Origin of the sequence: Halobacteriovorax vibrionivorans (assembly GCF_003346865.1) — a bacterium.
Lineage (GTDB): Bacteria > Bdellovibrionota > Bacteriovoracia > Bacteriovoracales > Bacteriovoracaceae > Halobacteriovorax_A > Halobacteriovorax_A vibrionivorans.
Window position 1 is genome coordinate 57,672 of sequence record NZ_QDKL01000001.1, and the last position, 57,671, is coordinate 115,342.

Genomic DNA, 57,671 nt, shown 5'->3' on the forward strand with positions numbered 1-57,671 from the left:
CAAATACAATTAGTGGAACCCTTACTTTTTATTCATCAGATCTATCCTACACCCTATATGGGGCCCTCAACACACTAGACGTGGCAGCGGTGACTTCTTTTGATAATATTGATGCAAGTTTAAATACCTACTCTATTGGTGCAGGCTTAAGCCGTCGATCAATTCTTATAAATGACTTCATCAATATTAACTCTATTTACGATGAGATTCAGACTAATATCACTTATAATTTAGCTGATAGTGAAGCGTTTGGTGTTGATCTAGCAGGGCTTGGTTTTAACGCAGGATATGGATTAATCTGGCGAGCATCTGGAGGAGTCCACTTCTCTCTTCGCTTCATTTATAACTTAATGGCACTTAAGAGTTCAGATGACACAACACCAGTTGAAACAACTGCAAGCTGGGTTAGCGCACAAGCAGGACTTGGTTTTATATTTTAGGGAATAAATATGATTGAAAGATATAACAAAGCAGAAATTAGTGAAATTTGGACAGACCAATTTAAATTTGAGAAATTCCTCGAAGTTGAAAAGGCCCTTGTCGTCGCACTTGAAGAAGCAGGACTAATTGAAAATAAGTTCTCCAATAAACTCAATACTGTTTCTGTCAGTCCAGAGAGAATCAAAGAAATAGAAAAAGAAACACGCCATGACGTTATTGCTTTTTGTACTTCAATCACAGAACAACTAGAAACCAATGAAGGAAAGTTTTTTCACTACGGTGTGACTTCTTCAGACGTAATCGATACAGCACTAACTCTTCAAATAAAAGAAACTCTAGAACGTACTTTCCCTATTTTCGAAAAGCTTCTTAAGTCCCTTGAAGACAAGTCCCTAGAGTATCAAGACACAATATGCATTGGCCGCTCACATGGGATTTTTGCTGAGCCAATGAGCTTTGGGCAAAAATTAAGAGGTCACTATTGTGAATTTAAGAGAAGATTCAATGACCTCAAAGACTTCTACAATAATGAACTTACTGGTCAAATTTCAGGAGCAGTTGGAAATTACACGATCATTACTCCTGAAATTGAAAAGCGTGTTCTATCACAACTTGATCTTCAAGTAGAATCTGTATCAACACAGGTTATCCCAAGGGATCGACATGCAAAATTGACATCTATTATCTCACTATTTGGTTGCGCTCTAGAAAGACTTTGTATTGAAATTCGCCATCTTCAACACTCTGATGTTGCCGAAGTTTTTGAAGGCTTTAAAAAAGGACAAAAAGGTTCTTCTACAATGCCACACAAAAAGAACCCAATCTCTAGCGAAAACCTAACAGGAATGGCCAGAATGCTTCGCTCTTATCAGCAAATTGCCATGGATAACACTCTCCTATGGCACGAAAGAGATATTAGCCACTCAAGCTCAGAAAGATTTTATTTACCAGATATGTTTGGAATACTCTTCTACTCTATAGAGAGAATGACTAGTACAATTGAAGATCTTGTTGTGGATAAAGAGGCCATGCTTTCAAAAGTAACTGCAAACTTCAAACACCTATCAAGCTTTGTGCTTCACAAGTTAATTGAGGTCTCAAATAATACTCGTGAGGATCTTTATCGCGTAGTTCAGAGTGCTTCGTTTGAAAGCAAAGACCGAAATGGTTTCTTTGAGTACCTAGAAAAGAACTTAGATGATAAGTCAGACAAAGAGCTTATTAAAAGTCTAGCTGGACTAAATGATCTAGAAATCTATGGTGCTCACACGAAAGAAGTTTTCCAACGCTGTTAAACTGTAAACTCAGTAAACGGATGTGGTAGCAGTTCTTTAAAAAGAACTTCTTTAGTGATGCCTTTTAGGTTTCCAAGATAAATTGGAAAGTCAGGGCCAACAAACTCAGACAATACCTGAAGACAAAAAGCACATGGAACTGCAGGCTCTTCTTGGTCGGTTACAACGACAATATATTCGAATTTTTTCTTGCCGTGATTGGCAACACTTGAAAGGATGCTTCCTCTTTCAGCACAAATTGTTCCACCATAACTTGCATTCTCAACATTACAGCCAGGTATACATTGATCAACGCCTTCAATTTTTAAGGCCGAGCCAACTTGAAATTTTGAATATGGAGCATGAGCTTGACTTCTTGCCTTTAGGGCAACATCGTAAGCTTCTTTAAATTTTTCTGTAAGTTCTTCATTAATTTTCATAGTTTCATTATAAACGAAAAAGGAAAGAGCACAATATTTGTGCTCTTTTTATTCAATTTATGGGTTATTCACTGTAATTTAAGACAACTTTACCTAGTAATTGGTCATTTTCCACCATTCGATGGGCATATGCTAACGACTCTTCATCAATGATGCCAAGATTAGCTGTTAAGAGAGACTCAAATGCACCAGCATCGATAAGCTCAGCTATCTCCTTTAACCTCTCCCCTTGATTTTCAAGAGAAGAACACTGACTCTCACCACAAAAAATAAAGTCCTGCTCAAAGCTTAAACGAGAATCAAAATACTTCATTACTTCATTCACATGCTGTGAAGAGATATCCCTATTTGGTCAATAAATTGTTAAGAATTGCCAATTATTAAATAATATTTGTGATGCTTTGAACGAGATCAAAAACTACTGATAAGTAATTAAAGTTTAACGACTTCTTAAAGGATAATGACTTTAAATAATGCATCAAGTAATATATGATTTAGCCTTATATCATTTAAAACAGGAAGAGAGATGTCAGCTGATAAAATCAAGCATAGTGAAGATGTAAGTGCTTCACTGAAGAACAAATTTGTTCAATTAATTGTAAAGAAACCAGAAAACCTCAAAAACGACTTCCTTTCAGGATTAACTGTTGCCTTAGCACTAGTTCCTGAAGCGATTGCCTTTGCCTTTGTTGCAGGAGTGCATCCGAAAGTAGGTCTTTACGCAGCTTTCATGATGGGATTACTCGCTTCGATTTTTGGTGGTAGACCAGGAATGATCACAGGTGCAACAGGAGCAGTTGCTGTTATCTTTGCACCACTCGTATATAAAGTAATGGAAATGAGTAAGTCACAAGGTATGACGTTTGATGCGGCCATGGATAATGCGCTAAACTACCTTTTTGCTGCCGTTATTTTAATGGGAATGATTCAAATCATTTGTGGGATATTAAAACTTGGTAAGTTCATTCGCCTTGTACCACATCCTGTTATGCTGGGTTTTGTAAATGGTCTAGCGATTATTATCTTTAAGGCGCAATTTAGTCAGTTTACGATGGGAGGAGAACTTCTACCATCACCTCAACTAATGACAATGTGTGGCCTAATAGCTCTTACAATGGGAGTAAGCGTATTCTTACCAAAATTAACAAAGGCCATTCCTGCCACATTAGCAGGTATCGTTCTCTCAACAGTCATTGGCTACTTTCTAAATGAAGCAAATCCAGGACTAGTAAGAACAGTTCTCGACTTTGTTCAAGATCAAGATAAATCAATCACAACGATTGCAGCAGGTCTTCCATCTTTTAGAATTCCATATGTACCATTCACAATGGATGCTTTTACTTTCATTCTTCCATATGCTGTTCTTGCGGCCGCAGTTGGTTTAATTGAGTCCCTTATGACTCTTCAACTTGTTGATGAACTAACTGATACTCGAGGAAAAGGAAATCGTGAATGTATTGGTCAAGGAATTGGAAACTTCGTTAATGGATTCTTTGGCGGAATGGGTGGTTGTGCCATGATTGGGCAATCAATGATTAATATTCGCGGTGGTGGACGAGGTCGTTTCTCAGGAATTACAGCAGCTATTCTTCTCCTACTATTTGTACTCTTTGGTGCCCCTCTAATTGAGATGATTCCACTTGGTGCACTTGTTGGTGTTATGTTTATGGTTGTTATTGGAACATTTGAGTGGTCAAGCTTAAGACTCTTTAAAAAGATTCCGATGTCTGATCTATTTGTTATTATCCTCGTTTCAGTTGTAACGATTCTAACTGACTTAGCAGTGGCGGTTGCTGTTGGTATTATTGTTTCAGCTTTAGTTTTTGCATGGGAACACGGAAAAACAATGCATGCAAAAAGAGAAGATAAAAAAGAAGGAACATTCTATGAATTAGAAGGCCCATTATTCTTCGGTTCAGTAACTTCTTTTAAAGACCTTTTTGAATTTAAAGAAGATAAAGAACACGTCTATATCGATTTTGATAACTCAAAAGTTTGGGATCATTCAGGAATTGAGGCCCTGCAAAATATCACTGAGCGTTATGAGCAAGTTGGAAAAAAACTTCATTTACTTAACTTAAGTAAAGACTGCCAATTGCTATTAGACAAAGCATCAAATATCGTGGAATTATCAGTAATTGATGATTTATCGACACATATTGCTGATGATCGACTAGATGACTAAGAATTTACTGTACAAAGACTTGATTTTACTAAACAATATTTCAATAGCTATTTAAAAAGGATTTAAATATGAGTGAAGCAAAAGGATTAAAGAAGCCAGTTAAGTTAAAAACAGAACTAGCATCAATGCTAGGAGAAACTGAACTTCCACGCACAGAGATTACAAAAAGACTTTGGGACTATATCAAGGAAAAAGGTCTTCAAACAAAAACTGAAAATGGAAAGCCTGAAAATGCAGGTAAGTTTATTGTAGCTGACGCTACTCTACTTCCAATTTTTAGAAATACAAACTCAACTTCTAAGTCTGGAAAAGTAACAGATCTTCGTAATATGAATGAAGGTGAGACAATCAACATGATGCAAATGGCTGCGATTGTTGGTGCAAATATCGAAAAGTAATTTTCAAAAGATATTCAAAAAAATATGAGAGGCCTACTTTGTAGGCCTTTTTATATGGATATCAAGACCAAGTTCTTTTTGGATTCTATTAAAATAGCCTTCTTCTTGCGGTGAGATATAAGAGATCGCAATACCTCTTCTCCCCCCACGGCCAGTTCTTCCGATTCTGTGTGTGTAATTTTCGATTTGTTGAGGTAGGTTGAAGTTTAAGACATACCCTACACCATCAATATCAAGACCTCTTGCTGCAATATCAGTTGCCACAAGAACGTGCATGGCACCCTTTTGAAACTCTTTTAAATTATAAACTCTTTGGCGTTGATCGCGATCAGAATGAATTGCACAGGCCTTAATATGATTCTCTTTAAGATACCTTTCTAATTTATTTGCCTGAGACTTTGTTTTGACAAAGACAATTATACTTTTAATATGGCGGTCTTTAAGAAACTTTAAAAGAAAGTCGGCCTTCATTTCTTCTTCAACAAGATAGGCCATCTGACGAATCCCTTCATGTCTTGCGTGCACTGGTGCAATCTCAATACGATGAGGGTTAACTAGAGTTCTTCGAGCTATTTCTTCAACAGGCTTTGGCATCGTTGCAGAAAATAAAAGCGATTGTCTTTCACTAGGAAGTTTGTCCATCACCTTATCAAGATCATTTTTAAAGCCCATATCAAGCATGCGATCTGCTTCATCAAGGACAAAGTATTTTAAATCATCAAGAATAACATAATCATCTTCTAATAGATCCACTAGACGGCCAGGTGTTGCAACCAGAATCTGAATTCCTTTAGCAAGCTTTTGAACTTGTTGCTTACGACTGTGTCCGCCGTATATGGCCATTGTCGATAAGGCAAGTCCCTTACCATATTGCTTAAAGCTTTCTTCTACCTGCATAGCAAGTTCACGTGTTGGCACAATAATAAGGGCCCTTACATGAAATGGATTAAGCTTTCTCTTACTTTCTTTGATTAAATGAAGTAGCGGAACACTAAAAGCAGCAGTTTTCCCACTCCCAGTCTGTGAGATTGCAATAAGATCACGCCCTTGTAAAACTGGTGTAATCGCTTGTTCTTGAATTTCAGTTGGTTGTGTATAACCTTTCTTTTCAAGAGCTGATAAAATATGTGGGGATAACCCTAAGTCTTTAAATTCTGCCATATGTCATATTTAGCAAAGTATTTAGGGGCCAGTCAACGAGTATTAATTTATAATGTCTTTATGGATATTGAATTTAATAAGCAACATCTATTAAAATTTGTCCAAATTCGTATGCCCTTTGGAAAGTATCAAGGTCGCCTTCTTATAGACCTACCTGATGAGTATCTTGTGTGGTTTTCGAATAAAGGCTTTCCACAAGGAGAGCTCGGCAAGCTCTTGGAAGAGCTGGCCGAGATCAAACTTAATGGATTGGAATTTTTATTTAAAGACCTTCGCTAGAAGCAATCATCAATATGTCTTTCTGGCATTGTGTGTCTAAGAGTGTGCTGAAATTCAAAACCACGAATATTTGCTCTTACATCCTCTATTAGAACAACCCCACACTTTTGTTCGTCAAGCTTGATTGTTTGCTTTGATAGCTTAATCTTAAAATCAACATCTTCAATTGAAGGATTGTCTCCGACGACGTCCTCTACGTTTCTCGTATCATGAGTAAATAAACAAGGTCCGTCCTCACCAACATTTCGATGATTTAGGAATGTTTCTCCAGCTAATTGCGGAACAATGACTTTTACAAAGTAAATGCTGCCATAACCTAGGTTCGTCCATTTTAATTTAGCGCTACTAATATCAACAGGTAGTTGAACCGTACGCTCTGAAATAACTGTCGTTTGTGCAAAGCACGTCAACGAAAATAATACAACTAATAATGCTTTCATAAATTCTCCCTACTCTTTTTCTTTATTGAAAAAGTTTGTTAAAGAGAAATTATCGAATTAAGCATCATAAATATAATGATTATAAATTATCATTGTGATTCAATATATTTATTATAGAGAAAAATGCTCCAAAAGCTGATTCCAACGATGTTAAAGAATAGGATTTGTAGAACTGAGAAGAACTTAAGTTTTTGTCCCTTATTAATGGCCATATAAAGTTTAAATAGGGATAGAATATTTAAAATGAGCGGAACAAATAGCATTCCAAAGATCGCCAAACGTAGAGAATCGTGAAGATAATCGATATCAAGCTTCTTTTTACCATCAGAAAGAGGTATCTCTTTTACTTCAACACCTTCTTTTTCTAGTAGGGACTTCGCTTGATAATAGTCCAATTCATTAATGGATATAGAATATTCTTTTGTGGCAGCACTATTGAGATAGATATGATCATTTAAGAGCGAGTTTGATGACTCGCTCTTAATTCCATGACTCTCCAAAAGATCCACAATATGTTTTGCATCCTCATGGATAAGCGTTGAATAGATCTCTCGTTTAACCACTGTTATTGACCAATGAGATCTCTAATTGCTGTTACACAATTGGTCTTCTTTTTCAGCTGAGGAAGGCCAGAAAGATTTGTGGCCGCATTGGCGCGATTGTATGCGCTATCTTCTGCGGATTGAATCCTTAATCGTTGAAACTCTCGGGCCTCGGGTGAAATTTCTCCAGTATAAGCTCTTCCTTCAGAAGAAATCGCAGAACGAGCTCCCCTTGGTCTTACTGCCCTTTCCCAATTAGTAAACTTTGGATTATTTGTTAATTGATCAGCTAATGGTTTATAAAATTTCATTTGCGTATAATGTTCAACATTAGATAATGCTTCACCAGCAAGTGGTCTAAATTCACGCATCTCTAGACCTAGATCATCAGTCATCTTCTTTAAGTCATCCATTAAACGATCTGGCCTTTCCAGATACTCTTCATGAGAAATACTTTGCATCTCACCAGAGATCTCATCATTTTTATTTAATGCTTTATTTAAAATTGCACGAAATAGCTTCATTTGAAGAGCACTCTCATATGCATCTCTTGGAGCATTAAACATTCTCACTTCGGCCTTGCGAATTTTTGGATTAACTCTAAAGGCAGGTCTCCACGGAACTTTTGGGTTAGAGATATCAAAGTCATCACTAATAAACTTAGGAGGAATCACATCCTGAAAATAGGCCGAAACATCTAAGTGCGTATAACGAGTCTTTCTTCCTACTCGCTTGTTAAAATATCCTTCATTATAAAGGGCCTTTTTTAGGTCTGCTTCAGAGCCATTCCAATTAGCAAGCTTTTGAGCAAACTCTTCACTAATATCGACAGGCTCTGCACTTTTAATACGATTGAGATCCTGAAATAAGAAAGCAATGACTGACCTGTATTCATGGAAAGTCGCTAGAAAACGAGCAAACTCTTTCGGCTTTCCTTCAAATGCTGTTAGATCAATATTTAAGTGCCCACCACCTGCTTTAATATATGGAAGGGCATTATTCTTTTCAAAAGTATCATATACTGCTTGGACTTCATCCATATTTGGTTCAAATTTTGGAGTAACAACTTCAATTGATCCAGCTCTAACAGACTCAACTAAGACTTCACCACTTGGGGTATAATTACGCCCAATACCATCCCACTCAATTCGCCATGAACGATCTTTTGAGTCTTTAATTTTATATGCGATATCTAAACCGTGACCGTGACCATCCTCAAAAAGTCTTTCAGGCTCACCTTCTCCACCTAGACGATCTCTTAGATCAACGGCCATCTTCTTTAGGTATTCTTCTTTTTCTTCTGGCGACATATCAACACGTGTTTGAAGCCAAGACATTTTTCCATCCATTAGCCTTTGGCGATTATAGCCTCCACTACCATCTTCAATCATGGCATAGTCACCTTCAAACTTTAAAGGGAATTTAGCTGAGTACTCAACTCCAAGATCGATTTTATTAACATCGACATTCATTCTTGTACCTGGTTTAAACTTATGAAAATTTTCTTTATCCGAAAACTTTCGAGCAGGCATCATATACTTCTTAACATCTTCAGCAATATTTGAAGATTTAACCCATTCTCTTTGTAAAGAGATTACGGCCTTCTTTAAATTCTCATAATTAGTATGGCGTAAACTTGCGACATCAATTAAATAGTCTCGTGTTAAATTCTTTAAAATAGCTTTCTTAGTATCCCCTAACATTGGGTTATCATCATACCAATTCCATAGAGCAATATTGTAACCACTTAATCCAGCTCTTCTTAGTTTTTGAGCGGCCCTCTGGGCCTGACTACGAGTTAGTCCAAAACGCTCAACCAGATCATCTTCATCAGGGTATGTTGAGTATTCTCCAATGATATTCCAAGAATCAGCTTTAGAGATCCCTGTAAAGTCACCGCGAGAAAAGCGAGATGCCATTGAAGCTTGAATAAAGCGAGCGACACGAGAGTTCTTTGTCCCCGATCTAAACTCAATTGATATTGAGTTATTAATAAAACGATCTTCATCATCGACACGAAGAGGGCCACGATTTGTTTCATAACCGTCTTCCAATGCTTCGATAATTTCATAATCATCAATAATGCTTTTATAATCAGCAGTTTCAATACCAGATCGTCCAGCTATTCCCTCCAAGACAATAAGGGCCTGAGCTGCTTTTGTTAACTCAGCTGCTTTTGAACGATTAAAGTTTCCACCAATAGGAACAACCATACGCTGGTGACCTGGAGCCTGAAATAACTCACCTCCGCGTCCCATCGTTTTCTTAAACCATGCGATCATTTCTTGAAATTCACCATAAGACTTCTGTGGTGCAAATTTAACTTCCCATCCAACAGAAGTGTCTTCAATTTCAGACATATACTTTTCAGGTGCTCCAAGATTGGGAACCATGTCATAGTAATCGTCAATTGGATCTACTAATGATGAGAACTCTCCTTTAAAGAACTTACGTCTAGTTCCAGGAGTTAAATAACTATATGGACTATTATTGGTCTTACTAATAAATTCTGACCATTTATTCATTAACTGTTCATGTGATGCTGTTTGCGGGTCAAAGTTATTTAAGAAGGACATATTAATGGCCTTATTTCGCCCCTTAGCATCTAATAACTCTTGTGCAGGATCATGGCGAACACCATCTTCATCAATCCATACACGTATCGATTCACCAGCTCGATTATTCATCCAACGACTAAAGAAGTCCCTAAGAAATGTAACTTGCTCTTCTTCATCCATCGAATAACCTTCGACAATAGCTTCAAACGTATGTGCACTTGGCCCAAAGATTCTTGTGACATATGAAGATGAACCCTCTTTTTCACCTCCCCAAGAAATGGCGCGACGGCCAGAGCCTAGGACTTGGGTTGCTTTAGCATTAAAGGCCACAGATGACTCCATCATCTCACCCCATACTTCATAGGCCGTTTTCTGACCGGAAGAAGCCGGCAGGCGACTTAAGAAATCTGGATAATCGTACTTTGCGACATAGACCTGTGGAAATACCCCGGCCAAGAGAGAAAAGATTAGAATTAGTGACGGATTCTTAAGAAGTTTAAGCATTGTTTCCCCTAATAATAAAAATACTTAAGACTTTATCGGAAACTAAGTTAATTAACTTGACGTAAAAGCTATACTACTCAATATATTCAACTACTTAGTAATATTGAACTTTTGATAAGTCCCACCTATAATGCGCCAATGAAGCCACGCAAGCCAAATTATATCCGTATTGTACTTAAGGTAATCCTCCTTATTTTATCTATTTATATCTGGTTCGTTATTTATAACGGTATGACAACTCAAGGATAGAACGTGATTTTAAAGTTACTTATTTCATTAATTCTTTTCTCATTTAATTCATATGCACTAGAGGCCGGCCACTGTATTAGTGACTACTCAACTAAGCGCTATATTCAAAATGATTTTTCAGCACCATATCCAAAAGAAGTCATCTTCACATGTCGATATCGTTGCCTTGATTTAGAAGGCTATGAGAGTGAGGAGATTTTAGGAACATCAACGATCACTGTTAATAGTTTAAGTGATGATGCCTTAAAAGTCGTTTGCCAAGGTGTGATCGTAAAGAAATCAAAATGGGGATACGAGTATAGCCGAACTGATTCATTCTACGCTCATTTTACTGAGATAAGCGAAATTAAGGATTGGGCAAATAAGAATATTCCTCTTGATAATTCAATTAGTAAGAAGCTCTTACGAGATTTTAAAAAGACGATTACTTCTGTTTATCAAAGTTATGAAATAGCGGGACGCTCTAATACTCCCGTTGCAAAAGAGTTCTCAAAAGCAGCACAAGTTTTAAAAGAAATGGCCAATCAACTGCCAGAAGATCAGAGTCTATTTAATTTATATCGTAAAAAGATTGAAGATTTAGATGGGAAAACTGGAAAAGATTTTAATTCAGAAAAGCTAATAATGGACCAGATACTCTTTGGAGCACGCTGGTCCATAAATATTTAAATTAGTCGCGACTATTTAACTTTGATAGTAATCTTAAAACTTCCATATAAAGCCAAATTAAAGTAACCATAAGAGAAAAGCTTGCATACCACTCTAAGTACTTAGGAGCACCTTGATTAACACTTTTTTCAATGAAGTCAAAATCAAGAATTAAACTAAAAGCTGCAATACAAACAACCACAAGACTAAAGCCAATACCGACTGGACCATTTCCATGAATTAATGGAATTGATGCTCCAAAGAAGCTCATTACAAATCCAACCATATACACTAAGAAAATGGCCCCCATTGCTGTCATTATAATCTTCTTAAAAGTACCAGTTGCTCTAACTAGGCCCCAACGATAAAGAAAGAAAAGTGTGATAAAAGCCCCAAATGTAATCGTTACGGCATTAAAGACTAATCCCTGGAATTGAAATTCATACATTGCTGAAACAGAGCCAAGTAATAGGCCCTCAAAGAGTGCATAGATTGGAGCTGTGAACATGGCCCAAGTTGGTTTAAAAATTGTAACCATTGCTGCAATAAGTCCACCAATAAGACCTATCATGACAAATGGTGAAAGTTGGCCACCCATACCATTTTCAAGAGCACCAAGTGTCTGATTCCAAGTATAAATAAAAGTCATCATCATAAGAGCAAAGAGAATCATCCCCTTATTGAAAACACCAGAAAAACTCATTGTTTCACCTGTTGTTGCTCTTGTATTAAAAACATCATTTGATAGTGTCGGATTTGTCGACCTCATCATTCTCATAGATTCCTCTTTTGTTATAAATTTAATACATTATAACAAATCCCAGCAGAAAAAGAAAAATTAAGAGAATAAGGCCTTTTTAAAGCTTAATTGAAAATGTGTTCCATGATTATCCGGTGAGTCATTCTTAGTTCGGGACTTCACAGCAATAGTTCCATGACTGAGTTCAACAAATGTCTTCACAATGGACATCCCAAAACCTGTTCCTTTTTCTCCACCAGTTCCCTGTCTTGATGTGATGGCATTACTTTCAAAAAGAATATCTAAGAGTGTTTCATCAATTCCAACACCTTCATCCACCAAATGAATATGAACACCATCAATTGTTTCTTCTAAGGTTATTTTTATCTCCTTACCTCTTTCCGAAAACTTGATTGCATTAGAGAGGAGATTACCTAAAATTTGATATTTTAATGCTGTAGCATTTCCCATGACATAGACATTTTGATACTTCTTAAAGTCATAATTTAGTATAATCTCCTTTTCTTGAAGCTTAGATTCAAATACTTTTGAAAGATAGTCCACAACATCATTAATGTAGACCTTTTCAAATTTTAACTCGACTTTACCTTGTTTGATCGATTGTAGATCCCGTATTTGAGCGAGTATATTTCCAATCCCAGTCGTGCAAGAATTAATACGGGCCAAGCACTTCTCAATCTCTTCATCAGAATTATCTTCTAATAATTTGAATAACTTCTTCTGTGATAAATTAATAACAGTTAAAGGGTTACTTATGTCGTGTCCAACGAGTGTTAATAGTGTATTAATCTGTTCACTCTTCTCAAAAATGGCCTTATTAAAGCGATCCCTTTCAGTTAAGAAAACAAACATATAAACAGTATTTAAAAAGATAAGTCCCATCATTATAAAAACACGGGCAGCAATATCACCAGTTTGAGATAAGTGATTTGTAAATACAAAACCATTTAAGTTAAGTACGAAATAATATAAAGTCGCTACGACAGGAATCACACACCAGACGATAAAGTCTCTACGTGTTCCTACAACTCCAGCGATAAGAGGAAGAACGGTAAACCAAATAGGCTGAACACTGTAAATTCCACCGGTATAATGTGTCCAAAGAACAATATGAGAGAATCCTGCAAACATGATTGCGTGAAAGATTAATGAAAAAGAGCGGAATACTTTATACAGAAGTGGACTCAATAGATGAATCGTTGCACAGACAATTCCCAGTTGATAGAAGGCAGGAATATCTGTAAATACATATGCGGCCAGTACGTGAGTCCACAATAGAGGTGCTGTAAGAAGTACCGTCAATAGATAGAGACGAAAATGTGAAACTTCTTGATCTGAAAAGTTTTTCAAGTCCCCAAATAGAAGCGCAATTAATTTATCACGTAACATCATAATGGCCAATTATCCCATAATATTTATTGCCACTTTCATCATGAGGTGAAATTAGCGATGTAACTATACGAAATAAAAGAGCTTTTTCTCAAAACATAAAAATACAATTATGATTTACGTCATGTGAACAAGCTCCAATTACTGCCAATAATTTAAGCCTTTAGAACTGAATACTTGCCGAAATTTTATTAAGTGGCATATATTCTATCCCCTCTTTTTTTAACTTTCTATCAAGGTCGATAAGATCTTTTTTAAAGGTTATAACTGCCTTTCTTCGTCGAGGACATTTGAACTTATAATTAGCATCAATGAGTTTTGTCACCGTAGTTGGTGAAAAGAAGAGATTATCGGCCATAGAGTATTTCATTTGATCCCAGGCCTTAACAAGCTTTGATCTTTTCATCATCTTATCTCCCTTTTTAGGAGGCGCTTGTCTAAGTCGTAATGGAACCTGTCTCTTATCTAAGATTCCATAATTGTAATGATCAGTAGCGTGAGCAACAGTTACTGTAAAAAGATAGGTCGTCACTGCTTTCACTAATGTATCACCTTTGAAAATATCATTACCTTTTGGAAAATCGTTAACGTGTTGATGACAATAATCAGACCATTTAGTAATCCAAAAATCACCATCTTCTACATCTGATAAAATTTCTGATACAAATTTATAGAAAACTTCATAGTAGCTTTTTAAATAGATGCCGTACTTTCCTTCAACACTTGGAGAATTAAGAGAGTATGAAAATGGAGGATATGATAAATTTCCTTTAATTCCCTTATATCCTTCCACTAGTAAATCTCTTAAACCAGCTGGCCCTCCAGGGTAAGGCGCATACACCATCCACCACTTCTCTTGAAGAAGAGAGCTCTTATAATTTAATACTGCATTCTCTAGAGGCAGAGTAAAACGAAAATGTGGAGATAGTAATTTAAATAAAACATGCTCTTTAGGTAATGATGTCTTAGAGATGGCATTTATAGAGTCGAATGGAAAGTGCAATAAAGGATGAACAACTAAAGTTGCACATAGAGCTCCTCCTTGAAGGACGAAGTACTTTGCTAGCTCCCATGCATCAGAATCCTCACTTATATCAAATACAGTCTCAGTGTCTTTGATGTAGATCGCCTGAACGATGAAGCGCTCTCCTTCTTTATATAGGAGTGTTTTAGAAGCGCTGGCATAAATACCAGGAAAAGTTTTTACAACTCTTACAGCATCGAGATCGACAATAAACCATTCTCTCTCGTCTTTATTATAATCACTAAATACTCTCCAATCTTCCTCATCTAATTGATCACTTAAAAATTTACTCATCATCGAATAATTTAATAAGTCCTCAAATTCCTTATTCGTGACTTCTTTTAGTCCAGGAATGATCTTGGCCTTAAGATAATAAAAAGGAGCAAGAGGTAAAGTCGCCATATAACGAAGGCCAATCCAAAGCCACCAGTCAGCGACTTCTCTAAATGGAACATGAATAACAGCAGGAGATTCTCCCCAAGGATGAACAGGAGAAGGCTGTGGCCAAGGCCCCTTTCTTTCGTAGAGGAAATCTTTTTGTGAATATAGATGTTTGTTTGAAGTGGCACTATTAATTTGTGCACGGATTTTGTCTTTAACCTTTAAAGCAAATTTCTCTGGTGTTTTCATTGGCGCCTTCCTAGCTTAGTTTTGATTATTCGATTTCTATCCCAAAAGGTCCCAATAAGTTTAGGGCCTCAGGCATAGTGAATTTACATTTTTTTAAATTTGTATTTGTAATATCAATGTAGAAATTAATTGCATGGCTAAAATTAGAGCCTTTCATATTGGCCATTGAAAAATTCGCACCTAAGAGATTGCTATTTGTAAAGTCACAATTTTCAAAAGTTCCCTGAGAAAAGTCCGCCTCTTTAAAAGAGCTTTCAATAAAGCTTGAACTATTTAACGAGCAGTCCACAAAGCTTGTATAATCAAGAGAAGCTCTCTTAAACCTTAAATCAAATAAATTATTGCACTCAGAAAAATTAATACCGACACACTTACAATCACGAAATGAAACATCTCGTAGTGTAGCACCTAATAGATTTAAATTACTCAAATTTGAGTTATTAAACTTACATTCAATAAACTTTGCACCAGATGCATCTAGTCCACTTAAGTCTAAATCATTAAACTCACAACAAATGAACTCGCCCCCTTTTAGAGAGCTGAGTTCACTAATATTTTCGCTATTAAATACTTCTTCTTCAAAATATGACATAGTCATATTTTAAATTAAAAAAGTTTATCCATCCATCTCTATTTTTATGAGAAAATAGGTACAGCCTTTCGTTCATCATTGATTGCAACTAGAGTGAAACTCCCCTTTACTGCTTCAACCTGTCCTTCTTCATACATTGCCTCAAGCATTAAAGTAACATCCACAATTAGACTACTTTTTCCAACTTTAACAACTTCTCCAATAAGTTCAGCAAAGTGGCCTCCTGGGATCGGCATATTGAAGTCCACACGATCACTTGAAACAGTGACAAATTTCTTTCTCCCAAACCTTGTTGCGGTAATGAAGGCAACTTCATCCATCCACTTCAACGTGATACCACCAAATAATGTGTCATAATGATTTGTACTATTTGGGAAAACGGCCCTAACAATACGTGTTTTTGAGCGCGCGATTGCGTCTTTTAACTGATCTTCAGTCATAATTCCTCCTCGGGATAAATGTTATTTGCTAATTAGGATCGGACTATAACCGTTGCGGGACAGTAATGGATTTTCACCATATTCACTAATTAACTATTGGATATTAGATAGAAACGAGCATCAAGGCAATGAATAAAATACATTTTAACTGGCATAAATGAACAAAAGTGATATTTCATTTAAAACTTAAATAAAAACCGCATATAAAGGAATAAATAATGAAATACTTAATTCCCCTAAGTACTCTTTTTATAGGTCTAAGCGCTCAAGCAGTTCAAACAACAGCAAGACCTTTTAGCTTTGAATTTTATGCTCCAACAAATGAGCTCAATTTTGATGTAACTTTAGAGCAATGGTGTCGTTATGAGATCCCAGTGTGGTCTGACTCTGCTGAATATAAAACAAAACATCAATCAACTCCACTAAGAGAGAAGAGAACAAAATTAGGAAATGGCCTTACTCGTTTTACTTATTCTTTAAATAGTACAAAGTCTTTAGAACAAACTGGTTTCTTTAAATCAGGGAAAGAATGTACAAGTGGAGTCAGAATTATAGTGGAAAGCGCTAAATATGCACTTGGCTGGGCAGGACAATATAGTCGCCCTATTGAATTTAAATTTCTCGATGAAATGTATGCATTTAAAGAGTACGACACAACATTTGATGCACAATCAGATAAGAATATTAGACTATTCTCAGATAATGAAATCTCATTTGAATACAAGACATCCTCTGGTGGGAACCAAGTAAATGTAACAATTCTCTCAAATGGAAAGAGAATGAGAAGCTCATTTCCACAAGGTGTTTTAAAGAATCCAAAAACAAATATGCCTTACAAATTAAAATAGAAATAAAAAAGGCCTCTTTGAAAGAGGCCTATATTTTTAATATTTTAAATTCAACCGTTATTCCCAAACCTGATAAACTGCTTCTTCCATCTCAGTTACACAATCTGTAACAGCTTCATAGAATGGCCATTGTAGATCATATCCCCAACGACTTTCTTCAACCATTTGATTGAAGTTTGTATAACCTTTAACAATACAAGATTGTGGGAAGCGCTTTTCAGTTTCAACTTCACCACTATAGTCATAAACGATTAAATCTGCTTGAAGAACACATGAATTTGTATTCTCATCACAAACAAATAGGTTGAAGCTAAAATTAAAATCACCTTCACACCATGTATCACCACAAATATTATCAATTGCTGTTAAAACCTCTGATTCTTGCTTTTCACTTAGTGTATTGGCAAAAATTGATGACGTAACTAGCATTAGTAGAATTAGCTTTTTCATTGGAATCCCCTTTAAATAATTTAGGGGAATATAGATTACGAGCTACACGATGTATATTCGATTGATAATATTTACACTATACAATTATTAGATAACACTAAAGCAGTTCTTCTAACATTCTAATGCCACGACCAAGCTTTGCCGCAAATTGAGAATCTCTTGCATTTTCATCTGCTATTTCAAAAAGTGACTTTGAAGTTATTTGCATTCTAAGGGCCGTTTTAGCTTTTGAGGGTTCTTTATCCACAAATGATGTTACTAGCGCCCTTGCGTAGGCTTCACTTACTTTTGCAATAAAACTATTTATTGGGCGGTAGTTTTTTGCATCTCTTATCAGCTCTTTCGTTTCACTTGTTTCTCGTATTTTATAACCTTTCTGTTCCATTTGTTTTTTGAATTCTTGTAAAACTCCTGGACCTCTTGTTGCCAGTCCAATAAAGAAAGATTCGATATTTTCTTGATTAACAGGGATTCTCTCAATGTTATTGTAGAGAAATAACTCTGCTGAAACGAGACCTGATTCCTTAGACATCAATGCCATATCTCTTATATATGCTGAATCCATTTCGTCTTTATACTTTCCAACACAGATATTACATGCATATTTCTTTGCCTTATCATTACCAAAGCAACATGCTTCACATCCATAAGATGTATCGACACCTGTTCCATGTCGATAGCCAAAATTATGAATCATCTCATGAAACATAACACCTTCTAACTCATCTGTGCTCGGGCCGTTCTTTATTCCACCAAAGAAGCTTTTTTCCATCTTTGGATTTAATGAAACAAATGGATGCTTAATACCTAGACTCTTAATCTCAGCTTCACTAGTCGATGCATAACCGACGACACCATTACTCCAATTATAATCTTTATTATGACAGATGAATTTTGTAGGATTCACTTTTCCACTTAACTGTATGTTAAAAAAGTTTAACAAGTTTGAAATCTCACCTTTCATTGACTTATCTTTATCCTGACTGGCCAGATCAGAGAGACAACTTAGACCTTTATCCAATGAATTTCGAAGCATTCTTGGAAACTTCTCATCTCCTAGATTATCTAAGCAGCTCTTGTGTATTTGAACTCCTGGTGTAAATTCAAAAACACCTCCTCCAATTCTTGAGATGATTGGATCGAAGTTATCAATAAAATCATCAACCCCTTCTAGACCTCTGAGGAAGTTTTCATAACTACATTTAATATTGGATTCATTACTTAATGTTTCTCTATGATCAAGATTTGAAATTTCTCTATCAACTATTAGCTTCTTTTTTCCATCATTTATGTCATAGAGTTGATATTGTGAGCTTGTGCCTTTATTTGATATGATTTCGAGCCGATCAAATTTACCATCAAAATCATTATCTGCTTCTATTCGAGTAATATTACCTTTTACCTGCATTTTATAATCATATTTCTGATCATAATTACGATCATTGAGGTGCTCTACAAGAGCTCCGTCTACATAGCGAAAGATATTATCAATTACTTTGTCTTTATTATCATCGAACTCAAACGTCTGACTCTTTTGAGCAAAGAGCTCAGCTGTAGCTAATAAGCAAATAAGAATAAGTGAATAATATTTTAATTTAGCTCTCATCTTATTTAAGTATCGGTATTTCTTAAGAAAAGATAAGAAAAAAGACCCAACGAAGTGGGCCTTAAGTATTTGAAATATTATTTAGATCACCAAGTATTATAACAACGCTGACGACTAAGCTTCTTAAGTGTCTGGTTGTAATAAATTGTACAGCTATGATACTCATAATGAAGCTGAAGCTTAATATGATGATCATCTTCTTCACCTACTGGCCAAAAATTTGGAGCATGTGTTACTTGAAGATCCCAAAGGCGATCTGCTGTACAGAAATCAAGAGTTGATTCGTAATTTAATAAATTTGCGCTAAATTCAATTGCTTCAACCTTAGCTGCGTCATTTTCGAATCTTAGGCATTCATTATTACCATTTAGTGCAAATACTTGAGCACTAAAGAATAATGCAATAAACATTAGGAATGTGTTTCTCATTGTTGTCTCCTCTATAAAGTCGAGGAAGTTTTACTAATCAAACAATGGTATGACAAAGCCTAACGCGTTAATTATGAGAGCCCAGATAACCTCTTATCAAATAGTTGGAAGTCAGCAATTATTTCAACAGACTTAATATTTTTGAATTCTGGAAAGTCCAAAGGCTTCGCCCCACCTAGTATGATCCTAACTGGTCTATTAAGGACTTTATCTACTCGGTTCAAATATGGAATGATATGAGTTTCATAATTCCAATGATCAGAACTTACAACACCAAGGATGATATTATCGCATGATAGCGCGTTAACGGCCTCTGCTAAGCAATGTGCAGGATTTGCGGCACCAAGATAATAAGTACTATTTCTATTGGCCTTACAAAGGATATCAGCAATTATAATTGATAATTCATGAAGGTTTCCTTCAGGAGTAGCTAAGGCAAAACGTTCAGACTCTGGGAGATTTGGTAATCTAATTTGTCCAAGTTGTTCCCTAATAATAGTCGAAACGATATGCTCTTGTGTTACGGTATACATACCATCAACAACCATTTGTCCAGTTTGCTGCATTACAGGTAGGACAACCTTGAAGATAAACTCCTTGGAGCTTGAATTAAGCCTTAAGTATTCCGCTTCAGAATGAACTCTATCAATTTCATATCTCTTTAGGGCACTTAGTAAGCGCTCAACACCTTCATTAATGATGTGATTTGTCTCATAGGCCATTTCATCAGAAATCCCAGAAACCTGCTCGTTTAACTCTTGTAGAGTTAGATTAGCAACTTTAGAAATTGTTTGTCCGTGGGCAATGAGGTTTGCCATGGCCTTAGCTCTGGCCACATCTTCATCACCATAGAGCCTCTCGCCATTCATTCCCCTAACGGGCTCAAATGCACCATATCTCTTCTCCCACATTCTGATTGTATGGGGTTGAACTCGACAAATGTCTGAAATTACTCGGATACCAATATTTTTATTCATGAAAGCCTCTATATTTTACAAATTCTTGTTCAATTGTTGTATATTATATTATATATACAAAACATATACAAGAGTTATTTCTTGTATACTCAGGAGGAAAAATGAGCATACTTATCACTGGAGCAACTGGATTGATTGGCCAAGAGTTAGTTTACGCTCTAGCTAAAGCAGGCCATGAAGACATAAGAGTACTAACTCGAAATACAGCTAAGGCCGCAAAGCAATTCACAATTCCTCTCTCATTTTTCGAATGGGATCCAAATGCGAACAAGATCGATGAATCTGCTCTGGAAGGTGTTGAAACAATTATTCATCTTGCAGGTGAGAATATCGGAGGCGGCCGTTGGTCCGAGAAACAAAAAGAGAAAATATTAAACTCTCGAACACAAAGTACTAAACTCTTAGTTGATACAATTAATAATAATCAAGTTTCATTAAAGAAGTTTATCACGGCCAGTGCTATTGGAATTTATGGAACACAAAGTGAAAAGAATCCTCCGGCGCTAAAAGAAGACGCTTCATACGGTGATGATTTTCTGGCCAAGGTATGCAAGGCCTGGGAAGACGAAACTGATAAATTAAATAATAAAGAGATTCTTATTAATCATGTAAGAACAGGTATCGTTTTGGCCAACAACGGTGGTGCTCTTCAAAAAATGCTTCCAGCTTTTAAACTTGGAGTGGCCGGAAAACTGGGCAGTGGAAATCAATTTATGAGCTGGATCCACATTAAGGACCTAGTAAGTATTTATCTTCACCTAGTGGAAAACCAAGTTAATCAAGTTGCCATTAATGCAACAGCTCCAAGACCAGTAAGTAATAAAGAATTCACATCAACTCTAGGAAGCGTTGTTAAAAGACCAACGATTCTTCCTGCACCAGGATTTGCATTAAAAATAATTCTAGGAGAGATGTCTACCCTCTTATTAGATGGTCAAAATGTAATCCCATCATATTTAAATGAAAATAAATTTCAATTTCAATTTCCTAACTTAAAAGATGCTTTGGAGGATCTTGTGGGTTTGGAAAAAAAGTTCTCACAGGTTCAATGGGTTGAAAGGCCAGTTGAGAATGTCTTTAATTTCTTTAGTAACGAAAAAAACCTAGAAGCAATCACACCAGATTCTATCGGGTTTAAAGTACTAGATATGAATACTCCAGAGATTACAAAGGGTACCATAATCGATTACCGCTTAAGTATTTATGGTATTCCTCTTAAGTGGAAATCAGAAATTTTACACTTTGTTAAAGGTAAGGAATTTGTCGATAAACAATTAGAAGGTCCTTATAACAAATGGGTTCATACACATGGTTTTATACCATATAAGAATGGAACACTCTTAACTGATGAGGTCTTATATAAGGTTCCTCTCGGTGCCCTTGGGGATCTCTTTGCCGGTGCCTTTGTTAGGAGTGATGTTAAGAAAATTTTTAAATTTCGTAGTCAAAAATTAGATAAAATTTTTGATGAAGTTAATAAGTAGTTAATCTAAAATTAAGAAGGAGAAGAAGATGAAGAAGCTCGTGTTATTTTTTTCAATGTTAATGTGCTCGGTTGCACTATCTAGCTCAAGCTTACCGCTAGATACAGTTGATTATGTTGATCTCGATCGCTACCTAGGTAAGTGGTATGAGATTGCACGTTTTGATCAAAGCTTTCAAAAAGGCTGTACTGCTGTTGAAGCCAATTACAGTCTTAGAAAAGATGGAGATATTAAAGTTATAAATACGTGTCGTGTTGGTTCTCCTGATGGTGAATACAAAGAAGCTGAAGCAAGAGCTTGGGTTGTTGATGAAGAAACAAATGCAAAGTTAAAAGTACAATTCTTTTTAAGAGGGATTAAGCTTCCTATTTTTGCAGGTAATTACTGGATTCTTGAACTTGATGAAGACTATCAATATGCAATGGTTGGAGACAAGTCGAGAAAATACCTATGGATTCTTTCACGTACTAAAGAGTTAGATGAGAAAATCTATCTTGAACTAGTAGCAAAAGCGAAAGATCTTCACTTTGATGTTAGTAAACTTTTAAAGACTCAACAATAAGGTTGAGATTGGATAAATTATGAAACGACAAAAACCACTCATTGCTATAAGCTCATGCCTTTTAGGTGAAAATATTCGCTACAATGGTGGCCATTGTCGTGAGAATTGGATTTATTCAGAATTATCTAAATTTGTTGATTTTCACCCAGTCTGTCCAGAACTTGCGATGGGACTGGGTGTTCCAAGAGAAGAAATTCATCTCTTTCGCACCACTAGAAAAGACAATGAAGTAAAGCTGCGCTCTAAGTTCACAAAAGAAGAACTTACTCAGACAGCTTATATTACATATGAGTCAATCGAAGATGATTTAAAGAACTTAGATATCGACGGCCATATATTTACGAGGAAGTCTCCTACTTGTGGGCCAGATAACGTAAAGACCATTACATTAGATGATCCAAATTATGTGAATAAATCAACTGGTTTATATGCAGGATTCATAATGGATCAATTCCCTAACCTTCCTTATATCGATAATGGAAGAATTAAAAATATTGAACTAAGAGAAAACTTTGTAAAAAAGATATTTTCACACTTTCGTTTTAAACAACTAAATGGAACGATGAGGGACTTACAATTGTTTCATCAGATGCATAAGTATGCCATCATGGAACATAACCAAGAGAATATGAGAACTCTCGGTCGTATTGCTGCTAACCATGAAGGTTTATCAGCACAAAAAGTTTACCAAATATACTTTAAGTTATTTATGGAAACGATTTCAATTCTTCCAACTCGTAAGAATAGACTAAATGCTTGCTATCATGTCTTTGGATATTTTAAGAATGATTTAGGGGCAGGAGAAAAGAAAGCCTTGTTAAACTTAATGGAAGATTATCAAAATGGTGTTTCAAATTACCTCACAATAAACTCGTTTCTAAACGTATTAACAGAGGCACATCAAAAGGCATATTTACAAGACCAATATATCTTTGAACCGTACCCAAAAGAATTAAAGCTATTAAAAGATATTGCATAATATGAGTTCTAAGAAAGTTAATATATTCTGGTTTCGTCGAGACCTTCGATTAAAAGATAATCGCGGCCTTCTTCATGCACTACAATCACAGAAAGAAGTCCTTCCTATATTTATCTTTGATACAAATATTTTGTCGAAGTTAGAAGATGAAAATGATCTTAGAGTAAGTTTCATTCATGATGCAATAACTGACCTCAAAGAAGAATTAAACGATCTTGGAAGTGACCTACTTATCTTAACGGGTGATCCCCTTACTGAATACAAGAAGCTTATAAAAGAATATAATATCGAAGAAGTCTATACAAATGAAGACTACGAACCATATGCGATTAAAAGAGACAAAGCAATTGCTTCTTTTTTAGAAAAAGAAAATATTAGTTTTCGCCAATATAAAGATCACTGTATTTTTGCTAAAGACGATATTTTAAAAGATGATGGCAAACCATATGTAGTCTACACTCCTTACAAAAATAAATGGCTGGCAGAATTAAGGCCAAAAGACATTGCGACCCTTGAAACACATAAATACTTTGATAATTTTAAGAACTTTAAGGCAGAAACCTTACCAACGTTAGAAGATCTTGGTTTTATCTATAATGAGAAAGCTGATGAACAAGTAAAAACGATTAAAGGTCGAATAATTGATGACTATGACAAGAACCGTGATATTCCAGCTCTCGATGCGACATCAAAACTAGGTATCCATTTAAGATTTGGAACCATATCTCCTCGAAAATGTGCACAAGTAGGATATAAGAAAAATGATACATGGTTAAGTGAACTAATCTGGAGAGAGTTTTTCATTCAAATCCTCTATCACTTCCCTCATGTCGAGAATGCTCCATTTAGAGAGAAATATAAAAATATAAAATGGAAGAATAATAAAAAAGAATTCAAGAAGTGGTGTGAAGGAAAAACAGGCTTCCCAATAGTTGATGCAGGAATGAGAGAATTAAATGAGACGGGCTATATGCATAACCGAGTTCGTATGATTGCGGCTTCTTTTTTAGTTAAGGATCTTCTCATTGACTGGCGTTGGGGTGAGAAATACTTTGCTCGCAAACTAAATGACTTTGAACTTGCTTCTAATAATGGAAATTGGCAATGGGTGGCAGGAACTGGTTGTGATGCTGCCCCATATTTTCGAATTTTTAATCCCTATACACAGCAAAAGAAATTTGATCCAGATTTTGAATACATAAAGAAATGGATTCCAGAATACGGAACTGATAAATACCCTGATGAAATAGTCGATCACAAAATTGCATATCACGAAACCATCAGGGTATATAAAGAATGTAATTAATCAATCTCACAACTGATATTACTCATCACTTTCTTGTACTTAGGTTATAGGAAGACAAATTAAGCTAAATATAATTATCCTGACATTCTGACTTTTTATAAGTCAGACCAATTAAAATTTAATAAGTATTGGAAAATATAAAAGAAAAGGCCCAATAAATGGGCCTAAAAGTTATTTGAGAATTTCTAATTTTTAAGACATGTCTCAATCTTACGAGTTACAGTGAAGTCTGACCCGTAGTCATCGCTTAGGTTATATGTCGTTTCAATATAGTCTTTTAAACGATAATCATCTTGAACCTTTACTTCACAGCTAAGTAATTCAATACGATCATGAGATCCTTGATAATAACGGCCATTCATATCAAAAGAAGCTTGCTCAATTTGAGCACATACTTCATTTACATTACCGACAAAGCAAAATTGTCTTTCTCTCTTTGTATCGTTTACATCATAATTGAAGCTAGAATCACTGAAACCAATAACTGTCCCTAATTGAGCATCATTAGTGATAATAAAAGTTGATTGTGGCTGATGTGCAAATACAGAAAAAGCACTCAGTAGAATAATAGATTTTAAGATATTCATATTAAGCTCCCTAATATTACAAAATATTTAGCCTATCAGTAACACAGCATGCCTAAGAATAAAATAATATAAATGAAACCCTAAAAATTTATCACGAATGTGGTATTTTCTGAATCTTCCTCAACCAGAAGTTGATATCCTGAGTTTTCAATGATTTGCTTTGTGATGGCCAAACCTACACCAAAGCCTGAGCCGTCCTTCTTTGTAGTCTTACCCATTTCAAAGATATTCTTTAACTGATCCCTTGGAATCCCATTTCCAGAGTCAACAATCTTAATAAACCGCTGACTTGATGAAGTAATGACCTTTATCCAAGGTGTATCTGTTGTTTTTATCTCTTCAAGTGAGTTCTTTATCAAGTTAACTAAACACAAGCTTAGCTCTGTTTCATTGCCATCTATATCAAAATCTTCAATCTCAAGCTCTACTTTTACCTTATGCTTATCAATCTTTTCTTGTACGAGATCAATTGCTTCCATTGTGACATCTGAGATTTTGATTCTCTCTTTGTGAGAATCATAATTCTTCTTAAAGATATTCATGTAGAAGTCAGTAACTTCCAGAATCTTTGCAATATGTTTTCGGAGTTTTTTTGTATATCGACGTTGATCTTCTAATAATTCTTTTTCTAAACGATTATTTGCCGTATTTAAGACAAAGAGATGATTTCTAATATCATGAGCAATACTAGCTGAAGCGAAGCCAAATTGGGCGACTTTAGAGAGCTTAACCATATCTTTTTCTAGGTTATACATCTTTGTAAAAGCCAAATCCTGGTAATAAATATTAAATCGCATGGATTCAAAAACGTAGCCCAGATAATAGATAGGAACGAGATAACCAATTGTTTCTGTTCCTATTGATGTATCCCATATCGATGCAAATAAAGTAACGATTAATCCCGTTTTAAAAAGATACTCATTCTTGTTTCGTCTATTTAATTCCTTCCAAACGACGATAGTAGAATAGAGAATAACGACTAGTCCCATAACGCCTATTAGAACAACTAAAAAACTGGGATAGATTTGTAGATTTAATGCTTTTGTAAAAAGTGTTGAAGGTGGAATTTCCCGAGGCTTAAACATCAAATCAATTGAAGTGAAGAGGTAGAGAAAACCTCCAATGACAACATAGACCGAATGGGCCACACAAAAGAACTTAGAGAACCACAGCTTTTTAAGTTCATATCCAAAAAAACCCTCTATCGCCTTTAGGTAACAATAATAAGTCCAATATGCGAAGAACCAATACGTAATTAAGAGGAAATTAGAAAGTTTAGGGTCTGAGACATGAGTATTTACAGCAATTAAAACGGCATAAGCACCGGCCGAAAGACACATAAGAATAGGCCAGAAAGCCTTCACATTTAGGTGTTTCCGATAAGTATAGGCACCAATTGATGCTTGGTATAGGAAATATGAAAATGCGAAGATAGTTACATACCGAGTAACTACTATATATTCATCAACACTCATAATATAAAATATACATTATTTAGACTAATTAAACACATAAAATATAGAAATACTTTAAAAAATTCTCTGAAGCTTAACTAATTTAACAAAAAAGGGAGCTTATACACTCCCTTAATTACCTAAAAAATTTTACTAAATATTATAGTTTACAAGTGAAACTAAAGTCGTATTTTTTGAATAAAAAGCAACGAAATGTCTCTCTAATAGTGACTGAATCTCCATATAGAGTAATTGTTTTCTTGTAACCGCTTTCTCCTCCATAGCTTCCACAAGCATCACCTCCTGGGCGATTAGAGTCCTCAGAGACAAGTAGCGTGCTAGCATCGACAAGCTCAGCTGAATCAGAAAAAGCATGGGCCACAGGGGTAAAATAATATCCAGTGTTTCTAAAATAAATACTTGTTGATTGAGTATCTTTTAGAATTTCAATTTGGCATTCACCTGTTCCTCTTTCATTTGTATTAGAAGATACTCGTCCTTCTTGTCCGTCAAGCTTTTCGAGGCTCTTAAGGAAACTTGAGACATTACCGGCTGCGAATAAATTAGACGAAGCCATAACTAGAATTAGGGGTAAAACAAATGATTTCATATAGTGCTCCTGAGTGATTTTTGAATTTAATAGTCAATACAAGAAACTTCATGAGATTGCACGAAGGTATGTAATTACTTTAGGACCACAACATTAAAATAAGACCTCAAAAGTAGTATTCTTAGAATCTTTTAATAGACCTAATTGAAATCCAGAACGCATAAGAAGTGCCTTTGTGATAGCAAGCCCAACCCCATGTCCACCAACACCCTTCTTAGTAGAATATCCAAAATTAAATATTTCGGAAGCAATTTCATTAGAAATTCCTTGACCACAATCAGTAACACAGATACTTCTCTTGCTTGCGTAGGCATGAACTTGGACCCATGGAGACTGATACTTATCAACAAAAGAAACTTCTTCGAGGGCATTCTTTAATAAATTCACTATACTAATAGTGATCTCCGTTTCATTACAATAAATTGAAAAGTCTTCGATATCTACAATTAGCTCAACATTAGAATTTTTGTACTTTGGAGCTACGAGCTCAATGGCCTCATCAACGATCTTCTTTACAGAGACGTTATTCTTTTCATTTGCATTATTCTTATTAAAAACATTCATATAAAGATCTGTGATCTCTGAAACTTTATTAATGTGTTTATTTAAAGATTTATAATTCTGCTGTGGGTCCTCCTCCCTTCCTTTAATAAGTTTATCAATTCCTATTTTAAGAACAAATATATGATTTCTAATATCATGAGCGATACTTGCAGCAGCAAATCCAAATTGAGCAATTCGAGAGAGTCTTACAACTTCATTCTCTAGGTTGAATAATTTACGATACACCTTTCTTTGAAAATATAGATTAAAACGTACTGCTTCAAATGCATTACCGAAATAATACAGAGGAAGAATTGCACCTGAGATTTCAAGTCCCAATGCAGTATCATTTAAAACAGCGAGAAAAGTTACAATAATTCCAAGCTTTAGTAGAACTTCATTTCTTTTTAATCGATTTAATTCAATCCAAATGACAATACATGTATAGAGAACAACTAAAGCACCGAGACCTCCTAATATTTTACCATATATATTTGGAGAAACATTAAAGTGCATTGTCTGAGCAAAGAGATTGGACTTGACGTAGTTGTGCTCATCAAAAAGAAAGTTGTGATTAAAAAGCAGTGTCGATATGGCACAAACAATCTGAACACTAACTAGAAACACACAATATAGCTTCGCAAACTCAAGCTTCTTTATACGTCTTTTTAAATAAACTTCTATGGTTCTTATGTAACTGTAAAAAGACGAATAAGCACAAACCCAGAAGATCATTAAAAGAAAATCTGATAACTTTTGATTGATGAAATGAGTATTGAAAGCAAAAACAAAGCAATATGCCGCAGTCGTCAAACACATGACCATTGGCCATAAAGCTTCTCTTTCTTTGAGCTGTGTATAATTAACTAAACTTGCAAAAAGTTGGTAGATAAAAAACGAAAACACAAAAGTCGTTAAATAACGCGTGAATGCGACATATAGGTCTAGCTCCACCGACCTTCTCCAAAGATTAATTAATAAAATTGATAAATAGTTTATATCGATACACTCTAATAAAGCAAAGAGTAAACCATCTTAACAAATAAATATTTTCAAACACTTATCTAATTAATTTTAAAAATTATCTCAACAATTGATAGAGAACGTCGTATTTTTACAACCTTTCTCAAGTTTTAAAGAAAAGCCGGAGCGCTGCAACAATTCATTTGTTATGGCCAGCCCTACTCCATGACCTCCAGATTTCTTTCCTGTATAGCCAAACTTGAAGATTTGTTCTGCTTGTTTTTGATCGATCCCATCGCCACTATCTACTACAAGTATCTTATTTTTTTCAATATCACTTTTAAGCAAAACCCAAGGATTGTCCTTCTTTTCTTTAACCTCTTCTAAAGAGTTTTTTATAAGATTAACGAGGCAAATTACCATTTCTGCTTTATTACAAAATATTTTAAAATTTTTAGTTTCTTCTAAAAATCGAACATTAGTATTTTCAAACTTTGGTAAGATTAGTCCCCTAACATCTTTTAAAATCTCATTAAAGTCTAATTCTTCTTTTTGAGAACTAATATTATTCTTAAAAATATTCATATATAGATCGGTGATTTCTAATATACCCTCATTATACTTTTTTAAATCTTCATAAACCTTATCAGTTGTCGAATATCGTCCTTTTATTAGTTTATCAACTTTAACTTTCATTACGAAAACATGATTCTTGATATCATGTGCAATACTAGCCGCTGCATATCCAAACTGAGCGACTTTAGATAAGTGAACTACTTCTGACTCGAGGTTGTACATCTTACTATGGGCCTTTTTAAGAAAGTGTAAATTAAACCGTAGAGCCTCAAAGGCATTAGCAAAATAATAAATAGGAATCAAGCTTCCTGAAACTTCTAAGCTTATAAAAGTATCATTCAATACAACGAGAATATTAAATATAACACCTATTCTCAGTAAGTATTCCTCAAGATTTCGTTTCGAAATTTCTCTCCAGATAACAAAGCTAACATAAAAGACGCAAAGAGCTGCACTGCCTCCGACTAGGTTTCCTATCAAATTTGGTGAGATTGCGATATTCGTCGATTGATAAAAGAGGCTATCTTTTATTTGTGACTGGGGTGAAAACATAAAGCTATAATCAAAAAAAGCGTAAGAAATAAGAGAAAGAATCTGAAAGATGCCCAGAGAGAGGATATACACTTTGATATACTTTATCATCTTAATGGAGCTTCCAAAAAAAGCCTCTATAGCATGCATATAGGCGTAAAAAGCACAAAAAGCAAAAATCCAAAGACTATTTAAAATAATGTTTGAGTTTTTTATGTCTAGTACATGAGTATTTATAGTAAAGAAAAGGCAGTAAAAGGCTGAAGCAACTGACATCAAAGTATACCATAAAGTCGAGCGGTCTTTTAAATTGTAATAATTTAAAAAGCCACTTATTGAGTGGTAAACAAAGAATGAAAAGAAGAAAATCGTAGTATAACGAGTTATATTCGTATACGTTATAATATCCACAACATACCTTTTTCTAGTTTAGTTAAATGTCCATTATGATAAAAACACTATCATACGACAAATAAATACTATTACGAATAGTATAACTGTAGCTTAAAACAACTTTAAGTGCCTAATATTACAGGCTTATTTTTTGTATACTTTGTAAAATCCTTCTTAAGACTGTCCAATTTTTGATCTGCAATGTGAATATTACATAAATAAACATATTTTAACCGTTTTCTCTATATTAGAAATTATGAAAACATTAAAAATAACAAAAAGTTTAATTCTATCGACTCTTCTCATGGGGCAATTTGCCCAAGCAGATAAGCTTAATGATGAGATTTTTTTTCAAAAAGACATATATCAAACTGTCTATGAAAGTGATTGTGAATGGCGCTATGAAGGTTGTGTCACAGTTGATGAAAATGAGTTAGATCTTCGCTCAAATGCCAAGCATATGCTTGATGAAATCTATAGTTGTAAGAATACGGTACAAGGCTGTAGTGAAGAAGAACAAAAGAATATCGACAGAATGGAAGGAATTAAGGGGCGAATTGGAAACAAGGCCATTTATGGTGGAATGTCGCCACAAGAGTTCTCTAATTACCTTCGTAAATTTGATTCATCTAATAATAAGAAAGGATATTTCATCCCACTAGGTTTAAGTGATAAAGAGCTTCTAATGCTAGCAGCTTCCACTTCACTTGGACTTGTTATGTTTGGCTCTGACCAAGAAACAATGGACTTTGTCCAAGATCATAAGAATGGCTTTACTGAAAAACTCGTCTACCCAACAAATAATCACGACAAAATGATCCTTGGAGGAGCAGCCGCCGGATCATACTTTTTAGGTGTTGTTATAAAAGATGGAAAACTTAAAAAGGCAGGACTCTACGTTTTAACGAGTCAAATTGCTACTCAGATTGTAACGGAAGCATTCAAGAGAGGCTTTGGGCGCCAAAGACCAAATGCTGACCAGGGGCCATATGCTTTTGGAACAACTGGAAAGTCATTCTTTTCAGGTCATTCTTCAGGAGCTTGGTCATTTGCAACAGTTTTTGCAGAAATTTATAAAGATAATAAAGTCGTTCCATATTTAGCTTACGGTGTGGCCGCTCTAACTTCTTATGGCCGCCTACACGATAGAAAACACTGGCTATCAGATGTATTTGCAGGAGCGATTGCTGGACATCTAATAACAAAGCTTGTTATTAGAATGCACGAAGGCGATGATTCAAATGGTGGACTAATGGTCTTTCCTTCTTGGAATCGTGAAACAGGAACTTTCATGGTCAACTTTGAATGGAGACCTAGAAATAATACAAAAACTGAATTCAAATGTAAGAAATTACCTGAGGGAAAAGATAGAATTCGTGCTTGTATTTATGAAGCATTTTTAAGATCGCAATAAAATAAAATTGGAGAAATCTATGAAACTCAAATCCCTTGCACTTATTCTCTTAATAGGAGTTAGTGCACACTCTCAAGCAGCTCGTCTCTGGGCCTCAATCCCCTTTATAAGAGGAGCAGACCTGTGTGCATACAAACAAGCTTATTCTCAAACACGTTCTGAGTATATGCGTGAAATGACAGGATTAGCATCTCAGCTAATGCAATCTGGAGCAAAGGGAGATGAAGCCTTGGATCTTCTTGTTACTTTCGATGCTCTATATGACAAGAATGTGCGCCTTGCTACACAGTATAAGTATATGGATGTAACTCTAGAAAATACTCTTAAGGCATATTTCGATAGTTATTATCGTAATTTTCCGGTGGTTAATCGTAAACTAGAATTCGTCCATATGAATAATATTCGCTACATTATGGACTCTATAAATAATGGACAACGTCCAGGATGGATTCCAAATAATGCAGGAGCTTTAGTAGACTATATGGCATATGGATCTTATTCATATGCACCTAATTGCCGTGGCGGAATTCAGGTTACACTTACTCTAGTAAGTTCTGATGGGTCGACGAAAACATATCAAGGACAAGGACAACCGTCTGTTGTCATGTCTCAAATTGCCTCTACAATGTTTGAAGATTTTCAAAGAACAAAGTTTCCAGCAACGGTACAAATAGGACGTCGCAATCTTACAATTGTAGGAACACATAACGGATCAGTAGGTCGAGCGACTTCAATGAGACAAGCAGAAAGAGCCTGTGACAATATTTATGCAAGACTTCCTAATGCAAATGAACTAGAAGCTATTGATGCTTATGGTGATTGGAATGGAGGTGTTTCAATTGGACAAACGGTTTGGGCCATTAGTGGTGGAAAAGTTTATCATCCAGGTCTTATGAATCCAACACCAGTAAGAAACCCATGGTCAGTAAATACTAAGGTGTATTCTTATTATTGTGTTCGCTAAATTTTAAATAACTTCTTAATATCTGCGTCGGGCCTAATCTGTCCGGCGCGATAATCCATGACCTTTTTTCTCTTCTCATTAAAATAGTGGTGTAAATGTATCAAGACACCAAACTTATCATCTAGCTCCATTTTTGAAATTAAAAAGCCAGCTTTAAGTTTAGGTATAATAACAGAATTATTCGTAGCACAGTGGCGAGAATAGACCATTTGAAATCCTTCCGCTTCTAGAATGGCCAGACACTTGTCTAAAATGGCCCCATAAATACCTTGTCTTCGATATTGTGGAAGTACTGCTGAATTACACATATAAAATGTTGTACTACTTTCTTGATATCCCCAACTCCAGCCAAGGAAGTTCCCCTCTTTATCAAAGGCGGCCAAACATAACTTAAAAGGTTCTCCTAAATTTTCTTGGAGTCTTTTTACATTTGAAAGTTCTGTTTCTGAAAGAATATCCCATAGTACATAACTATGATCATCTTCAAAAACATCGTTCTTATACTTATAATAGTATTTATTAAAGTCTTGCGAATTTAAGATTTGAATATCTATTTCTTTCATAGAAATAGTTTAGCTCTTAGAAATAAAAGGACAAGTTAAAAAAGAGAAGGTGGCCAAGTGTTATGGCCACCCTTCAAGAAACTAGAATCTAAAACCAATACCGATCCCTACAAGTAAAGGGTCGATATCAACTTCAGCATTCACAACACCAGATCCTGTATCAACAGTTGCATCAGCTTGTAAGTAAAGCTTTTTCACATCAAGGTTGAGATATAAATTCTGAGCAACTTTGATATCAGTTCCTAGTTGTAAGGCATATCCAAATGCATCATCATACTTTGTCGAGACCATATCTCCCGGTACCTCTCCATAAAAGATTGTATAGTTGATACCAGCACCTACATATGGTTTGAAGTCTCCAAATTCCATATGGTATTGCGCTAATAAAGTTGGAGGTAGTAAAGAAACGCTACCAAGGCTTCCTGTTCCATTGAGGTTTACATCATGAGTTGCTGTTGCAAGAATTAACTCAAGTGCAAAGTTTTGATTGAAGAAGTAAGAGAAGTCGATCTCTGGAACTGATTCATTATTAATTGCAATATTACCACCGATATTGTCTGAAACATCAGGGGTTACGCTTAAGGCCCTTACACGAACCATTGAATTTCCTTCTGCAAATGAGAAAGAACTAAACATTAGAAAAAGTAAAATTGAAACGATTGATGTTTTTTTCACAAAAACTCCTTTGAAATTTCTATGAATTAAAAATATCAAAGGAGATTTTAAAATATTATGAGTTAAATCAGAGTAATAAAAAAAAGCCTACAAAGTAGGCTTAATTTTATTTTAGTAGTGGAATCCCCACTTTTTCATAAAGTCATGGTCGCTTTCATCAAAGAATGGCCACCAACCTTGTGAGCCTAAGTGCTCACCTGTTTCGAAATCAATAGTGTGGTTAATCCAACCAGTTGGCTCTGGGCCAACGAAACGACGAAGAACAATTCTACCATCTACAATGTAGTCTGAACGATGGTAAGTAACAGTAAAAACTGAGCCATCATCTTTCTTTCTAAAAAATCTAATAACTTCACGATCTGTTAAGTCATCACTAAGAAGCCACATAACAGTTGTATCACCAAAGTCTTTGGCCTTATACCAACCACCAACTAGGTAATCGTGTTCCATATTTGATACCATTGAGCGAAACTCTTGGTATTCATTCATAAGAGTCTTAGCGTCTGGATTACTATAACCAAATACTAAAGCAGGCAACATTGCCAGCATCAAAACGAGTGATTTCATTTAATTCTCCTTTAAATTAGCGAAAGACATATTCGCAATAAAAACCATCGATGACAAGATTTTGCAAGTTAAGAAAAGTCAAAAAGTCAGAATCCTCCCCTCCTAATAGAAAACAACAAGGTGCAATATAGAGATATACAAAGGGGAATATATGAAGAATTTAAAAGCTAGAATGATACTTAATGAATTAGAGAAGCTAATCACAGAATTAGAAGAGGCTCAAGCTACTGAAATTACGTCTAAAAAAATGGATAGAGGAAACGAATTTGATGATTATCTAGCAATGATGTTAGGCTCCAGCGACTCTCTTACCTCATTTGAAACAATCCAATTTTCTAATTCTAGGCCAACTAAAAAGAAGTTACGTGTGATCTAGGGTAAAACTTATAGGAATGAGGGGAAATAGCTGTAAATCACCTTAAATACTGCTATATCTGCCTTATGCAAGTAAACGTAAGATACCTCGATAATTTAAAAATTGAAGCCAGTTTCGATGATTTTAAAATCATCTCTGATCAGCCTGTGCGCTACAAGGGAGATGGTACAGCACCTGGCCCTTATGACTATTTTCTGGCCTCTTCGGCCATGTGTGCAGCTTATTTTGCAAAGGTCTATTGTAAAAGCAGAGATATCCCTACAGAGGATATTCGCATAAGTCAGCAAAATATAGTGGACCCTGATAATCGCTACAAGCAATCATTTGTTATACATGCCGAGCTTCCTGCTTCAATATCTGAAAAAGATAAGAAAGGGATTCTTGCTTCAATGAATCGATGTACTGTTAAGCGAGTTATTCAAAATGAAATTGATTTTAAGATAGAAGCAAAAGAAATACTTGGTAACGATGTCAAACTTGACTACGAAGTAAATGAAACCAAGACGATGATTCCAGGTAAAGATTGTTCTTTAGAAGAAACAATAAAGAATATGACAGGACTTCTAGCAAACCTGGGAATTCAAATTGAAATTGCATCATGGAGAAACCAAGTTCCTCATGTTTGGTCAGTTCACATTCGCGATGCTGACTCTCCGATGTGTTTTACAAATGGAAAAGGTGCCACAAAAGATGCGGCCCTTGCTTCTGCTCTAGGTGAATATCTAGAGCGTATTAGCACGAATTATTTCTACAGCGATTATTATCTTGGTGAGGATATCGCTAATGCAGAATTTGTTCATTACCCAAATGAAAAATGGTTTAAGATTCCAAACAATGAATCTATTCCGTCTGGATTAATGGATGAAACTCTTCTTAATGCTTACGATAACGGTGGCGAGCTTAGGGCCTCAAATTTAATTGATACAAATTCAGGAAATAAAGAGCGTGGAATCTGTGCACTACCTTTTGAGCGTCATTCTGATGGCCAAACGGTATACATACCTGCCAACCTCATTGCAAACTTATTTGTAAGTAATGGAATGAGTGCTGGGAATACAAAATATGAAGCTCGTGTGCAATGTCTTTCAGAAATTTTTGAAAGAGCTGTAAAAAATCAAATTATTACAGAAGAGATCACACTACCGGATGTTCCAAAAAGTGTTTTAGAAAAGTATCCAACAATACTAGAAGGGATTAACAAACTTGAAGAAGCTGGTTTTCCAATTGTTGTAAAAGATGCTTCTTTAGGTGGTAAGTTTCCCGTTATGTGTGTGACTCTCATGAATCCAAGAAATGGAGGTGTATTTGCATCCTTTGGTGCTCACCCACGTTTTGAAGTGGCACTTGAAAGAAGCCTGACAGAGCTTTTACAAGGTCGAAGCTTTGAAGGGATGAATGACACATTCCCTCCAACATTTAATGAATTTGCTATTCGTGAACACAATAATATTGTTGATCATTTTATTGATTCAACAGGAGTTATCTCTTGGCGCTTCTTTGGTGCTAGGCCACAATACGAATTTAATGAATGGAACTTTTCTGGTTCGACTCAAGAAGAATACCAATATCTAATGGGAATCTTAGAAGAGCTAGGTAAAGAAGTTTATATAGCAGATTATAACGAGCTAGGAGCAAGTGCTTGTCGTATTCTTGTTCCAGAATACTCAGAAATTTATCAACCAGAAGATCTAATTTGGGACAACCATAATCAAGCACTAGACTTCAGAGAAGATATTTTAAATCTCCATTCTTTAAACAATGAAGACCTAAGTTCACTAATTGAACGACTTGAAGACAGTGAGCTTGATAATTACATGCCAATTTCTGAGTTAATTGGAGTTGCATTTGATGAAAGTACTGTATGGGGACAATTAGTTATTGGAGAACTCAAGGCACTTGGTTATCTTGCTCTACAAAATTATGAAGAAGCTAAGCATCTCGTCGAAATGCTTGGTACATTCAACGATAATACAATAGAAAGAAGACGCTTTTATCAGGCACTCAATAATGCACTTGATATAGAACTGGCAGATGATCTTGAAATAGCGGATTATCTTGAAAGCTTCACTAAGATGTATGGGGCCGAATTAATGGAGCGAGTAACTAAGACATTAACCCTAGAGAATCGCTTTGATGGCCTAACTCAGACAAATTCTAGTCTTATAGGTATTGATAAGCATCTAAAGTTAATTGAAAGTTATAAAAAGCTACAAATGGCACGCCACAACTTTTTTAAATAAATCTTTATGGTAACCTCTATTAGTTAAAACTATGGAGGTTATCACATGAGTACAAATATAAATGAAATTAAATTTAAAGATGGAAAAGGCCTAGATAAAACAATTAAGGACTTTGATGCTAAGGCATATCTTGTAGTTAATGTTGCTTCAAAATGTGGACTTACACCACAATACGAAGGGCTACAAAAACTATATTCTGAATACAAAGATAAAGGACTTGAAATTCTTGCTTTTCCGGCAAATGAGTTCTTACAACAAGAGCCAGGTACTAATGAAGAAATTCAAAACTTTTGTTCAATGGAGTACAACGTAACATTTCCTGTGAATGAAAAGATTGTTGTTAAAGGAGAAGGTCAACACCCACTCTATCAAGCTTTAACAGAAGGGAAAAAAGAGGCAGTAAGAAATGACAAACCAGACTTTGAGCAATTACTTACAAGCAAAGGTCTAATCTCAGGACAAGCTCATGATATACATTGGAACTTTGAAAAGTTCCTTTTAAACGAAAATGGAGAAATTGTTGAAAGGTACTTTCCTGACATTGATCCAAGAGATGAAAAAATCACTTCAAAAATCAAAGAACTTATTTAATAAGAAAGGACCTGCTTTAGGCAGGTCCTATATTTATTACCAATCTAGTGAACTTCTATCACAAGTTACAATATAGCCTGTAGTCCCAACTTGATGAGTCGGCCCAAAAATAATCTGTACTCCGTTAAAGTCTTGTTGTGAAGAAACCTGAATCCCTTGATCTTTATAATTTGTTGTAAAAGATGCTTGTGAACCAGAAGCTTTATCGACAAGAGCAACTTTAAACTCAATATTATCTACAACAGTACTCATTAGATTGTAACGACTAGAATTGTCTCTTTTCATTTCAAATTCCTCACCAAAAACAGTGTCATCTGAGTACTTTGAAACATTACAAGTGTAATCTGGAAAATCAACATTTGAAGCAAATGCAGAATAAGAAATTAAAGTGGCAATTAAAATTAGAATGTTTTTCATATATCCCCCTAGTTAAGATGAAATTAAATCATCATTAAGATTAATTTTTATTTTTTCTTGGGGAGTAATTGTTGAGAGTCATTTATATCAAGAATTAGATTAATTAGTAGATATCAAGTATATTTTATAGAGCACTGTTAAGTTTTTGATCAAAAAAAAAGTGAGTTAATAATGAAAAAACTAGTATTTTTTGTTCCTGTAGATGACGCACAAGAAGTAAAAGAGGCCATCTTTAATGCCGGTGCTGGAACCATTGGCAACTATGACAAATGTTCATTTGAGACAGAAGGTATCGGTCAATTTCGTCCAAATAATCAAGCAAATCCCCATATTGGCGAATCCGGAATTATTGAAAAAGTAAGAGAACTTAAGGTGGAAACGATTTGTCCTGATGATAAAGTTAAAGAAGTAATTAAGGCGTTAAGAACGGCCCATCCCTATGAGGAGCCAGCAATCGACCTTTATGAACTAGTAAATTTTTAGGAGGAAATATGACTTCATTGAAAGAGAAAACATGTATACCTTGCCAAGGAGGAGTACCTCCCTTGCCTCTTGAGGAAAAACTAAGCCTTAAAGAGCAAATCGACAAACGTTGGAGCTTCACTAATGATAAAACAAGGCTGTCTCTTGAAGTTGATTGCGAAAAGTTTGACCAACCAATGAAAATTGCAAATGAAATCGCAAAGGTTGCAGATGAGCAATGGCACCATCCTGATCTACACGTAAGCTTTGGTAAGCTGAAAGTTGATCTTTGGACACATAAAATTGATGACTTAGTGGAAAGTGATTTTATATTTGCAGCAAAAGTGGACGATATCTTAAAGTCTAATAATCTATAAAAAATTCAAAACATCTATTATTTAGGGAGAAGTATAGCTATAAGTAAGACATGAAATCTAAAGCTTTACTCTCCCTCTTTCTAACATTGTATTGTTTAACGACTTCCGCAAAAGTATTCAATGTCATGGCCCCTTTAGTCATAGGTGATCCAAATAACTTGTCGTCTGAATATTCAAAAGCTGAGTTACGAAAATTTCAAGATCAATTAAATGAAATAAAGTCCCTAGGAGCAACAGGAGTTAGTACTGATATCTGGTGGGGACTAATAGAAAAAGAAGATAATAAATTTAATTGGCAATACTATCAAGTGTTGAGTGATCTTATTATAGACGCTGGCCTTAAGTGGGTACCGATTCTATCATTCCATAAATGTGGTGGTAACGTTGGTGATACATGTGATGTACCAATCCCAAATTGGTTATGGCAAAAGTATGGTACGAGTGCCATGTCTAAAAGTGAGCAAGGAAACTTTTCAAAAGAATATCTATCTGTTTGGTCTACCCACAAAGCGATCAATGAGTTTTATGAGGTCATGGGCTCATTTAAAATGAACTTTTCACATAAGATGAAAGATATATATGAAATTAATGTAAGCCTTGGCCCTGCCGGTGAGCTTCGCTATCCTTCATATAATTCACACGATAATGGATCAGGTTATCCAACACGTGGAGCACTTCAAGCCTATTCTGAGCTAGCAATAGAAAGCTTTAGAAACTACGTTAGAAATAAGTATTCTAATATTGATACTGTAAACTTCATGTGGGGCTTTAATCTATCTTCTTTCAAAGAAGTTGCACCTCCTAATCCTTTCTTCTTTTTTCCAGCTCAAGAACAACACACTAATTATGGTAAGGACTTTTATAATTGGTATTCTAAAAGTTTACGTGAACACGGAAAGAGAATTCTTGGAGCGGCCATTGATACCTTTAGATCAGAGGCCCATATTCAATTAGGCTTTAAAGTACCAGGAATACACTGGCGAGTTGCACCAGGTGCTGATCGATTGGCAGAGCTTAATGCAGGACTGATATCAACTGATCAAGATATCTTTAGTGATAAAACAGGACATGGTTATAATAGAATCATCGGTATAATCAATGAACTTAGAAAAGAGAAGGACTTTCATCAATTAAATTTTCATTTTACTTGTTTAGAAATGAATAATCTTGAAGGTCCAACAAATGCACAAAGCTATGCGAAGGCATTAGTATTCTGGGTTGCTCAGGAAGCACAGAAACAAGGCGTACGTATCTTAGGAGAAAATGCTCTAGCAGGCACTCTCCACGATCACAAAGCTTGGGATAATATTGCAGATGCACTCTACTTTGGAAACTATGATGGAGTTACCTTTTTACGAATGGGTACGATCCTTAGCAGTCAGCTAGCAAAAGACAGATTTAGACAAATGACAAAACAATAATTACAAGTACTTATATAGAAATCACTCACCAAAAAGGTAATTTTACCGCATTTAATGGTCCTTGGAGTATTAAGTAATTAAGGTAAAATAATTTAGGAACAAGTGAGGGGTTTATGAAGAGTTTAAAGATTGTAGCTTTGTTAAGCTTAATAATTTCATGTCAAAATCAAAAGAGTGAACGACAAGTTGCCTCTGTCAATGCACTTCAACCAAAAGTAGAACAAGGTGAAGTCTGGGGACAAGATGAAGTAGCAAATATGAGTCGTGTCGGTGAGATTTTCAAAGAAACACTAATCGAAGCGACAGGAAATAATAAAATCATGAAAAGGGATGCTCATCCAAAACATCATGGTTGTGTAAAATCAGAACTTACAATTGATAATTCTAAACTACCTCAAAAACTAAGAGTTGGCCTATTTGAAGAAAATAGAAAATATCAAAGTATTATTCGCTTCTCTAATGGAGACCCTGATCCTTCAAAAGCAGATATCGAAAAAGATATTCGAGGTATGGCCGTAAAAATAATCGGCGTTCCCTATCAAAACTATCTTCAAGATATTGGTCTTGAAGGAAATAAGAATATCCACGATCTAGTTATGATGAATGCTGATAGTTTTTTCATTGCAAATCCTAAAAAATATGAAAAATTCATGGAAGCAACACAAGGACGATTTGGTGTTATTGGATACTTACTGACACATTGGGGATCACTTAAGAGAATAATGAAGGCACGAGTTGAAGTCTCAAATCCACTTGATATCGACTACTCTTCAGCAACACCTTATAAACTAGGTAGTACCAGCATGAAAAATGAGTTTTAAATCATGTCGTAAGAACAAGGATACGATCCCAGACAATCCTAGTCATGATTACTTAGGAGAGCGCTTAGCAAGAACTCTTAAGAGTGAACAAGGTTGTTTTGACTTCTATATTCAACCAAATAAAGATCCAAAAAAGAATAATATCGAAAATGCAATGCTATCGTGGGATGAGAAGAAATCACCACAAATTAAGGTTGGACGCCTAATCGTAAATAGGCAGCATCGAGTTCGTGACGAAATGAGAATGTCAGCATGTGAGAATATGACCTTTAATCCATGGCGAGCACCAGAAGTTAATCGACCATTAGGAGGCGTAAATAGAATTCGTCTTGAGGTCTATTTGAATCAGTCAAAATTAAGACATGACTATAACGGGATATAGGATTCTATATCCCCTTTTAAATCCCATCATAGAAGCGTGAGACCCTTGCCATCTTTGCCCATTCAGAAAGAGTCATTTGAACGGCCATCTCGACATCTTCTTTTTCAAAGGACTCACCTTTTCTTTTCATCTCTATTAATTCACGATCAATTTTTCCCATTTCATCAATAAAGTAATGTCTTGCTTCAACGATCTGTTTCTTATCTTCTGAAGTAAGCTCTCTAAAGGTCCCTCTTTGATAATCAAAGTAGCGTCCCTCTTCAAATCGATTTAGAGCGATCGATGCTGTTACAACATCAGACTTCAATCGATTTAAGAAAGGATCGCTAACAATCCCCTTAAGGTCATTGTCGATCATATCTTCATTTACACGAACGATAGGCATATTTGAACGAGTCACTTCGTTTGGTAAGCTTTCCCATTTAAACTCTTGCACTGTCGTTGTAATTTTTCTCATATGGTCACCAAGAATATCCAACTTACGCGTTGTATCTCTAAGTTCAAGACCAATTTTAGTATGATTTTCTATTGGTGATTTACCGTAGAGATTTCCACGAATCCCCATTGAAAAGAATTTATGACTTTGTAAAGAAATACTAGATAAAGATGATGGTAAGGTATTATTAACACTAGCACGTGCTCGTTTTGGAGCATCTGAATCAAAATGAGCAACACTTGTTAAATAGTTCCCATGAAGTCCTTCTTCCATTCCTTTTAAGTATAAATAATCATTTGCTTGTTTTGACCATAACTGAAAACGGTCAAAATGTTTATAATCTTTAGGCATATCAAATACAACATGAGTATGAAATGAATGTCTTTCACCTGTAAATTTCGAAACTTCAGAAACTTCATCAAGAGTACGTTCTAAATTAATTTCATATTTCTTATTAGCTATTTCCCAAGTATAGCTCTTATCAGAGGAATCATGCCCTAACTCTTGTGAATAACCACCAATGTATTTAGGCTTAAACTCTGTTCCAGTTATACGATTTTCAGATACTGAATCTTTCTTAACATTAGTAGCATCTTTTATTCTTTTTAATCTTTCGTCACTCGGTATCTGAAGCCATTCTTCATCACTAATGCCAGTTGTCTTAAACCATAAAGTAATATCTTCAATATTACTTTCTTTTTCAAACGAGAATGTAACGAGAGTTCCAGGTGGCCCCCTAATTGGTCTTACATTTTTAAAATATTCATTTCGGGCCATGAGGTAGCGAAGAGAATCGCTATTCTTTTCAACACCATCTTTTAATAAGAAGTCATATAAATAAAGAGCATGCGCATCTGATTTAACCCACTGATCAAACTTCTTAAATTTTTGAGCACTACTTGATGACTTAACGATATTTGAATAAAGAGATAGAACATCACTATATGCATCCCCATCATTGAGTGAAGAGACTAATGAGCGAGGATTTCTAATATCAGAAATATCTTCCCCAAGTCTTTGTGCATATGCTTTAAATTTCTGTTGCTCGTCTTTATTAAGGCCATTGATCATTTGCCCTAATTGATTTTTTTGAGATTCATTGAGCTCTTGTGTCCCCTTTATCCCAAGTGAATTGTAATATGAATCATCTTGAAAATTAAAACGTCTTCCATTTAAACGATCGATTGCCGCAATTATTCTTTTACGATCTACATTATTTATATTCTCGTTAATAATCTTACCTGTATCTATATCTAGATATGAAATTGATAATTCATTTCCATTATCAGATTTGATAACAGGGTTAGCGAACTTACGAATTCTATTTTCTTTAGAGCGAATAGCAACTAATTGGATTCCTTGACCGATTTGAGGAGCAGAAAGAAAATTTATTTCTTCTTCTTTTATAATCTCTTCTAACTTAGCTGATATAGCTCTTGTATTTGAGTTGCGAGCCTCTTCTGGACTTAGGGCCCTAGCGGCTTTCTTTTTCGCTAGATCTTCATCCGATACAATTGATGATTGTGGCTTCTTTGTATGTTCTGAAACGACCTCTTTAAGTCGTTTTACCATCTTTGGACCTTTAAAGATCAACGCCACAGCAGCGGCAGGAGGCATAATAACCTCACCAACGATCTCACATACTCTTGCCTGTCTTGCTTTTTGATTATAACAACCTAATGTATAGTAGGTATCTTTAATCATATCAGAGATGGCATCCATCCCCATCTTCATAATGTCTTTAGCAACAAGAAGTGATGCATCCACATCATCGCCTGTTTCTTCATAAGCTTTATCAAATTCAATAGCTAAGTAATTCTTAAAAGAATCATAGTATTCACCGAGGGCCTCATTCTTTTCTTGTCGTAATTCAGAATCAAACACATAACCAAGGCTTCCCTTTATCATTTCAACAACAAATTCAAAAAGGTTCACGAGTGAGCGCCAAAGTCCTCGAAAACAATTATATATGAAAGAAAAACTTGTAATATCGATTTCATTTTCATCGATACTTTCACAAGTTATCTTCTCGTCTTCTTCAACATCCTTACATGCATCGCTATTTTTAACGACCTCACAAAAACTTTGAAATGTATCTTCAGATAAAGGTCCTTTAACTGAGCTTTCAGAACTACAACTAATATAGTCATAAGTATCTGTTACTGAGCCAAAAGATCTAAATTGATCAATTATGTCACTATTACTAAATGCTAGGACATTAAAACTTAGAAAAAGAATAATAATAGAACTTAATAGTTTTCTCATTTACGACTCTCCCACTTAAGAGTCGATTGAAAAAAGCTACTTATTACTTCTTTGTTTAACTTGTCTTTATCAAGAGAAGTAATGAGACTAATAATACGTTTATCATTTAAAAAAGTGTGTCTTTCATAAAAATAATTTTTAAGACCTTTACGATCAATATAATAACCAGAAATTGTTAACTCATCATTCTTCCACTTGTATTCAAAAGCATTCCAATCACTAATCCCTAAAAACTTCATTCCATTTCGCTTTTTCTTTTCAAGTGACTTAACAAATTTGTCGCGCTTATCTATATTAGCTAAAAATGATTTTGATGATTTTAAAACTTGAGTTGATCCTCTAATACTTTTTGTTTGGGTACTCTTCCAAATCGTCGTATTTCCAATTTCACGCTTTGGTTGCCATATAATTTTTGAAGCAAACGTCTGAAATAGAATGAAAAATAATAATAAGTACTTAGGGAATCTCATACCTAACTCATCGGCTATTATGTGTTAATACTTGAGGAATATTAAGGCCTTATCTCTAGAACAACATCTCGATCGAGGTCTTTTACTCGATTAAAACTGATGCCACGTTTTTTTAGAATTCTCTCATATAAACGCTCATGGGCCTTTGATGTGAATATATAAATTCCATCCAGAGAATCATCTGCATCCATTGAAGTGATTAATTGGCCTAGTAATTCTTCGCTTAATTTACGGTCTCCTTTCTTATCATCAACAGTAAAACGAACCGCTTCTGCAACCTTTCGCCCAGGACGACGATCGACCTTTACCCCTGTTGCTTTTTCAAAAGGCATTAATTCATCAGCTTTTGAAGATGTTACAAAGGCCAGTCCACCTCTCATGGAATCAGCTGCCCCTTTTTCTGTACTAATAATCAAAGTGGTTCGATCTTCCATTTGTCGACTACTTTGAATGAAGTCTTTTACTTCATTTTCAGAGAGGTTTAATCTTCGCTGATAAGTATCTGAAACAAAATTCCAATAATTTGAACTCATTGTCCTAACTTCTTTATTTGAACTATTAAGATTTAGAACATAATAATCACCCTTCTCAATAGAAAGCTTATATCCTGCATCTCCAAATACTTCATTATCGATTGGCTTCTTTCCAAGATAAAAGCTAAGCTCATCCATTGTCTTAACATGGAAAAGACGGGAATTTGGATCATATTTCTTTGATAATTCAAAGGCCTGCTTAATTGGACCTAAAGATGAAAGACCACTTAGAGCTGTACTCACGGAAGTTAAGAGAATCTCTTGGCTTAGCTCCTCAGAACACTCTGTATATTTTTGATAATAAGTATCTTGCTTAGACTTTATAAAATTATTTAATAGAGATTCACATTGTTCTTTTTTCTCTGGGATTGCAACGAGATCTTTTGCAAAAAAGGTTGCACTAGAGAGTCCTGTCGTTGCTTTTGTAATTGAAGCATAGATTTCTTCTCTCATTCCCCACTTTGCTAACCCTAAACCACGAAGCCCCCAAACACCTAGTCTAAAGGCAGGGCCTGCAACAAAAGGTGCAACAAACATTCCAACCTCAAGGCCTAATTCCTTTATCTTCTGATCAGTTAAGTAACTCTTATTCCTTTCATAAAGACTGCACGCTAGACTTGGCTCTTTCATAACCTCTTTTCGCCAATCTAATGTTGATAAAATAGAGGAAGTAGTATCATCAACGACATCATTGCCATTTATAATATCAAAGAGGACTTTAATTCTCTCTTTTTGTAATTCCTCATTAACTTCTTCGTTGATAGCAAAGTCATATTGTCTTTGCTCAGGCGAAAATCGCGTATTAATCTCCCTTATTTGATCTTGAGCACCAGATAAATAATCAGAGTATGTTTTAACCAGTGCGGACTTAAGATCTCCCTCTTCTTTACTTTTAATGATACTTTCAATTTCTGGCCCTGCTAAAATGGGGCGTTTAGAAAGTAGTAAAATCTTTAGCTTTTGAAGTTTTTTTAAATGCTCTTCATTTTCAATTCGCATCTTTGGACTACAGACTCTAAAGCAGATATTTAATTTATCTGAGACGACTTCAATTTGCTTGGTAATTTCTTTTAACTTTAAATAATCACTTTCAATATCTTTGAATTCATTTATATACCATTGCCTACTTTCATCCTCTTCGACAAAGTCATTACGTAAAAAGCGCAACATCCCTTTGTTATTGTCTATTTCAGCTTGAAGAAGGTCTTTTTTCTCTTCTGCTTTTTCAATAATCCAATGCCAACGACGTAATGAATTTTCACTAATCTCTTTAGGAAGGATTGATTTGGGGATTTCAATAGTTGAACAACTTGGGTCTTCTAAACGAAGAGAATTACATAATTCCTCAATAGACTCTGCCCTAGATACGATACTCGTAACAAGAGCAATAAAAATGATAATCCCCTCTAATCTCATAGGGTTCTTATCGGTTATATTAAAAATAAATCAAGAGAATATATAGAAGGATTCTTTGCGCGCCACATATTTTCGATAGCTTACATTATCTAGTTATTTATAAATCAACCTCTTCTTTGTCAGGCGAATAAGGCGATAAAGAGAAGTAAACTTCTCTTTTCCCTTACGCTGGCAAAGCTGATCATCACTTGAAGCAATTTCTACGACTGCTCTTCTAACCTGCTCATAAGAAAAATCAGTATTTTTATATTTACGATTAACTCTTTCAACAAAAGTATTAAAAAGATTTTCTTCTCGCTTATATTTATTTTCTTGAAGTTGCAGAACTTCTTCTTCTATCTTTGAATCAATATCCTGATTTGCAAATTCATGCTCTTCTACTTCAGACATTTTTAAAACAATATAAGCACCTATAATTCCCTTTTCGTTCTTTAAAAGATCAAAGAAGGCGGCCACAGTTGATATAGATAAGACAACAGGAATAGAGCCTGGAACGAAAGCAACAATAAAAGCCGCAGCAGGTTTACCAATGACTTTAGATAGCCAATAAAAACCCTTAAGCTTGTATACCCAGCCTTCATCATTTTCCACAGACTCTTTAGGATAAAATGTCTCTATTTTATCTTGGTACTGCTTTATACACTTATACTCAGTACTTGCATGTACAGGTGCACTTAGCATAAAGACGCTTAATAATATTATTGAAATAACCTTTCTCATTGAAAATAATCTAGCATATCAAAGCGTATTACTTAGATATACTCGCGATTTCATGAAATTATTATGTGAAAAATATTTAGACACCAAGCTTGAGTATTTCACTAAAAAACTAAGAAACTTAAGCTAAGCCTTTGTTTTTAATTAACTTAGCTAACTACACTTCTAAACCGAAGATTAGCTCGTGGTACAAAAAATTAACTTAGATATTCTTCTTGAAAGTATCGATGGCATAGCCTACCGGTGTCGCAATGATAAATATTGGACTATGGAGTTCATTACCTCTGGTATTGAAAGAATCACTGGCTATACACAAGATGAGATCTTAAACAATGCCAAGGTTTCTTTTGATGATATCACTCTTAAAGAAGATAAATTCATCGTAAGACAGACTGTTGATGAGGCCCTTGAAGCTCATAACTACTACACAACAGAATATAGAGTTAGACACAAGGATGGGAGGATTATCTACTTATGGGAGCAAGGTGTTGGCGTTTATGACGGTGATAAAATTATTGCTCTAGAAGGATATATCTGTGATATCACAGCACAAAAGCAAACAGAAAAAGAGCTTAAAGAAAAAGTTCAACAACAGGCAATGGAGTTATTAAGAGAAAAAGAAAAAGAAATTGAGCGCACTAATTACTTAAGAATATTAGAGTTAATAAAGTCAATGGCACACGAATTAAGAAACCCTTTAAACCTCTCAATAAATTCAACTCATCTACTTGAAGAAGAAATTAAAAAGATAAGCCCAGATAATACAAAAGCGCAACGCATTCTATCGATATTGGAGGGCTCAAATAATCGAATCAATGAAATTGTAGAAACCATAGAGCTGACATTTCGATCTGCAACACATAAGAGAGAAAAGCAAGACCTCTATGAATTAATTTTAGAAAGCACATCTCATTTTCATAAAAAGATAAAAAAACATGGAATTCAAATAGAGATTGATGAAGGTGTAAAAGATTATATGATATTGGCAACAAAGGAAAACTTCATACAATCATTGAAAAATATAATTAAAAACTCGATTTCTGCAGTTAAAAAAAACAATGATAAATCTCGCAAGAAAATAGAGATATATGCCAGTATAGATTCTAAAAACAATTTGCGAATAACAATAAAAGACTTTGGTATAGGTATATCTAAAGAGTACTTAGATATGATAACACTCCCCTTCATATCAACAATAACAAGGAGTAAAGGAAGTGGGCTAGGACTTAGTGCTGCAAAATATCTTCTACAAGATGATAATTTTGAACTAAGTTTTAATAGCAAAGAAAATGCATGGACAGAAGCCTATATAAGTATACCAGAGAATAACTGGGCCAAGATATAAACTATTCGACTTTTAAAAGAAGAAGGTTACTACTTACATTCTTCATAATATCCAATGAGACACTTCCAATTGATAAGTGCTCAAACGTATAGTGCTGAGGCTTTATAATAACCAGATCAGAGTTTTCTTTTTGCACAATTTCTTCTACACGCTTAGCTGCATCTTCGTTTAGTACCATCTCCAAAGAATACGAACACTCGATATTGGCATCCTTCATAATTTTGTGTGCTTTCTGTAATTCTTTTTCTGCTTTACTGCGCATATCAGATAATTCGCTTGTTAAAATTTCTCGAGGATAAGGCTCATTGGAAAAAAGCTCTAGACTATACCCCACAAAGTTAATTGGGACGACACAATCCATATGGACCTTTGCTTCATTACATTTGGCGATGTGAATAACTTTTGCTAAATCGTCTTCATCTAAAGGTGTATAAGGTATTAAATAAGTAAGGTGAGAATAATTCTCTACGGCCTTCTTACTTACGAGAACATCTTTTTTTACATGGAATAAAGACTTTTCTGCAAATGTATTTAAAAAGAAGCGATGAAAACCACCATGATGAGTAATTCCTATTGCCATCATTTCTAGATCAACATGCTCTGTTAGATGCTCAATTCCTTCATTGATTGAGCCTTCAAAGTTTTCAAAATCAACCTTTTCTTTTTCAATCCCTACTCTTGCTAACGCCTTATTGGCCATATCTAGAACAGTAGCTTCAATATCTTTATTCCAAATAGGATCTTTAATATAGCGAGGCTTAACAGTAAGAGGATGAAATTGTTTATTTAACTGAGGAGTCATTGTATCGATATGATAAATTTTGGGTTTAAGACCGAGACTACTCGCAAAGGAGTATCCAGACTTAAGGTTATTATCTGAGCCTTCATAGAGATCTGAACAGATTAGCATTTCTTTCATATTTCCTCCGAAGAATATAACATACTCATTTTATTTTCATCGAAGAATTTAAGATACTTAATTTAAGTTAGCTTATAGAGTTTGGTAGATATTTACGACTCGACCTTCTTGCTTATGACTGTCATTACCTTCAACAAGCTTTAGTCCATCAAGTTCATTTAATGCCGAAAGCATGATTTCATCCCAACCAGAAATAAAGAATAAATAAAACTTCTGGCCATCATCAATAAGGTTCTTAAAATGTCCGATTAAATGAGGAACATTTTCAGTACCAACAGAGTCATAAAGATAATAAGCATCATATCCGTGGAACGCTTGCGGATCTTCTAAAAAGTCACAAGTTTGAAATCTTACATTATCCAAAGAGAAGTATTTTGAGATTTCATTAGTAAACTTGACCCTTTCATCAACTAATTCTAATCCCAGATAATTTAATTCCTTCTTAACCTTCATGGCCAGATAAAATAGAGCTCTTCCAGAACCGGAGCCAAGATCACATAGGTTGCTAATACCATCAGTTGAATTAATGAAATTTACGAGAATATCCAGATCATCATAACAGGCAGTATAGACATGGTAGTTTTCGCCGAAGATAACATTGTCATCATCGCCGTTACACTCATTACCATCTTCATAGTCTTCAGGATAAAGCTCCTCAATACCAATGACTCTTAGAAGGCGATCTAAAATGAGATCACGAAAGCTTGGATCAAACTCCCCGGCAGCGATAACTTTTTGAACGAGTTCAACAATTTCCCCAACTAATGGGAAACTCAGTCCATCAAAATATCTCTCATTAAGAATAAGTGCATCTCTTCGATTAACTTTACAGATCTTGTTAAGAAACTTTGACTGCTTTTCAAATGGTTGTGACAGGACCTTAGTCCACTTCTTTTCAGGCTTTTGAAACATAAGTACTCATACCATTTTAAATGCCTTGATGCACCATTTAAATTTGCTCTTTCTAAATCCTATCTATTATAAGGCTTTTAAATACTTATTTAATGTTCCTAAATTATAGGCCCCACTATAAACAAGCCAGTGATAGATATTAGTTGGAGAAATATCCGGCTCCTTATCATTTACATCATAACAATAGACCTTAAGTTTTCGCCCATTATCATCAATTACTTCTCTTTGGATTCGAGTGTAATTATTCATACTACACTCTATTTCATCTAAAGTTGCTAGGTCATGATCATTTAAGCGATAGACAGCACCCCACATACTCTTTCCAGGGGCTTCATACATATCAGCAACGCCACCCTTTCTAACTTCAGAATAGGTTGTATAACGCAACTCATAGCCGTCTAATCTGGCCCTTGTTACAAATGAAGAACTAGGACATCTCTTTCTAATTTGAGAAATATCCATATTAGATCCAAATCCGAAAACAAGATGCTCTCCTTCATCAGGGGCCTTACCAAAGCCTCCTCCACCAGGAGTACAAACCATAAGTCGATCCATCTTCTCAACTTTAGTTTGAAAGCATTCTTCTAACTCAAAAACTTCTCCGTTCTTTCTCTCTAGAATATTCTTTCCTCTTAGGCCATCTTCCCCACCATTTATTCCAGTAGGAGAGCTTAGCCTTCTTTGCGAGATCATACTTAAGTCACTGTCTTGTAGAAATAAGAGATGGCGGTAGATTCCACTTCCTCCACGGAACTCTCCAATTCCACCACTTCCTTGTCTAATTCCCATCAATTCGATACGAACAGGTAAGCGACTCTCAAAGACTTCGGGATCAGTAAGAAGAGAATTGGTCATACCTACTTGAATAGCACTTGCACCATCTCCACTAGAACTTGCCCCGGCTCCTCCACCAAGAGTTTCGTAATATTGGTATTCTTCGTTACCAAAACTTAAATTATTCATTGTCCCTTGCCCATGTGCCTTAACACCAAGAGATTCAAAAATAAGATCACAAATAACTTGAGATGTTTCAACGTTACCTGCAACTACAGCACTTTCAATACTTGGATTTAGTAGAGATCCCTTAGGGATCTTTATGTCTAAGTATCTAGCAATACCATCATTAAGAGGGATCTCTTCCTTTATAAGACAACGTAGTGCAAATAAGATTGATGCTTTTACTACTGGCAGTGGCGTATTAAAGTTATGATCTCCGCAAGGAGATGTTCCAGTAAAATCAATCACTAACTTATCTTCATGGTGATTTGTCATTTTAACAGTAATTGATCTCTCATTAGTTATATTTGTATTAGAAGTACCTTCTTTAAATTTTTTAAGCACTTCAATAATCTTCTTATGTGAATAAGCTAAGATCGCTTCGGCCATTGCTAGAGTTTTTGCAGCACCATAAGAATCAACTAAAGAGTGAAGCTCTGTGCGTGCTTTTTGATTTGCCGCAAATTGGGCCTTAATATCATGAATATTTTGAATTGGTATTCGAGCAGGAAATTGTCCTTCTTTTAAAATCTTAGAAAGTTTCTCTTCTAAGAAGCGTCCTTTTTCAATAATTCTCTCAGGAGCAATAACAACACCTTCTTGAGACAATTTTGTGCTCTTTCCGGGCATTGATCCAGGACTTATTCCTCCGATATCAGCATGGTGTCCTCGGCTGGCCACATACATTGATAGCTTCCCTTCAAAGAATATCGGTGTAATAGCAGTAATGTCTGGCAAATGTGTACCGCCATAATTAGGATCATTACAAATAAATCCATCACCTTCATTGATATCATCGTTAAATTTTTCAGCGATGGCCTTAACAGCATCCCCCATAGATCCTAAATGAACTGGGATATGGGGCGCATTTGCTAATAGCTCTGCATCTTTTGTAAAAAGCGCACAAGAAAAATCATTACGTTCTTTAATCGTTATACTATGTGCCAAGTTTTGTAGAGTATGCCCCATTTGTTCGGCTATCGATTGAAATCTTTGATAGTAAATCTCTAGCTCTACTTTGGCGTCACGCTCTGAAGTTTCATCTTGCTTTACATCTTCTTCTTTCGTAAGAATCCATTCACCATACTTATTTTTAGAACCTCTCCATCCTTCATCAAAGACCAAGCAGGTATTATTTGCGCTTAAAAGAGCTGGACCTTCAATGTCATTAAGTGCCTCATCCTTTATTAACTCTTCACTATGTCCAGAAAGCCTCTCTCCAGTTGAGACGAGACTAACAACTTCTGCCTCCCCTTCAAGCTCAACACCAAAGAGCTTTTCATAGGCCTTTGAGAACTCGTTAGAGATAGCATTAAACTTTTCTGCTGATACATTAATTTCATAATCACTACCCTTTGCACGCATCAATAGCTCATTTGTAAAACGATCAACATTATTTAAATTTTCTTCAATCTCTTTATGTAGCTCAGTGAATTTCTCTTTAATCTCTTCTTCATTTATCTTAGAAAAGTTTTTAGTATAAGCTTTCATGACACGAAAACTTTCATTTGCTGTCCCTATTCCATAAGCTGATAAAACACTTGAAAATGGATGAACAAAAATTTTCTTAATACCAATAGCGTCTGCAACTTTACATGCCATTTGCCCCGCAGCTCCACCAAAGCTCACCATTGTGAAATCTGCTGGATCTTCTCCCTTTTCAACTGAAACTTTTTTAATTGCACGTGCCATTGTTGAAGCGGCAACATCAAGAAATCCCTCTGCAACCTCTTTAGCATCCATTCCAGCCTCTTTAGCTAGCTTATTAAACTTCTCACTTACGATCTCTTCATCAAGAGCTTGATTGCGATTAGGTCCAAATATCTTTGGAAACTTATCCGCTTCAAGTCGTCCCAAAAAGAGGTTTGCATCAGTTACAGTTAATGGTCCTCCATTTCGATAACAAGCAGGACCTGGAAATGCCCCTGCTGACTCAGGTCCGACAGCAAATCGTCCTCCATCAAATTTTAATATTGATCCACCACCTGCTGCAACGGTATGAATATCAAGCATTGGTGCTAAAAGCTTAATTCCTAGAAAGTCAGGTTCATTATCAAGTTTGATCTCACCATCATAGATAGCAACATCAGTTGATGTACCACCCATATCAAAAGTGATGATCTTATTGATATCTCTCTTTACACTGCTTTTGATAGCACCGATTAAGCCACCAGCAGGCCCTGAAAGAAGAGTATTTTGTCCTTTTAAAGTCTTAGCATCACATAATCCACCATTTGATTGCATGTAAACAATATCAACACCGCCTAAGTCATCTTCTAACTCTTTTGTATAGATATCTAAAAGAGGAGTGAGATATGCATCCACTACAGATGTCTCAGCACGATATACATACTTTGAAATAGGGCTCGTTTCATGTGATAGACTTATATATTCAAAGCCAATTTTTTTTGCAATCTGGGCAACTTTTAACTCGTGCTCTGGATTTATACATGAATGCATAAGTGCAATAGCAACTGAGCGAAGGCCTTGCTCGTATAATCTCATTAATTCGAAATAGGCAATTTCCTCATCGAGTTTAGTGATGATATTTCCACTTGCATCTATTCTCTCTTTAATATTTACGACTGTTTTATAAAGAGGTTTTGCTTTTTTAATATCTAAGTCAAATAGGCGTGGACGATTTTGTCTTCTTATTTCAAGAAGATCTCTAAAGCCAAGAGTTGTAACAAGTGCACAATCAATACCGTCTCTTTCTAGGAATGCATTTGTTGCGACAGTAGTACCAAGTCTAACTTTATTAATTATTTTTGGTGAAAAATCATCTCCAAGAAGATTCTTTATACCTTGAACGACAGAAGATTTATAATGAGGAGATTTTGTGAGTAGTTTTTCCGTTTGGTAAGAGCCATTAGTATCGATGGCCACAATATCAGTGAAGGTTCCACCACAATCAATCCAAAAATCCCATTTATTATTTGTATCCATTCGTTTTAGCCTCCCGCTTTACTTCATTGTGCAGAAGGCTTAACGAGATTGCAAATTACTCACTATAGACGTTGTGCTTTATGTCAGCATTGTACTTACCACTATTTAAATTAATAAGAACAAAGACCGAATCCACACCATACCCACTGTGATATTCAGACTGAATACTAATATTATACGCGGCACAATCTTTGGCCTCTAAGCAGCTTCTAATTTCATGAATCTCAGACTTTTCAAGGTCTTGCTCAAATACACGATCTAAATATGAACTAAAAGAGCTCTGTGATAACTTAGAGAAGTTTGAACTAACATTTTGATATCCCGCTCTCCAAAGATACTTTCTTTCAACTTTTGCAATAAAAGAAACAATCTCTTCTTGCGCTGCCTGATCAAGAGCGGCCGAAGCAAAAACGAAGCTATTTAGCGCAATGGCCAATAATAAAAATACATTTTTCATAATTAACTCCTATTTTGTTAACCTTTTTGTTAACTACATTGACTTTTTATCAAGCAAAGACCGTTCTGAATATTAGAATAAAGACATGAGTCCTATACAATTATTATTAATCGCTATTATTTACCAAAAGTTAACAAAGCTTTAACGAGTACCCTATTTATTCAAATCAATAGATGCGTAATAATGTCATTCATATAAACCCATTAACAATTGGAGTAACAATGAAAACAGTAGGATACGCAGCACATTCACCAACATCGGGATTAGAACCTTATGAGTTTTCAAGAAGGAAACTAAGAGGGAACGATGTTGCCATTGAAATACTTTATAGTGGAATATGTCACTCTGATCTTCACACAGTACATGGAGACTGGGGAGAGCAACCCTACCCTCTTATTCCAGGACATGAAATTATCGGGAAAGTCATAGACGTAGGCCCAGAAGTAAAAAAATATAAAGTTGGCGATAGCGTCGGTGTCGGTTGCATGGTTGATAGTTGCCAAACTTGTGACCAATGCCATAATCATGAAGAACAATATTGTCGTGAAGGTATGACTGCAACATATGGCTCAGAAGATCGTATAACAGGAGAAATCACACAAGGTGGTTACTCAAAGCATATTGTTGCACGTGAAGAATTTGTTCTTAAAATCTCAGATAAACTCGATATCTCAAAAGCTGCACCAATTTTATGTGCAGGTATTACAACATACTCGCCTTTAAAAACATGGAATGTAAAAAAAGGAACTAGAGTTGGTGTAATTGGTCTTGGAGGCCTTGGGCACATGGCCGTAAAACTTGCATCAGCAATGGGTGCAGAAGTTACAGTTATTAGTCGATCTACAGATAAAGAAAAAGAAGCAAAGGCAATAGGTGCAAAAGCAATCCTATCATCTCGAGATGAAAGTGCACTCGAAGCAGCTGCTTCTTCTTTTGACTTAATTATCGATACAGTTCCTGTAAAACACGACTTTGATACATACACACCTCTACTTGATATCGATGGCACTCATGTGATCGTAGGTCAGGTTGGTGAAATGGATGAGCCCGTTACTGCGCCACTTATAATGGGAAGACGTCGAATTGCAGGTTCATTAATCGGTGGGATTAAAGAAACACAAGAGGTTTTGGATTTCTGTGCTGAACATAATATTCATCCAGATTGTGAGGTTATAAAGCCAGAGCAAATAAATGAAGCGTGGGATAAACTACAAAAAGAAAATCCATCTCATCGATATGTCATCGACATGACAAATTTAAAAGTATCGTAGAATAAAAAAAGGGCCATTAATTGGCCCTTTTCTATATTTAATTTCTTTCACAAGAATAAAGAGAGAATTCTCCAGACCCATCAGAGCCATACATTTCAGTGATGAAGATTTCACCTTCATTTGAACGACGATACTGATAAGTTGCTCCATTAAAATCGCAGTCTTCACAAGTATCAACATAGAAGCCTAAACCACTTTGATTCCATTCATCATTTCTAATCGTTGTTGTACGAGCACCAGGAGTTACATATGTCCACTCTTCTCCAATATCATCATTATCTTCATGATTTTGGTTCATTGTTCCATCAATTACAACTTCTGTTCCTACAATGTCTTTTAGAGAATAAGGAAGTCCACGAGAATCATCTATTGCCTGAAACTCAACACTCATATTTATATAGACACCTTCACCATATACAAGCTCACAATTTAAACTAGCTGCTGAAAACGTGTAAGTTGATAATAATACAGTCATTACTGCAATAACTGACTTCATAGAGATCTCCTTAAGGTATTTGTTTTAAATCTAAATACTTATAAGAAGGTGTCTTTAAAAGATAAAATAAGAAATGTGTAAAAAAGAAAATAAATAAGAAGTTATTACTTACTGAAATTCTTACTTTAAAGATTTTTTGAAATCGTAACCTTAGTTCCGTTACCTAATGAAGACTCGAATTTAACTTTGAAATCCAATTCACGGCATACTTTCCTAATAATAAATAGTCCTAGGCCACGTCCTGTTTCACCATGTGTTCCTATTGTGCTTTGAAATAGCTTTTCAGAATTGCGATTAATATCATTAACAAGACTTCTTTCTATGCCTACTCCACTGTCTTCACATGAAATCTTTAATAAATCTTTTTCCACAGAAGCACTAATTTTAACTTCAGAATTTGCTTTTGAAAATTTAATCGCATTTTGAAGAATATTACCTAAAACACTCGCCTTCAGTGCTTCTTTATTTGTTCTAAAATGATAATTATCTTCACACTCTAGATTGAGAGAAATATTTACATCTTTGTTATTTGCTTGGTCTTGATATTCAAAGACCAACTCTTCAAGCAAGTTCTTTAGCGAAACATCAGCTAACATAAATGAACTTGAATGATCATCTATTACGTTACGAGTATTTTCAATGATGGCCTTAACTGACTTATAGTATATATCCAGTTTCTGATTGGCTTTTTCGATATCATTTCGCTTCATCAACCTTTTTACATGCTCTATAATCTGCATCTTATTGGCAATATCATGACTAATGATACGATTTGCTAAGAGAACATCTTTATGTGCCTCACTTATCTTCTTTTCTGCCAGCTCTAATTCGAGATTCTTTTTTTCAAGTTCATTACTATGTTGAAGATTATCAAAGATAAGCGTTTGGTAATACTTATCTAGTTTAAAGATCCTTAAGATAAAAAATTGAAAAGAAGTATAAAAAGATGGTGAGCTCATTTTCTCATCAAT

The 57,671-nt window shown here is 35.3% G+C and carries 57 protein-coding genes and 1 riboswitch (2 of these 58 cut by a window edge); of the genes, 23 read left to right on the forward strand and 34 right to left on the reverse strand.

The annotated features are described in order from the left end of the window. Both DAY19_RS00300 and purB read left to right on the forward strand, forming a co-directional pair. A protein-coding gene (locus tag DAY19_RS00300) for a hypothetical protein (RefSeq protein ID WP_114705186.1) crosses the window boundary here: on the forward strand, positions 1–440 show its 3' portion. Its footprint begins 199 nt before the window's first position; 440 of the gene's 639 nt are visible here — the last part of the coding sequence; its start codon lies beyond the left edge, outside the window; it ends in the stop codon at positions 438–440. 9 nt (positions 441–449) lie between these two features. After that, positions 450–1,736, forward strand: a complete 1,287-nt coding sequence (gene purB / locus DAY19_RS00305; protein WP_114705187.1) for an adenylosuccinate lyase — start codon at positions 450–452, stop codon at positions 1,734–1,736. Here the strand turns inward: purB and cdd are convergent. Continuing rightward, on the reverse strand, positions 1,733–2,155 hold the full coding sequence (cdd, locus tag DAY19_RS00310) for a cytidine deaminase (RefSeq protein ID WP_114705188.1): 423 nt from the start codon (positions 2,153–2,155) through the stop codon (positions 1,733–1,735). The genes purB and cdd overlap by 4 nt on opposite strands. Positions 2,156–2,219: 64 nt before the next feature. Continuing rightward, a complete protein-coding gene (locus DAY19_RS00315) occupies positions 2,220–2,468 on the reverse strand; it encodes a hypothetical protein (RefSeq protein ID WP_114705189.1) in 249 nt (82 codons plus the stop codon). A gap of 213 nt (positions 2,469–2,681) precedes the next feature. Between DAY19_RS00315 and DAY19_RS00320 the strand changes: the two genes are divergently transcribed. Beyond that, a complete protein-coding gene (locus tag DAY19_RS00320; RefSeq protein ID WP_114705190.1) occupies positions 2,682–4,340 on the forward strand; it encodes a SulP family inorganic anion transporter in 1,659 nt (552 codons plus the stop codon). A gap of 68 nt (positions 4,341–4,408) precedes the next feature. Beyond that, positions 4,409–4,738, forward strand: a complete 330-nt coding sequence (locus DAY19_RS00325) for an SWIB/MDM2 domain-containing protein (RefSeq protein ID WP_114705191.1) — start codon at positions 4,409–4,411, stop codon at positions 4,736–4,738. Between the two features lie 33 nt (positions 4,739–4,771). Here DAY19_RS00325 and DAY19_RS00330 read toward each other — a convergent pair whose 3' ends face one another. Further along, positions 4,772–5,899, reverse strand: a complete 1,128-nt coding sequence (locus DAY19_RS00330) for a DEAD/DEAH box helicase (RefSeq protein ID WP_114705192.1) — start codon at positions 5,897–5,899, stop codon at positions 4,772–4,774. Positions 5,900–5,959: 60 nt separating this feature from the next. Between DAY19_RS00330 and DAY19_RS00335 the strand changes: the two genes are divergently transcribed. After that, positions 5,960–6,178, forward strand: a complete 219-nt coding sequence (locus DAY19_RS00335) for a DUF3820 family protein (RefSeq protein WP_114706222.1) — start codon at positions 5,960–5,962, stop codon at positions 6,176–6,178. Here DAY19_RS00335 and DAY19_RS00340 read toward each other — a convergent pair. The 3 genes from DAY19_RS00340 to DAY19_RS00350 all read right to left on the reverse strand — a co-directional run bounded on the left by DAY19_RS00340 (position 6,175) and on the right by DAY19_RS00350 (position 10,222). Then, positions 6,175–6,618: a hypothetical protein gene (locus DAY19_RS00340; protein ID WP_114705193.1), complete on the reverse strand. Its 444-nt coding sequence runs from the start codon at positions 6,616–6,618 to the stop codon at positions 6,175–6,177. The genes DAY19_RS00335 and DAY19_RS00340 overlap by 4 nt on opposite strands. Before the next feature lie 89 nt (positions 6,619–6,707). Further along, positions 6,708–7,181, reverse strand: a complete 474-nt coding sequence (locus DAY19_RS00345) for a hypothetical protein (protein ID WP_114705194.1) — start codon at positions 7,179–7,181, stop codon at positions 6,708–6,710. Between the two features lie 2 nt (positions 7,182–7,183). After that, positions 7,184–10,222 (reverse strand): hypothetical protein, encoded by a 3,039-nt coding sequence (locus DAY19_RS00350; protein WP_114705195.1) that lies wholly within the window; start codon positions 10,220–10,222, stop codon positions 7,184–7,186. A 252-nt stretch (positions 10,223–10,474) separates the two neighbouring features. Here DAY19_RS00350 and DAY19_RS00355 point away from each other — a divergent pair, with 252 nt between their 5' ends. After that, positions 10,475–11,140, forward strand: coding sequence for a hypothetical protein (locus tag DAY19_RS00355; RefSeq protein WP_114705196.1), 666 nt, complete (start codon positions 10,475–10,477; stop codon positions 11,138–11,140). Position 11,141: 1 nt separating this feature from the next. On the opposite strand, the gene DAY19_RS00360 is transcribed toward DAY19_RS00355, so the two are convergent. The 5 genes from DAY19_RS00360 to DAY19_RS00380 form a co-directional block, all read right to left on the reverse strand. Then, entirely contained in the window at positions 11,142–11,888 is a 747-nt protein-coding gene (locus tag DAY19_RS00360; RefSeq protein ID WP_114706223.1) for a Bax inhibitor-1/YccA family protein, read from the reverse strand. A 69-nt stretch (positions 11,889–11,957) separates the two neighbouring features. After that, a complete protein-coding gene (locus DAY19_RS00365) occupies positions 11,958–13,271 on the reverse strand; it encodes a sensor histidine kinase (RefSeq protein WP_133296840.1) in 1,314 nt (437 codons plus the stop codon). 160 nt (positions 13,272–13,431) lie between these two features. After that, entirely contained in the window at positions 13,432–14,922 is a 1,491-nt protein-coding gene (locus DAY19_RS00370; protein ID WP_114705198.1) for a hypothetical protein, read from the reverse strand. A 25-nt stretch (positions 14,923–14,947) separates the two neighbouring features. After that, complete coding sequence (locus tag DAY19_RS00375) at positions 14,948–15,514, reverse strand: pentapeptide repeat-containing protein (RefSeq protein WP_158536713.1); 567 nt, start codon at positions 15,512–15,514, stop codon at positions 14,948–14,950. A 44-nt stretch (positions 15,515–15,558) separates the two neighbouring features. Further along, a complete protein-coding gene (locus DAY19_RS00380; protein WP_148666850.1) occupies positions 15,559–15,954 on the reverse strand; it encodes an acyl-CoA thioesterase in 396 nt (131 codons plus the stop codon). Between the two features lie 25 nt (positions 15,955–15,979). Continuing rightward, positions 15,980–16,057, reverse strand: a riboswitch (adenosylcobalamin-variant (AdoCbl-variant) riboswitch). A 115-nt stretch (positions 16,058–16,172) separates the two neighbouring features. On the opposite strand from DAY19_RS00380, the gene DAY19_RS00385 reads away from it, so the two are divergent. Continuing rightward, positions 16,173–16,802, forward strand: a complete 630-nt coding sequence (locus tag DAY19_RS00385) for a hypothetical protein (protein WP_114705201.1) — start codon at positions 16,173–16,175, stop codon at positions 16,800–16,802. A gap of 57 nt (positions 16,803–16,859) precedes the next feature. Here DAY19_RS00385 and DAY19_RS00390 read toward each other — a convergent pair whose 3' ends face one another. The 4 genes from DAY19_RS00390 to DAY19_RS00405 form a co-directional block, all read right to left on the reverse strand. Next, positions 16,860–17,252, reverse strand: a complete 393-nt coding sequence (locus DAY19_RS00390; protein WP_114705202.1) for a hypothetical protein — start codon at positions 17,250–17,252, stop codon at positions 16,860–16,862. A gap of 97 nt (positions 17,253–17,349) precedes the next feature. Next, positions 17,350–18,858, reverse strand: a complete 1,509-nt coding sequence (locus DAY19_RS00395; RefSeq protein WP_114705203.1) for a hypothetical protein — start codon at positions 18,856–18,858, stop codon at positions 17,350–17,352. Between the two features lie 86 nt (positions 18,859–18,944). After that, positions 18,945–19,286 carry a hypothetical protein gene (locus DAY19_RS00400; protein ID WP_114705204.1) on the reverse strand — a complete coding sequence of 114 codons (342 nt, stop codon included), beginning with the start codon at positions 19,284–19,286 and terminating at the stop codon, positions 18,945–18,947. 71 nt (positions 19,287–19,357) lie between these two features. Further along, positions 19,358–20,263: a MerR family transcriptional regulator gene (locus tag DAY19_RS00405; RefSeq protein ID WP_114705205.1), complete on the reverse strand. Its 906-nt coding sequence runs from the start codon at positions 20,261–20,263 to the stop codon at positions 19,358–19,360. A gap of 101 nt (positions 20,264–20,364) precedes the next feature. Here DAY19_RS00405 and DAY19_RS00410 point away from each other — a divergent pair, with 101 nt between their 5' ends. Genes DAY19_RS00410 through DAY19_RS00425 form a run of 4 tightly spaced genes read left to right on the forward strand, consistent with a single transcriptional unit; the run spans position 20,365 to position 24,594 of the window. Further along, entirely contained in the window at positions 20,365–21,747 is a 1,383-nt protein-coding gene (locus DAY19_RS00410; protein ID WP_114705206.1) for a TIGR01777 family oxidoreductase, read from the forward strand. A gap of 28 nt (positions 21,748–21,775) precedes the next feature. Continuing rightward, the gene (locus DAY19_RS00415; protein WP_114705207.1) at positions 21,776–22,309 is read left to right on the forward strand and encodes a lipocalin family protein; all 534 of its coding nucleotides are present in this window, start codon (positions 21,776–21,778) and stop codon (positions 22,307–22,309) included. Positions 22,310–22,328: 19 nt separating this feature from the next. Then, a complete protein-coding gene (locus DAY19_RS00420; protein ID WP_114705208.1) occupies positions 22,329–23,288 on the forward strand; it encodes a DUF523 and DUF1722 domain-containing protein in 960 nt (319 codons plus the stop codon). A 1-nt stretch (position 23,289) separates the two neighbouring features. Beyond that, positions 23,290–24,594: a cryptochrome/photolyase family protein gene (locus tag DAY19_RS00425; protein WP_114705209.1), complete on the forward strand. Its 1,305-nt coding sequence runs from the start codon at positions 23,290–23,292 to the stop codon at positions 24,592–24,594. A gap of 185 nt (positions 24,595–24,779) precedes the next feature. Here the strand turns inward: DAY19_RS00425 and DAY19_RS00430 are convergent, their stop codons facing one another. The 5 genes from DAY19_RS00430 to DAY19_RS00450 form a co-directional block, all read right to left on the reverse strand. After that, positions 24,780–25,181 carry a hypothetical protein gene (locus tag DAY19_RS00430; RefSeq protein ID WP_114705210.1) on the reverse strand — a complete coding sequence of 134 codons (402 nt, stop codon included), beginning with the start codon at positions 25,179–25,181 and terminating at the stop codon, positions 24,780–24,782. An 80-nt stretch (positions 25,182–25,261) separates the two neighbouring features. Continuing rightward, a complete protein-coding gene (locus DAY19_RS00435; protein ID WP_114705211.1) occupies positions 25,262–26,656 on the reverse strand; it encodes a sensor histidine kinase in 1,395 nt (464 codons plus the stop codon). 139 nt (positions 26,657–26,795) lie between these two features. After that, entirely contained in the window at positions 26,796–27,245 is a 450-nt protein-coding gene (locus tag DAY19_RS00440) for a hypothetical protein (RefSeq protein WP_114705212.1), read from the reverse strand. A gap of 93 nt (positions 27,246–27,338) precedes the next feature. Further along, positions 27,339–28,742 (reverse strand): ATP-binding protein, encoded by a 1,404-nt coding sequence (locus tag DAY19_RS00445; protein WP_114705213.1) that lies wholly within the window; start codon positions 28,740–28,742, stop codon positions 27,339–27,341. A 132-nt stretch (positions 28,743–28,874) separates the two neighbouring features. Beyond that, positions 28,875–29,879 carry a sensor histidine kinase gene (locus tag DAY19_RS00450; protein WP_158536715.1) on the reverse strand — a complete coding sequence of 335 codons (1,005 nt, stop codon included), beginning with the start codon at positions 29,877–29,879 and terminating at the stop codon, positions 28,875–28,877. Positions 29,880–30,507: 628 nt separating this feature from the next. Between DAY19_RS00450 and DAY19_RS00455 the strand changes: the two genes are divergently transcribed. Together DAY19_RS00455 and DAY19_RS00460 are read left to right on the forward strand one after the other, a co-directional pair. Then, the gene (locus DAY19_RS00455) at positions 30,508–31,665 is read left to right on the forward strand and encodes a phosphatase PAP2 family protein (RefSeq protein WP_114705215.1); all 1,158 of its coding nucleotides are present in this window, start codon (positions 30,508–30,510) and stop codon (positions 31,663–31,665) included. A 19-nt stretch (positions 31,666–31,684) separates the two neighbouring features. Next, entirely contained in the window at positions 31,685–32,629 is a 945-nt protein-coding gene (locus tag DAY19_RS00460; protein WP_114705216.1) for a hypothetical protein, read from the forward strand. On the opposite strand, the gene DAY19_RS00465 is transcribed toward DAY19_RS00460, so the two are convergent. From DAY19_RS00465 to DAY19_RS00475, 3 genes are all read right to left on the reverse strand, one after another. Continuing rightward, positions 32,626–33,192, reverse strand: coding sequence for a GNAT family N-acetyltransferase (locus DAY19_RS00465; RefSeq protein ID WP_114705217.1), 567 nt, complete (start codon positions 33,190–33,192; stop codon positions 32,626–32,628). The genes DAY19_RS00460 and DAY19_RS00465 overlap by 4 nt on opposite strands. Positions 33,193–33,273: 81 nt before the next feature. Next, positions 33,274–33,867 (reverse strand): OmpW/AlkL family protein, encoded by a 594-nt coding sequence (locus DAY19_RS00470; RefSeq protein WP_114705218.1) that lies wholly within the window; start codon positions 33,865–33,867, stop codon positions 33,274–33,276. A 111-nt stretch (positions 33,868–33,978) separates the two neighbouring features. Next, positions 33,979–34,434 carry a hypothetical protein gene (locus DAY19_RS00475; protein ID WP_114705219.1) on the reverse strand — a complete coding sequence of 152 codons (456 nt, stop codon included), beginning with the start codon at positions 34,432–34,434 and terminating at the stop codon, positions 33,979–33,981. Between the two features lie 151 nt (positions 34,435–34,585). Between DAY19_RS00475 and DAY19_RS00480 the strand changes: the two genes are divergently transcribed. The 3 genes from DAY19_RS00480 (at position 34,586) to DAY19_RS00490 (ending at position 37,641) form a co-directional block, all read left to right on the forward strand. Next, positions 34,586–34,810 (forward strand): hypothetical protein, encoded by a 225-nt coding sequence (locus DAY19_RS00480; protein ID WP_114705220.1) that lies wholly within the window; start codon positions 34,586–34,588, stop codon positions 34,808–34,810. Between the two features lie 65 nt (positions 34,811–34,875). After that, positions 34,876–37,050 (forward strand): OsmC domain/YcaO domain-containing protein, encoded by a 2,175-nt coding sequence (locus tag DAY19_RS00485; protein WP_114705221.1) that lies wholly within the window; start codon positions 34,876–34,878, stop codon positions 37,048–37,050. A gap of 45 nt (positions 37,051–37,095) precedes the next feature. Continuing rightward, positions 37,096–37,641 carry a glutathione peroxidase gene (locus DAY19_RS00490; RefSeq protein ID WP_114705222.1) on the forward strand — a complete coding sequence of 182 codons (546 nt, stop codon included), beginning with the start codon at positions 37,096–37,098 and terminating at the stop codon, positions 37,639–37,641. Positions 37,642–37,677: 36 nt separating this feature from the next. Here the strand turns inward: DAY19_RS00490 and DAY19_RS00495 are convergent, their stop codons facing one another. Then, positions 37,678–38,058: a hypothetical protein gene (locus DAY19_RS00495; RefSeq protein ID WP_114705223.1), complete on the reverse strand. Its 381-nt coding sequence runs from the start codon at positions 38,056–38,058 to the stop codon at positions 37,678–37,680. A gap of 171 nt (positions 38,059–38,229) precedes the next feature. Between DAY19_RS00495 and DAY19_RS00500 the strand changes: the two genes are divergently transcribed. The 5 genes from DAY19_RS00500 (at position 38,230) to DAY19_RS00520 (ending at position 41,521) form a co-directional block, all read left to right on the forward strand. Next, a complete protein-coding gene (locus DAY19_RS00500) occupies positions 38,230–38,541 on the forward strand; it encodes an NGG1p interacting factor NIF3 (protein WP_114705224.1) in 312 nt (103 codons plus the stop codon). An 8-nt stretch (positions 38,542–38,549) separates the two neighbouring features. Beyond that, positions 38,550–38,897: a 4a-hydroxytetrahydrobiopterin dehydratase gene (locus DAY19_RS00505; protein WP_114705225.1), complete on the forward strand. Its 348-nt coding sequence runs from the start codon at positions 38,550–38,552 to the stop codon at positions 38,895–38,897. Positions 38,898–38,947: 50 nt separating this feature from the next. Then, the gene (locus tag DAY19_RS00510) at positions 38,948–40,318 is read left to right on the forward strand and encodes a family 14 glycosylhydrolase (protein WP_114705226.1); all 1,371 of its coding nucleotides are present in this window, start codon (positions 38,948–38,950) and stop codon (positions 40,316–40,318) included. A gap of 113 nt (positions 40,319–40,431) precedes the next feature. Further along, positions 40,432–41,139, forward strand: coding sequence for a catalase (locus tag DAY19_RS00515; protein ID WP_114705227.1), 708 nt, complete (start codon positions 40,432–40,434; stop codon positions 41,137–41,139). Continuing rightward, positions 41,129–41,521, forward strand: a complete 393-nt coding sequence (locus tag DAY19_RS00520) for a catalase family protein (RefSeq protein WP_114705228.1) — start codon at positions 41,129–41,131, stop codon at positions 41,519–41,521. Before DAY19_RS00515 ends, DAY19_RS00520 begins: the two co-directional genes overlap by 11 nt. A gap of 16 nt (positions 41,522–41,537) precedes the next feature. Here DAY19_RS00520 and DAY19_RS00525 read toward each other — a convergent pair whose 3' ends face one another. The 4 genes from DAY19_RS00525 to DAY19_RS00540 form a co-directional block, all read right to left on the reverse strand. Next, the gene (locus DAY19_RS00525; protein ID WP_114705229.1) at positions 41,538–44,222 is read right to left on the reverse strand and encodes a hypothetical protein; all 2,685 of its coding nucleotides are present in this window, start codon (positions 44,220–44,222) and stop codon (positions 41,538–41,540) included. Continuing rightward, complete coding sequence (locus DAY19_RS00530) at positions 44,219–44,692, reverse strand: hypothetical protein (protein ID WP_114705230.1); 474 nt, start codon at positions 44,690–44,692, stop codon at positions 44,219–44,221. Before DAY19_RS00530 ends, DAY19_RS00525 begins: the two co-directional genes overlap by 4 nt. 41 nt (positions 44,693–44,733) lie before the next feature. Further along, complete coding sequence (locus DAY19_RS00535) at positions 44,734–46,641, reverse strand: hypothetical protein (RefSeq protein WP_114705231.1); 1,908 nt, start codon at positions 46,639–46,641, stop codon at positions 44,734–44,736. 93 nt (positions 46,642–46,734) lie between these two features. Beyond that, positions 46,735–47,361, reverse strand: a complete 627-nt coding sequence (locus DAY19_RS00540) for a hypothetical protein (RefSeq protein WP_133296841.1) — start codon at positions 47,359–47,361, stop codon at positions 46,735–46,737. 181 nt (positions 47,362–47,542) lie between these two features. Between DAY19_RS00540 and DAY19_RS00545 the strand changes: the two genes are divergently transcribed. Beyond that, entirely contained in the window at positions 47,543–48,703 is a 1,161-nt protein-coding gene (locus DAY19_RS00545) for a sensor histidine kinase (protein ID WP_133296842.1), read from the forward strand. Between the two features lies 1 nt (position 48,704). Here DAY19_RS00545 and DAY19_RS00550 read toward each other — a convergent pair whose 3' ends face one another. The 4 genes from DAY19_RS00550 to DAY19_RS00565 form a co-directional block, all read right to left on the reverse strand. Further along, positions 48,705–49,622, reverse strand: a complete 918-nt coding sequence (locus DAY19_RS00550; RefSeq protein WP_114705234.1) for a universal stress protein — start codon at positions 49,620–49,622, stop codon at positions 48,705–48,707. A 72-nt stretch (positions 49,623–49,694) separates the two neighbouring features. Continuing rightward, the gene (locus DAY19_RS00555; RefSeq protein ID WP_114705235.1) at positions 49,695–50,534 is read right to left on the reverse strand and encodes a methyltransferase domain-containing protein; all 840 of its coding nucleotides are present in this window, start codon (positions 50,532–50,534) and stop codon (positions 49,695–49,697) included. Between the two features lie 66 nt (positions 50,535–50,600). After that, positions 50,601–54,476 (reverse strand): hydantoinase B/oxoprolinase family protein, encoded by a 3,876-nt coding sequence (locus DAY19_RS00560; protein WP_114705236.1) that lies wholly within the window; start codon positions 54,474–54,476, stop codon positions 50,601–50,603. A gap of 55 nt (positions 54,477–54,531) precedes the next feature. Next, the gene (locus tag DAY19_RS00565; protein ID WP_114705237.1) at positions 54,532–54,933 is read right to left on the reverse strand and encodes a hypothetical protein; all 402 of its coding nucleotides are present in this window, start codon (positions 54,931–54,933) and stop codon (positions 54,532–54,534) included. A gap of 221 nt (positions 54,934–55,154) precedes the next feature. On the opposite strand from DAY19_RS00565, the gene DAY19_RS00570 reads away from it, so the two are divergent. Beyond that, positions 55,155–56,204, forward strand: a complete 1,050-nt coding sequence (locus tag DAY19_RS00570) for an NAD(P)-dependent alcohol dehydrogenase (protein WP_114705238.1) — start codon at positions 55,155–55,157, stop codon at positions 56,202–56,204. Positions 56,205–56,241: 37 nt separating this feature from the next. Here DAY19_RS00570 and DAY19_RS00575 read toward each other — a convergent pair whose 3' ends face one another. Next, complete coding sequence (locus DAY19_RS00575; RefSeq protein ID WP_114705239.1) at positions 56,242–56,700, reverse strand: hypothetical protein; 459 nt, start codon at positions 56,698–56,700, stop codon at positions 56,242–56,244. Positions 56,701–56,825: 125 nt separating this feature from the next. Next, on the reverse strand, positions 56,826–57,671 hold the 3' portion of the coding sequence (locus tag DAY19_RS00580) for a sensor histidine kinase (protein ID WP_114705240.1). The gene runs 516 nt beyond the window's last position; only the last 846 of its 1,362 coding nucleotides appear in the window; its start codon lies off the right edge, out of view — the gene reads right to left on this strand; its stop codon occupies positions 56,826–56,828.

Coding starts and splice junctions, on each gene's coding strand:
- purB (WP_114705187.1), top strand. CDS start 450: ATGATTGAAAGATATAACAAAGCAGAAATTAGTGAAATTTGGACAGAC.
- cdd (WP_114705188.1), bottom strand. CDS start 2,155: ATGAAAATTAATGAAGAACTTACAGAAAAATTTAAAGAAGCTTACGAT.
- DAY19_RS00315 (WP_114705189.1), bottom strand. CDS start 2,468: ATGAAGTATTTTGATTCTCGTTTAAGCTTTGAGCAGGACTTTATTTTT.
- DAY19_RS00320 (WP_114705190.1), top strand. CDS start 2,682: ATGTCAGCTGATAAAATCAAGCATAGTGAAGATGTAAGTGCTTCACTG.
- DAY19_RS00325 (WP_114705191.1), top strand. CDS start 4,409: ATGAGTGAAGCAAAAGGATTAAAGAAGCCAGTTAAGTTAAAAACAGAA.
- DAY19_RS00330 (WP_114705192.1), bottom strand. CDS start 5,899: ATGGCAGAATTTAAAGACTTAGGGTTATCCCCACATATTTTATCAGCT.
- DAY19_RS00335 (WP_114706222.1), top strand. CDS start 5,960: ATGGATATTGAATTTAATAAGCAACATCTATTAAAATTTGTCCAAATT.
- DAY19_RS00340 (WP_114705193.1), bottom strand. CDS start 6,618: ATGAAAGCATTATTAGTTGTATTATTTTCGTTGACGTGCTTTGCACAA.
- DAY19_RS00350 (WP_114705195.1), bottom strand. CDS start 10,222: ATGCTTAAACTTCTTAAGAATCCGTCACTAATTCTAATCTTTTCTCTC.
- DAY19_RS00360 (WP_114706223.1), bottom strand. CDS start 11,888: ATGAGGTCGACAAATCCGACACTATCAAATGATGTTTTTAATACAAGA.
- DAY19_RS00365 (WP_133296840.1), bottom strand. CDS start 13,271: ATGATGTTACGTGATAAATTAATTGCGCTTCTATTTGGGGACTTGAAA.
- DAY19_RS00370 (WP_114705198.1), bottom strand. CDS start 14,922: ATGAAAACACCAGAGAAATTTGCTTTAAAGGTTAAAGACAAAATCCGT.
- DAY19_RS00375 (WP_158536713.1), bottom strand. CDS start 15,514: ATGTCATATTTTGAAGAAGAAGTATTTAATAGCGAAAATATTAGTGAA.
- DAY19_RS00380 (WP_148666850.1), bottom strand. CDS start 15,954: ATGACTGAAGATCAGTTAAAAGACGCAATCGCGCGCTCAAAAACACGT.
- DAY19_RS00385 (WP_114705201.1), top strand. CDS start 16,173: ATGAAATACTTAATTCCCCTAAGTACTCTTTTTATAGGTCTAAGCGCT.
- DAY19_RS00390 (WP_114705202.1), bottom strand. CDS start 17,252: ATGAAAAAGCTAATTCTACTAATGCTAGTTACGTCATCAATTTTTGCC.
- DAY19_RS00395 (WP_114705203.1), bottom strand. CDS start 18,858: ATGAGAGCTAAATTAAAATATTATTCACTTATTCTTATTTGCTTATTA.
- DAY19_RS00400 (WP_114705204.1), bottom strand. CDS start 19,286: ATGAGAAACACATTCCTAATGTTTATTGCATTATTCTTTAGTGCTCAA.
- DAY19_RS00405 (WP_114705205.1), bottom strand. CDS start 20,263: ATGAATAAAAATATTGGTATCCGAGTAATTTCAGACATTTGTCGAGTT.
- DAY19_RS00410 (WP_114705206.1), top strand. CDS start 20,365: ATGAGCATACTTATCACTGGAGCAACTGGATTGATTGGCCAAGAGTTA.
- DAY19_RS00415 (WP_114705207.1), top strand. CDS start 21,776: ATGAAGAAGCTCGTGTTATTTTTTTCAATGTTAATGTGCTCGGTTGCA.
- DAY19_RS00420 (WP_114705208.1), top strand. CDS start 22,329: ATGAAACGACAAAAACCACTCATTGCTATAAGCTCATGCCTTTTAGGT.
- DAY19_RS00425 (WP_114705209.1), top strand. CDS start 23,290: ATGAGTTCTAAGAAAGTTAATATATTCTGGTTTCGTCGAGACCTTCGA.
- DAY19_RS00430 (WP_114705210.1), bottom strand. CDS start 25,181: ATGAATATCTTAAAATCTATTATTCTACTGAGTGCTTTTTCTGTATTT.
- DAY19_RS00435 (WP_114705211.1), bottom strand. CDS start 26,656: ATGAGTGTTGATGAATATATAGTAGTTACTCGGTATGTAACTATCTTC.
- DAY19_RS00440 (WP_114705212.1), bottom strand. CDS start 27,245: ATGAAATCATTTGTTTTACCCCTAATTCTAGTTATGGCTTCGTCTAAT.
- DAY19_RS00450 (WP_158536715.1), bottom strand. CDS start 29,879: ATGTTTTCACCCCAGTCACAAATAAAAGATAGCCTCTTTTATCAATCG.
- DAY19_RS00455 (WP_114705215.1), top strand. CDS start 30,508: ATGAAAACATTAAAAATAACAAAAAGTTTAATTCTATCGACTCTTCTC.
- DAY19_RS00460 (WP_114705216.1), top strand. CDS start 31,685: ATGAAACTCAAATCCCTTGCACTTATTCTCTTAATAGGAGTTAGTGCA.
- DAY19_RS00465 (WP_114705217.1), bottom strand. CDS start 33,192: ATGAAAGAAATAGATATTCAAATCTTAAATTCGCAAGACTTTAATAAA.
- DAY19_RS00475 (WP_114705219.1), bottom strand. CDS start 34,434: ATGAAATCACTCGTTTTGATGCTGGCAATGTTGCCTGCTTTAGTATTT.
- DAY19_RS00480 (WP_114705220.1), top strand. CDS start 34,586: ATGAAGAATTTAAAAGCTAGAATGATACTTAATGAATTAGAGAAGCTA.
- DAY19_RS00485 (WP_114705221.1), top strand. CDS start 34,876: ATGCAAGTAAACGTAAGATACCTCGATAATTTAAAAATTGAAGCCAGT.
- DAY19_RS00490 (WP_114705222.1), top strand. CDS start 37,096: ATGAGTACAAATATAAATGAAATTAAATTTAAAGATGGAAAAGGCCTA.
- DAY19_RS00495 (WP_114705223.1), bottom strand. CDS start 38,058: ATGAAAAACATTCTAATTTTAATTGCCACTTTAATTTCTTATTCTGCA.
- DAY19_RS00500 (WP_114705224.1), top strand. CDS start 38,230: ATGAAAAAACTAGTATTTTTTGTTCCTGTAGATGACGCACAAGAAGTA.
- DAY19_RS00505 (WP_114705225.1), top strand. CDS start 38,550: ATGACTTCATTGAAAGAGAAAACATGTATACCTTGCCAAGGAGGAGTA.
- DAY19_RS00510 (WP_114705226.1), top strand. CDS start 38,948: ATGAAATCTAAAGCTTTACTCTCCCTCTTTCTAACATTGTATTGTTTA.
- DAY19_RS00515 (WP_114705227.1), top strand. CDS start 40,432: ATGAAGAGTTTAAAGATTGTAGCTTTGTTAAGCTTAATAATTTCATGT.
- DAY19_RS00520 (WP_114705228.1), top strand. CDS start 41,129: ATGAGTTTTAAATCATGTCGTAAGAACAAGGATACGATCCCAGACAAT.
- DAY19_RS00525 (WP_114705229.1), bottom strand. CDS start 44,222: ATGAGAAAACTATTAAGTTCTATTATTATTCTTTTTCTAAGTTTTAAT.
- DAY19_RS00530 (WP_114705230.1), bottom strand. CDS start 44,692: ATGAGATTCCCTAAGTACTTATTATTATTTTTCATTCTATTTCAGACG.
- DAY19_RS00535 (WP_114705231.1), bottom strand. CDS start 46,641: ATGAGATTAGAGGGGATTATCATTTTTATTGCTCTTGTTACGAGTATC.
- DAY19_RS00540 (WP_133296841.1), bottom strand. CDS start 47,361: ATGAGAAAGGTTATTTCAATAATATTATTAAGCGTCTTTATGCTAAGT.
- DAY19_RS00550 (WP_114705234.1), bottom strand. CDS start 49,622: ATGAAAGAAATGCTAATCTGTTCAGATCTCTATGAAGGCTCAGATAAT.
- DAY19_RS00555 (WP_114705235.1), bottom strand. CDS start 50,534: ATGTTTCAAAAGCCTGAAAAGAAGTGGACTAAGGTCCTGTCACAACCA.
- DAY19_RS00560 (WP_114705236.1), bottom strand. CDS start 54,476: ATGGATACAAATAATAAATGGGATTTTTGGATTGATTGTGGTGGAACC.
- DAY19_RS00565 (WP_114705237.1), bottom strand. CDS start 54,933: ATGAAAAATGTATTTTTATTATTGGCCATTGCGCTAAATAGCTTCGTT.
- DAY19_RS00570 (WP_114705238.1), top strand. CDS start 55,155: ATGAAAACAGTAGGATACGCAGCACATTCACCAACATCGGGATTAGAA.
- DAY19_RS00575 (WP_114705239.1), bottom strand. CDS start 56,700: ATGAAGTCAGTTATTGCAGTAATGACTGTATTATTATCAACTTACACG.